This window comes from Neoluteolibacter marinus, from assembly GCF_014904755.1.
In the GTDB taxonomy this organism is placed as follows: Bacteria; Verrucomicrobiota; Verrucomicrobiia; order Verrucomicrobiales; family Akkermansiaceae; genus Haloferula; species Haloferula marina.
In genome coordinates, this window is the sequence record NZ_JACZFQ010000036.1 from 1 (window position 1) to 55,719 (window position 55,719).

The 55,719-nt window shown below is 66.1% G+C and carries 45 protein-coding genes and 1 tRNA gene; 26 read left to right on the forward strand and 20 right to left on the reverse strand.

Features of this window, described 5'->3' with window-relative positions; all coding sequences use genetic code 11:
- The 3 genes from IG178_RS08940 to IG178_RS08950 form a co-directional block, all read right to left on the reverse strand.
- Nucleotides 1-310, reverse strand: a 310-nt coding sequence (locus IG178_RS08940; RefSeq protein ID WP_193212199.1) for a hypothetical protein, incomplete at its 3' end; no start/stop codon positions are given.
- The gene (locus IG178_RS08945) at nucleotides 307-846 is read right to left on the reverse strand and encodes a sigma-70 family RNA polymerase sigma factor (RefSeq protein ID WP_193212200.1); all 540 of its coding nucleotides are present in this window, start codon (nucleotides 844-846) and stop codon (nucleotides 307-309) included. The genes IG178_RS08940 and IG178_RS08945, both read right to left, overlap by 4 nt.
- Before the next feature lie 69 nt (nucleotides 847-915).
- On the reverse strand, nucleotides 916-4,533 hold the full coding sequence (locus tag IG178_RS08950) for a sulfatase-like hydrolase/transferase (protein ID WP_193212201.1): 3,618 nt from the start codon (nucleotides 4,531-4,533) through the stop codon (nucleotides 916-918).
- A gap of 272 nt (nucleotides 4,534-4,805) precedes the next feature.
- On the opposite strand from IG178_RS08950, the gene IG178_RS08955 reads away from it, so the two are divergent.
- Complete coding sequence (locus IG178_RS08955) at nucleotides 4,806-5,825, forward strand: aldo/keto reductase (protein ID WP_193212202.1); 1,020 nt, start codon at nucleotides 4,806-4,808, stop codon at nucleotides 5,823-5,825.
- Between the two features lie 193 nt (nucleotides 5,826-6,018).
- On the opposite strand, the gene IG178_RS08960 is transcribed toward IG178_RS08955, so the two are convergent.
- From IG178_RS08960 to IG178_RS25460, 3 genes are all read right to left on the reverse strand, one after another.
- Nucleotides 6,019-6,291, reverse strand: a complete 273-nt coding sequence (locus IG178_RS08960) for a hypothetical protein (RefSeq protein WP_193212203.1) — start codon at nucleotides 6,289-6,291, stop codon at nucleotides 6,019-6,021.
- Nucleotides 6,292-6,411: 120 nt separating this feature from the next.
- The gene (recG, locus tag IG178_RS08965) at nucleotides 6,412-8,457 is read right to left on the reverse strand and encodes an ATP-dependent DNA helicase RecG (RefSeq protein ID WP_226895213.1); all 2,046 of its coding nucleotides are present in this window, start codon (nucleotides 8,455-8,457) and stop codon (nucleotides 6,412-6,414) included.
- 11 nt (nucleotides 8,458-8,468) lie between these two features.
- Nucleotides 8,469-9,788, reverse strand: a complete 1,320-nt coding sequence (locus IG178_RS25460) for a serine/threonine-protein kinase (RefSeq protein WP_226895215.1) — start codon at nucleotides 9,786-9,788, stop codon at nucleotides 8,469-8,471.
- Nucleotides 9,789-9,958: 170 nt separating this feature from the next.
- Here IG178_RS25460 and lepA point away from each other — a divergent pair, with 170 nt between their 5' ends.
- Nucleotides 9,959-11,758 carry a translation elongation factor 4 gene (gene lepA, locus IG178_RS08970; protein WP_193212205.1) on the forward strand — a complete coding sequence of 600 codons (1,800 nt, stop codon included), beginning with the start codon at nucleotides 9,959-9,961 and terminating at the stop codon, nucleotides 11,756-11,758.
- 12 nt (nucleotides 11,759-11,770) lie between these two features.
- Here lepA and IG178_RS08975 read toward each other — a convergent pair whose 3' ends face one another.
- The 4 genes from IG178_RS08975 to IG178_RS08990 form a co-directional block, all read right to left on the reverse strand.
- Complete coding sequence (locus IG178_RS08975; protein WP_193212206.1) at nucleotides 11,771-13,456, reverse strand: right-handed parallel beta-helix repeat-containing protein; 1,686 nt, start codon at nucleotides 13,454-13,456, stop codon at nucleotides 11,771-11,773.
- A 534-nt stretch (nucleotides 13,457-13,990) separates the two neighbouring features.
- Nucleotides 13,991-14,422: a hypothetical protein gene (locus IG178_RS08980; RefSeq protein WP_193212207.1), complete on the reverse strand. Its 432-nt coding sequence runs from the start codon at nucleotides 14,420-14,422 to the stop codon at nucleotides 13,991-13,993.
- 64 nt (nucleotides 14,423-14,486) lie between these two features.
- Nucleotides 14,487-15,185: an RNA polymerase sigma factor gene (locus IG178_RS08985; RefSeq protein ID WP_193212208.1), complete on the reverse strand. Its 699-nt coding sequence runs from the start codon at nucleotides 15,183-15,185 to the stop codon at nucleotides 14,487-14,489.
- A gap of 65 nt (nucleotides 15,186-15,250) precedes the next feature.
- Complete coding sequence (locus tag IG178_RS08990) at nucleotides 15,251-16,975, reverse strand: serine/threonine-protein kinase (protein WP_193212209.1); 1,725 nt, start codon at nucleotides 16,973-16,975, stop codon at nucleotides 15,251-15,253.
- A gap of 38 nt (nucleotides 16,976-17,013) precedes the next feature.
- Here IG178_RS08990 and IG178_RS08995 point away from each other — a divergent pair, with 38 nt between their 5' ends.
- From IG178_RS08995 to IG178_RS09010, 4 genes are read left to right on the forward strand one after another with little or no spacing between them, the layout of a single operon-like run.
- The gene (locus IG178_RS08995) at nucleotides 17,014-18,255 is read left to right on the forward strand and encodes a benzoate/H(+) symporter BenE family transporter (protein ID WP_226895217.1); all 1,242 of its coding nucleotides are present in this window, start codon (nucleotides 17,014-17,016) and stop codon (nucleotides 18,253-18,255) included.
- Nucleotides 18,256-18,286: 31 nt separating this feature from the next.
- Nucleotides 18,287-19,060 (forward strand): dienelactone hydrolase family protein, encoded by a 774-nt coding sequence (locus IG178_RS09000; protein ID WP_193212210.1) that lies wholly within the window; start codon nucleotides 18,287-18,289, stop codon nucleotides 19,058-19,060.
- A 43-nt stretch (nucleotides 19,061-19,103) separates the two neighbouring features.
- On the forward strand, nucleotides 19,104-19,679 hold the full coding sequence (locus tag IG178_RS09005; RefSeq protein WP_193212211.1) for a heme-binding protein: 576 nt from the start codon (nucleotides 19,104-19,106) through the stop codon (nucleotides 19,677-19,679).
- Nucleotides 19,680-19,725: 46 nt separating this feature from the next.
- Entirely contained in the window at nucleotides 19,726-20,280 is a 555-nt protein-coding gene (locus IG178_RS09010; RefSeq protein ID WP_193212212.1) for an RDD family protein, read from the forward strand.
- Nucleotides 20,281-20,283: 3 nt separating this feature from the next.
- Here IG178_RS09010 and IG178_RS09015 read toward each other — a convergent pair whose 3' ends face one another.
- The 4 genes from IG178_RS09015 to IG178_RS09030 all read right to left on the reverse strand — a co-directional run bounded on the left by IG178_RS09015 (nucleotide 20,284) and on the right by IG178_RS09030 (nucleotide 24,921).
- Nucleotides 20,284-21,549: an MgtC/SapB family protein gene (locus tag IG178_RS09015; protein WP_193212213.1), complete on the reverse strand. Its 1,266-nt coding sequence runs from the start codon at nucleotides 21,547-21,549 to the stop codon at nucleotides 20,284-20,286.
- Between the two features lie 244 nt (nucleotides 21,550-21,793).
- Nucleotides 21,794-23,905 carry a family 1 glycosylhydrolase gene (locus IG178_RS09020; protein WP_193212214.1) on the reverse strand — a complete coding sequence of 704 codons (2,112 nt, stop codon included), beginning with the start codon at nucleotides 23,903-23,905 and terminating at the stop codon, nucleotides 21,794-21,796.
- Between the two features lie 61 nt (nucleotides 23,906-23,966).
- Nucleotides 23,967-24,380, reverse strand: a complete 414-nt coding sequence (locus tag IG178_RS09025) for an iron chaperone (RefSeq protein ID WP_193212215.1) — start codon at nucleotides 24,378-24,380, stop codon at nucleotides 23,967-23,969.
- Between the two features lie 100 nt (nucleotides 24,381-24,480).
- Nucleotides 24,481-24,921, reverse strand: coding sequence for a nucleoside deaminase (locus IG178_RS09030; protein WP_193212216.1), 441 nt, complete (start codon nucleotides 24,919-24,921; stop codon nucleotides 24,481-24,483).
- Between the two features lie 80 nt (nucleotides 24,922-25,001).
- On the opposite strand from IG178_RS09030, the gene IG178_RS09035 reads away from it, so the two are divergent.
- The 3 genes from IG178_RS09035 (at nucleotide 25,002) to IG178_RS09045 (ending at nucleotide 27,513) form a co-directional block, all read left to right on the forward strand.
- The gene (locus IG178_RS09035) at nucleotides 25,002-26,078 is read left to right on the forward strand and encodes an LOG family protein (protein WP_193212217.1); all 1,077 of its coding nucleotides are present in this window, start codon (nucleotides 25,002-25,004) and stop codon (nucleotides 26,076-26,078) included.
- 57 nt (nucleotides 26,079-26,135) lie between these two features.
- Nucleotides 26,136-27,134 carry an alpha/beta fold hydrolase gene (locus IG178_RS09040; protein ID WP_193212218.1) on the forward strand — a complete coding sequence of 333 codons (999 nt, stop codon included), beginning with the start codon at nucleotides 26,136-26,138 and terminating at the stop codon, nucleotides 27,132-27,134.
- Nucleotides 27,135-27,204: 70 nt separating this feature from the next.
- A complete protein-coding gene (locus IG178_RS09045; protein ID WP_193212219.1) occupies nucleotides 27,205-27,513 on the forward strand; it encodes a hypothetical protein in 309 nt (102 codons plus the stop codon).
- Here the strand turns inward: IG178_RS09045 and IG178_RS09050 are convergent.
- Entirely contained in the window at nucleotides 27,503-27,847 is a 345-nt protein-coding gene (locus tag IG178_RS09050) for a hypothetical protein (protein ID WP_193212220.1), read from the reverse strand. The genes IG178_RS09045 and IG178_RS09050 overlap by 11 nt on opposite strands.
- Before the next feature lie 211 nt (nucleotides 27,848-28,058).
- Here IG178_RS09050 and IG178_RS09055 point away from each other — a divergent pair, with 211 nt between their 5' ends.
- Genes IG178_RS09055 through IG178_RS09070 form a run of 4 tightly spaced genes read left to right on the forward strand, consistent with a single transcriptional unit; the run spans nucleotide 28,059 to nucleotide 30,988 of the window.
- Nucleotides 28,059-28,412 (forward strand): hypothetical protein, encoded by a 354-nt coding sequence (locus tag IG178_RS09055; RefSeq protein WP_193212221.1) that lies wholly within the window; start codon nucleotides 28,059-28,061, stop codon nucleotides 28,410-28,412.
- A 23-nt stretch (nucleotides 28,413-28,435) separates the two neighbouring features.
- Nucleotides 28,436-29,191, forward strand: coding sequence for a DUF2383 domain-containing protein (locus IG178_RS09060; protein WP_193212222.1), 756 nt, complete (start codon nucleotides 28,436-28,438; stop codon nucleotides 29,189-29,191).
- 28 nt (nucleotides 29,192-29,219) lie between these two features.
- Nucleotides 29,220-29,714: a superoxide dismutase family protein gene (locus IG178_RS09065; RefSeq protein ID WP_193212223.1), complete on the forward strand. Its 495-nt coding sequence runs from the start codon at nucleotides 29,220-29,222 to the stop codon at nucleotides 29,712-29,714.
- Between the two features lie 59 nt (nucleotides 29,715-29,773).
- Complete coding sequence (locus IG178_RS09070) at nucleotides 29,774-30,988, forward strand: class I SAM-dependent RNA methyltransferase (protein ID WP_193212224.1); 1,215 nt, start codon at nucleotides 29,774-29,776, stop codon at nucleotides 30,986-30,988.
- Between the two features lie 433 nt (nucleotides 30,989-31,421).
- Here the strand turns inward: IG178_RS09070 and IG178_RS09075 are convergent, their stop codons facing one another.
- Entirely contained in the window at nucleotides 31,422-32,576 is a 1,155-nt protein-coding gene (locus IG178_RS09075; RefSeq protein WP_193212225.1) for a phosphotransferase enzyme family protein, read from the reverse strand.
- Between the two features lie 100 nt (nucleotides 32,577-32,676).
- On the opposite strand from IG178_RS09075, the gene IG178_RS09080 reads away from it, so the two are divergent.
- Nucleotides 32,677-33,279: a methyltransferase domain-containing protein gene (locus tag IG178_RS09080; RefSeq protein WP_193212226.1), complete on the forward strand. Its 603-nt coding sequence runs from the start codon at nucleotides 32,677-32,679 to the stop codon at nucleotides 33,277-33,279.
- 110 nt (nucleotides 33,280-33,389) lie between these two features.
- Nucleotides 33,390-33,707, forward strand: coding sequence for a hypothetical protein (locus IG178_RS09085; protein WP_193212227.1), 318 nt, complete (start codon nucleotides 33,390-33,392; stop codon nucleotides 33,705-33,707).
- A gap of 38 nt (nucleotides 33,708-33,745) precedes the next feature.
- Here the strand turns inward: IG178_RS09085 and IG178_RS09090 are convergent, their stop codons facing one another.
- Nucleotides 33,746-35,050 carry a glutamate--tRNA ligase gene (locus IG178_RS09090; RefSeq protein WP_193212228.1) on the reverse strand — a complete coding sequence of 435 codons (1,305 nt, stop codon included), beginning with the start codon at nucleotides 35,048-35,050 and terminating at the stop codon, nucleotides 33,746-33,748.
- 310 nt (nucleotides 35,051-35,360) lie between these two features.
- On the opposite strand from IG178_RS09090, the gene IG178_RS09095 reads away from it, so the two are divergent.
- From IG178_RS09095 to IG178_RS25465, 7 genes are all read left to right on the forward strand, one after another.
- Complete coding sequence (locus IG178_RS09095; RefSeq protein ID WP_193212229.1) at nucleotides 35,361-36,824, forward strand: sulfatase family protein; 1,464 nt, start codon at nucleotides 35,361-35,363, stop codon at nucleotides 36,822-36,824.
- Nucleotides 36,825-36,887: 63 nt separating this feature from the next.
- Nucleotides 36,888-38,120, forward strand: a complete 1,233-nt coding sequence (locus IG178_RS09100; protein WP_193212230.1) for an LL-diaminopimelate aminotransferase — start codon at nucleotides 36,888-36,890, stop codon at nucleotides 38,118-38,120.
- Between the two features lie 860 nt (nucleotides 38,121-38,980).
- The gene (locus tag IG178_RS09105) at nucleotides 38,981-39,190 is read left to right on the forward strand and encodes an RNA-binding protein (RefSeq protein WP_193212231.1); all 210 of its coding nucleotides are present in this window, start codon (nucleotides 38,981-38,983) and stop codon (nucleotides 39,188-39,190) included.
- A gap of 130 nt (nucleotides 39,191-39,320) precedes the next feature.
- Entirely contained in the window at nucleotides 39,321-41,111 is a 1,791-nt protein-coding gene (locus tag IG178_RS09110) for a hypothetical protein (RefSeq protein ID WP_193212232.1), read from the forward strand.
- A gap of 106 nt (nucleotides 41,112-41,217) precedes the next feature.
- Nucleotides 41,218-43,509: a serine/threonine-protein kinase gene (locus IG178_RS09115; protein ID WP_193212233.1), complete on the forward strand. Its 2,292-nt coding sequence runs from the start codon at nucleotides 41,218-41,220 to the stop codon at nucleotides 43,507-43,509.
- 125 nt (nucleotides 43,510-43,634) lie between these two features.
- Nucleotides 43,635-44,918, forward strand: a complete 1,284-nt coding sequence (serS, locus tag IG178_RS09120; protein ID WP_193212234.1) for a serine--tRNA ligase — start codon at nucleotides 43,635-43,637, stop codon at nucleotides 44,916-44,918.
- Nucleotides 44,919-45,523: 605 nt separating this feature from the next.
- On the forward strand, nucleotides 45,524-45,844 hold the full coding sequence (locus IG178_RS25465; RefSeq protein WP_226895219.1) for a hypothetical protein: 321 nt from the start codon (nucleotides 45,524-45,526) through the stop codon (nucleotides 45,842-45,844).
- Between the two features lie 518 nt (nucleotides 45,845-46,362).
- Here the strand turns inward: IG178_RS25465 and IG178_RS09130 are convergent.
- From IG178_RS09130 to argC, 3 genes are all read right to left on the reverse strand, one after another.
- Nucleotides 46,363-46,725: a hypothetical protein gene (locus IG178_RS09130; RefSeq protein ID WP_193212235.1), complete on the reverse strand. Its 363-nt coding sequence runs from the start codon at nucleotides 46,723-46,725 to the stop codon at nucleotides 46,363-46,365.
- A 184-nt stretch (nucleotides 46,726-46,909) separates the two neighbouring features.
- Nucleotides 46,910-48,163 carry a bifunctional glutamate N-acetyltransferase/amino-acid acetyltransferase ArgJ gene (gene argJ / locus IG178_RS09135; RefSeq protein ID WP_193212236.1) on the reverse strand — a complete coding sequence of 418 codons (1,254 nt, stop codon included), beginning with the start codon at nucleotides 48,161-48,163 and terminating at the stop codon, nucleotides 46,910-46,912.
- 42 nt (nucleotides 48,164-48,205) lie between these two features.
- Nucleotides 48,206-49,249, reverse strand: coding sequence for an N-acetyl-gamma-glutamyl-phosphate reductase (gene argC / locus IG178_RS09140; protein ID WP_193212237.1), 1,044 nt, complete (start codon nucleotides 49,247-49,249; stop codon nucleotides 48,206-48,208).
- Between the two features lie 83 nt (nucleotides 49,250-49,332).
- On the opposite strand from argC, the gene IG178_RS09145 reads away from it, so the two are divergent.
- From IG178_RS09145 to IG178_RS09160, 4 genes are all read left to right on the forward strand, one after another.
- Nucleotides 49,333-49,406, forward strand: a tRNA-Pro gene (locus tag IG178_RS09145).
- Between the two features lie 854 nt (nucleotides 49,407-50,260).
- On the forward strand, nucleotides 50,261-51,454 hold the full coding sequence (locus IG178_RS09150; RefSeq protein WP_193212238.1) for a porin family protein: 1,194 nt from the start codon (nucleotides 50,261-50,263) through the stop codon (nucleotides 51,452-51,454).
- A gap of 1,002 nt (nucleotides 51,455-52,456) precedes the next feature.
- Nucleotides 52,457-53,269: a polysaccharide biosynthesis/export family protein gene (locus tag IG178_RS09155; RefSeq protein WP_193212239.1), complete on the forward strand. Its 813-nt coding sequence runs from the start codon at nucleotides 52,457-52,459 to the stop codon at nucleotides 53,267-53,269.
- A gap of 140 nt (nucleotides 53,270-53,409) precedes the next feature.
- Nucleotides 53,410-55,623: a polysaccharide biosynthesis tyrosine autokinase gene (locus tag IG178_RS09160; RefSeq protein WP_193212240.1), complete on the forward strand. Its 2,214-nt coding sequence runs from the start codon at nucleotides 53,410-53,412 to the stop codon at nucleotides 55,621-55,623.
- Nucleotides 55,624-55,719 lie beyond the last annotated feature (96 nt).

The window sequence follows — 55,719 nt, forward strand, 5'->3', positions numbered from 1 at the left end:
GTGCCGTTGCCGGGCGGTTGAAGGAATACACGAACAGGCCGCCCACGATCAGTGCCGCCGCTGCCGCCCACGCCGCGATGTAGGTCCGGCGGGCGACGGGTCGAGGCGCCGGCACGGGGCCGGACATGGTTTCGCCGCCGCCGGCCTGGGCGAGCTCCCAGGTCAGCCGGCCGTCGATCTCCGCCTGCTGGATGTAGTGGCGGAGCGCGACCGGGTCGTCGCGGAGGGTCTGTTGGAGGACTTCGAAATCCGGGCGCGAGATCGTGCCTTCGATCATCGCGTCGATCCTGCGCATCGTCTCGGGATTCATGCTTCGGACCGGTTGAGGCTGAGTTCACGCTCCACGCAGGTGCGCAGGGCGTTGCGGATGCGGAAGAACACCTGCTGCAGCGCGCCTTCGGTGCGGCCGGAGCTCCGGGAAATCTCGCGGATGCTCTGTTGGCGGGTGTAGCGGCAGTGGACCAGCGAGCGGTCGTCCTCGGAGAGCTTGCCGAGGCAATTTCCGAGCGCGGTCTGGCGGCTCATGCCGCCGTCGTCGTGCGCCGCCTCGGCTTGTCCGAGCTGTTGGTCGGCGATCGAGTCGAGAAGGTCGCTGTCGAACTGGAGCCAGCTGTGGCGTTTCGAGGACCGCAGCGCCTCGAGGGTCTTGAAATGGGCGATCCGGAAGGCGAAGGCCTTGAAATTGGTGCCGGGTTCGAAGGTCGATGCCTTTTCCCAGAGGACGAGGTTGGTCTCCTGGAGGATGTCGTCGGCATTGGCGCCGGGGGCGATGCTCCGGATGTAGCCGAACAGCGCCGGCTGGTAACGGGTCACCAGCTGGAGGTATTCGACGTCGAGTTGGTTCATGGTCGTGAGCACCTGCGTCCGAATCAGAATGACCGGATCGCCCGGAGTATTACGAGCTTTTCTCCGGGGTCACTCGAACGGGTGGACCCGGAGCCGGACGAAGAACGGGGAAAGGCTGGAGATCACCGGGACACTGACCCTTTCGAAGTCCGGCAGCGAGGGGTGGGGGACGGCGCTGGCGCCGGCGATCAGCGGCCAGTCGGGGCTGTTGAGGTCGTCGGTTCCCTCGACCTGATAGGCCGCAGGGTCGATGCCGGAGCTGCGGCGGTTGAACGAAAACACGAGCCCGTCTGGCGGGCCCTCGAGCACCGGCGCCAGGCCGGGGTCGTGGTGGTAGGGCGAGCCGCCGAGGGCGAACTCGGCGAAGGTGCTGAAACCGTCATGGTCGTCGTCCGCCTCCCAGTCGGAGGTTTCCGGGAATTCGTTGCCCAGGGTCCGGAGGAACCACAGCGAACGGGCGCGGGCCTCCGGGGAGAGGCCGGCGAGCTCGAGCACCTCCGCCGGGCTCAGGGCGCGGGCGAAGATTCGCGCTTCGTCGATGCTGCCCGAAAAGGTCCGGTCCTGGACGTCGGAGGCGATGCGGACGTCGATGGCGCCGGTGGTGTTGATCGCCCGCGCGGCCTGGTTGGTGAAGGTGGTCTCGGCACGGCCGTCGATGTAGAGTTGGACGTCGAGCACATCGGGGGAGCCGTCATTGGCGAAGGTGGCGGCGACGTGGTGCCATTCGTTGTCGTTGATCAGGGTGGTGCCTTCGCGGTAGCCGCCGGTGACCTCGAGGCGCAGGTGGCCGTTCTGGGTGAGGAAGGTCCATTTGTTGCCGTTGGAGTTGGGCCCCCAGGCGATGATCGGTTGCTGGGCGGTGCTGGCGGTGCGGATCCACGCCGAGACCGTGCGGTCGGCGTTGCCGAGGATGCCGTTGAAGCCGCCGAGGCTGAGGTGGCCGGTGCCCGCGAAGGCGAGGGCGGATCCGTAGCGGCCGTCGGTCCAGGACTCCGGCAGCAGTCCGGTCGGGGTCGCGGGCTTGCCGGTGGCATCGGTCACGGCCGCGCCGCCGCCTTCATCGAAGGGGAACCACCACTCGGAGCGCGAACTGGCGACCACCGCGACCGTCGCGCCGGCGATCGACTCGCCGCCGTCGCCGGCACGGTAGGTGAAGGAGGTGCTGCCGCTGAAGCCGGCGGGGGCGGTGAAGAGGATGGCATTGCCCTGGATCGAGACGCTGCCGATCGCCGGGGTGCCGGTGGACACCACCGACAAGGCCGCGGGAAAACCGTCGTCGCTGTCATTGGCGAGGACGTCGATGAGGACGCTGCCGGCGGGCTCGACGTAGGCGAAGTCATCCGTGGCGGTGGGCGGGGAGTAGAGGTCGACGGCGACGGTGATGGTGGCCGAGGCGCTTTGTTCGCCGTCGGTGATGGTGTAGCCGAAGCTGGCCATGCCCTTGAAATCGGTGGGCGGGGTGTAGCGGATCCGGCCGGACTCGAGCTCCGCGGTCCCGTGATCGGGCGGCGCGATGGCGCTGATCGCCAGCGGCTGGGGGATGCCGTCGTCGCTGTCGTTGGCGAGGACGTCGATGAGCACGGACTGGTTGCGGGGCGTCGAGGTGGCGTCGTTGAGCGCGGACGGTGCGGCGGGCGCCTCGATGAAGAACGCCGTCGCGGGCACCGGCTGGCGCGAGAAGCCCGGGCCCGACCACTCGAGCGACAGGGTGCGGGTGCCGGTGGCGTGGCGGTAGTAGAGCCGGATCGGGTGGAGGCCTTCGGCGAGCGTGACATTGGCCGAGCTGGCGGCGCCGGAGTGGGGGAAATCGTCGGCGATCACGTGGCCGTCGTGGATCCACAGGTCGGCGCCGGTGTCGGAATCGAGGTGGAAGGTGTAGTTGCCCTCGGCCGGGGCCTTGATGAAGCCGGTGAAGGCGAGCCCGAAGTGGTCGTCCGCGGGCCGGTCTGAAAGGCCGGGGACGGTGGTGACGCCGGTGGCGGCCGGGGCGAGATCGCGGAACTCGGGAACCCACTGCCACGAGGCGGGGGCATCGGTGAAGGCGGCCCAGGCAAGTCCCGGGGCGGCGTTGGCGGGCGCGCGTACGGGCAGCGGGATCCCGTCGTAGGGGCGGGTGACCCCGGCTCCGGGGCGGCGCGAGGTCAGGGCGAGGTACTGCATTTCCGCCTGCAGGGCGGGGAGCGTCGGCGCGAGGTCGGTGGCCTGGCCGGGATCGGTGGTGACGTCGTAGATGTGGAACGATTCCGAGCCGTTGGAGATGCCGGTGCGGATGCCCATGTGGTCGCCGATGCGCAGGCACTGCATCTGGCCCTTGGCATCGCCGCCGTGGTTCGGGAACTCGCTCCAGGCCGGCGTGCTGCCGCCGATGTTGAACTCGAAATAGAGGTAGCCCTTGTCGCGTTGGGTGCCGGTGCCGGTCAGGGTGGGGACCAGCGAGACGCCGTCGCACCAGGCCGGGGCAGGGACCTCCGCCAGTTCGCAGAAAGTCGGCATCCAGTCCCAGAGCCCGGCGGCGTAGGGGATCTCGCGGATGTTGTTTTCGTCGCCGGTGGCACCGTCGATGTGGCCGGGCCAGCGGACCACCGTCGGCACGCGGATGCCGGCTTCCCACATGTCGCGCTTGATGCCCTCCATGTTGGCGAAGGACTCGAAGGTGCGCGGGTTGTTGCCCTCGTTATGCGGCCCGTTGTCGGACGAGAAGATGACCAGGGTGTTGTCGTCGATACCGAGGTCCTGCAGGGTGCGGAGGAGGTCGGCGATCGACTCGTCGATGCGGCGGATCATGCCGACGTGCTGCTTTTCGGAATCGGCCCAGCCTACGGGGATGTCGGGGTGGGTGAAGGCGTCGATGGTGCCGGTGCCGTCGGCGGTGCTGGCGTAGCGGACCTTGCCGGCGCCGTCGGTGGCGGCGCTCCATTGAATCCCGCCGGTCATCGGGTCGCCGTCGTTGTCGAGGGCGGGGTAGGCCACGGCCGGACGCTGCATCTTGAAATGCGGCGTGTCGTAGGCCAGGTACATGAAGAACGGCTGCGTGTCGCCGTCGGTGGCCTCGTCGATGATCTCCTGTTTCGCCGCGGCGGTCCAGGCGTCGGTGGTGTAGAGGTCGGCCGAGGCGTCGGTGACCTGCCGGTAGTCGTCGTAAATGTAGGCCTCCTTGTCGGAGCTGCCGTTGCGCGGGTAATGCTCGTGGCCGTCGGCGTGGAAGAGATAACCGAAGAAGCGGTCGAAGCCCTCGGCAAGCGGGTGCGAGGCGAGATTCTGCGAGCCGTTGCCGGCCAGGTTGACCGAGCCCTCGCCGCCGGCGAGGCCGTGCTTGCCGATGTGGATGGTGCGGTAGCCCGCGGCCTTGAGGGTGGAGGCGACGGTGTGGCCGGGTGGCAGCGCCTTGTCGAACTGGCTGTCGCGGACATCGCAGTGGCCTTGGTGGCGGCCTTGCAAAAAGGATGCCCGGGACGGCGCGCAGACTGACGCGGAGATGTAGTGGTGGGTCAGCTTCGCGCCCTCCGCCGCCATGCGGTCGATCGCCGGGGTGTCGAACTTCTTGGCCGAGCCGCGCTGGTCCTGCCAGAAGCAGCCGATGTCGCCGTAGCCGAGGTCATCGACGAGGATGAAGATGATGTTGGGCCGGGCCGCGGCGGGAACGGCGGCGAGGCCCATGAGGAGCAAGCTGGCGAGAAGGCGGGTCATCGGGACGTTGGTCGGAAAGGAATCGAGTCGTGCTTGTCACCCCCAATGTCGGAATTGCCGGTCTCATTAGGGCGGGAGGCGGCAAATCGGCGTAGGGTTGATCCGGTGGCTCGTGAGGAACGCCGGGGATCCCGCAAGCATCGGGACCCGAGTGACTTGGGATCGCCGCGCTTCTTGCCGGATTCCGGCCGGGATGGATTCTGGTCCGCCACAAATCGAATCGATCGGGATGGGCCCTTGCGCGACCGCGGCGGCGCGGCACATTCGGGGCCATGAATCAACGTCGGTTGGGCAAGAGCGGGATCGTGGTCAGCGAGATCTGCATGGGGACCATGACTTTCGGCCTGCAGGCTGACGAGAAGGAGAGCTTCCGGGTGATGGACCGCTCGGTCGAGGCCGGGATCGACTTCTTCGACACCGCCGAGGTTTACCCGGTGCCGCCGACCGCCGAGCTGGCGGGCGACACCGAGGGAATCGTCGGCCGCTGGCTGAAGACCAAACCGCGCGAGAGCGTGATCATCGCCACCAAGGTGGCCGGCGCCGCCCACGGCTGGTTCAACCCGCCGGTCCGCCATGGCAAGGCCGCCCTCGACCGCAACCACATCCGCAAGGCGGTCGAAGGCTCGCTGCGCCGGCTGCAGACCGACTACATCGACCTCTATCAGGTCCACTGGCCCGACCACGGCATGCGCGCGGAGGACACCCTCGAGGCGCTCGACGAGCTGGTCCGCGAGGGCAAGCTGCGTGCGATCGGAACCAGCAACGAGGACGCCTACGGGCTGATGAAGTCGCTGTGGACCTCCGACAAGGAGGCGCTGAAGCGTTTCGACACCATCCAGAACAACTTCTCGCTGAACAACCGCCGCTTCGAGGACGAGCTGGCCGAGGTCTGCCGCCGCGAGCAGGTCAGCCTGCTGCCCTACAGCCCGATCGCCGGCGGGGTGCTGAGCGGGAAGTACAACGACGGTGCCCTGCCGGCCGGCGCGCGCTTCAGCGACTACATCGCCAATGGCGGGCCGCGCCAGAAGGCGATGGCCAACCGCTTCTTCAACCCGCGCAGCGAGGCCTCGACCAAGCGCTTCATGGCGGTCGCCGCCGACGCCGGCCTGCACCCGGTGACCCTGGCGGTGGCCTGGAGCAAGCAGCACGACTTCGTCGCCAGCACCATCGTCGGCGTGACGAGCGAGGCGCAGCTCGAGCCGATTCTCCAAGCGATCGACCTGACCTTGGACGACGCGACGATGAAGGCGATCGACGAGGTCAGCCGGGAGATTCCTTATCCGATGGGGTGAGTGTCACCTGGTCGGTTGTGGAGGCGAAGTAGCGCAACTTGCCCAGTTGCGAGCGGGTGCGGCTGGTTTGATTCTGGACGGCCCTGGTGCGCGGGGCGGATCGCCCACGGCCACAACTTGCAAAGTTGTGCTACTTCGCCTGCGGCGTCCGGGGAGCGCAGCCCGCCGAGCCCAAAGGTGGAAGGACCGCGGATCAGGACGAGCGTCCGAGGCAGGACTTGATGCGGGTCTCGAGGTCTTCGGTCATCGCGGCGAGCGAGTGCAGCCCCGGTTCCGGGGTTTCGAAGATCGAGCCGGAGCGGGCTTCTCCTTTCGGTTCCGGGCCCGGTTCCACCAGCATCACGAAGCGGGGAAAGCGGCTGGGCAGCCAGACGATCTCGGCGTTCTTCGCAAGCGAGCGGGCGATGGATTCGACTTCCTGCCGCCGGTCTTCCGGGATTGAGGTGGTGTTGAGCGTGATTTTCACGGTGGGCGGTGGCGGAGGATGATCCGATTGGTCCCTGTAGCCCCGGCCTGAGGTCGACGCGAGACAATACGCGCGCTTGCCACTTCCGGGGGGCGGTCACCTCGCCGCGGGATCCGGAATTCAATCCCGCCGGGTGGCCGCGACGGGCTCCTGCTGGATCAGTCCGGTGAGCCCGGCGTGGCGGCCGGTGAGCGTGGGATCGGTGCGGATGACCTCGTCCGCCAGGGCACGTGCCTCGCGCAGCAGGGCGGTGTCGGCGAGGAAGTCGGCGAACTTGAGGTCGCCGAGGCCGCTTTGCAGGGTGCCGAGGACGTCGCCGGGGCCGCGCAGGCGCAGGTCTTCCTCGGCGATGACGAAACCGTCGGAGGTTTTCTCCATGACCTGCAGCTTTTCCATCGCCTCGGCCGACTTGCCGTCGGTGAGGAGGACGCAGTAGCTCTTGTGCTCGCCGCGGCCGATGCGGCCGCGCAGCTGGTGGAGCTGGGCCAGGCCGAAGCGCTCGGCGTGGTGGATGAGCATCAGGTTGGCGTTCGGGACGTCGACGCCGACCTCGATCACGCTGGTGGCGACCAGGGCCTGCAGCTCGCCGTCGCGGAAGCGGCGCATGACGTCCTCCTTGGCCTCGGCATCGAGCTTGCCGTGGACCAGGCCGACCTGCCAGGCGGAGAGGCGCTTCTGCCACTTCTCGTAGGCGGCGGTGGCGGACTCGGCCTTGAGGGCCTCGCTTTCCTCGACCAGCGGGTAGACCAGGTAGGCCTGCCGGCCTTCCTTGAGCTGGTCCTTCACGAACCTGGTGATGTCGGTCTGCTTCGCGCCGGTGCGCAGGGCGGTGACCATCTTGCCGCGGCCGGCGGGGCGCTCGTCGAGGATGGAAACGTCGAGGTCGCCGTAGATCGTCATCGTCAGGGTCCGCGGGATCGGGGTGGCGGTCATGACGAGTACGTCGGGCGTCGTACCTTGCTCGATCAGGCGGCCGCGCTGGGTCACGCCGAACTTGTGCTGCTCGTCGATGACGATCAGCCCGAGGTCGCGGAAGGCGACCTTGTCGTAGAGCAGGGCGTGGGTGCCGATCAGGATCTGCGCCTCGCCCTGCATCGGCAGGTGGGTGCTTTCCTCCTTGGCCGCGGTGCGCAGGGTGATGCGGATGCCGAGCGGCTCGAGCCATTTGCTGAAGGTGAGGAAGTGCTGCTCGGCGAGGATCTGGGTGGGTGCCATCAGCGCGGCCTGGCAGCCGGAGTCGACGGCCAACAGCATCGAGGCCATGGCGACGAAGGTCTTGCCGCTGCCGACGTCGCCCTGCAGCAGGCGGTTCATCGGCCGCGGCGTGCGGAGGTCGGCGATGATCTCGCGGATCGAGCGCTTCTGCGCGCCGGTGAGGTCGAAGGGCAGGCTTTCGTAGAAGGCCTTCAGCAGGCCGGTCTTCTTCCCCTGGACGCGGCCGCGGTGCTCCATCACGCGGGCGCGGCGCCAGACGACATTGAGCTGGAGGGCGAAGAATTCCTCGAGCGCGAAGCGGCGGCGCGCGGCCTCGGCCTGCTCGATCGCTTCGGGGAAATGGACCTCCTTCACCGCCTCGTGGCGCGGGTAGGTGGGATCGACGTCGAAGGGTGCGGTGAGCGAGGCCGGGTCGGTGTGTGCCGAGAGGTGGTGGAGGATTTCGCGCAGCCGCCGCTGCGGGATGCCGGAGACATTGCGGTAGACCGGGACGATGCGCTCGAGGTGGATCGACTGCGTGCCGTCGTCGCGGACGATCTCGAAGTCGGGGTGGTCGATGACCAGCTTGCCCTTCGAGCCCTTCGGCTTGCCGTAGAGGATGATCTCGTGGCCGGCCAGGACCATGCGGTGCATGAAGGGCATGTTGAACCAGCGGCAGGAGATCTTGGCTGAGCCGAAGACGCCGCCGGTGCCGTCGATCACGACGATCTCATAAAAACCGCGGCGGCCGCCGAACTGGCGCTTGGCGGCATCGATCACCGTGCCGCGCAGGCAGACCGCGGGGCCGCCGGGCTGGGCCGGGAAGGCGTCGAAGCGGCGGCGGTCCTCGTAGCGCCGTGGCAGCCAGCCGAGCAGGTCGGCGACGCGATGCAGGCCGGCGGCGGCGAGCGATGCGGCTTCCTTGGCGTCGATGGAATCGACGTCCGCGAGGGCGGTATCGGCGCGGATCAAGGGAAGGGAGCCTATTTCGTGGCTGCGGGCAGCGGGGTGAAGGCCCCCGGGTCGCCCATGAACACCAGGAACTCGCGACGGCTTGCTTCCCTGCGGATGGCCCCGCGGAAGCGCGCCTGGGAGCCGACCATCGCCTGCATCTTCTCGAGGCTGAGGTCTTTCCATTCCGACGAGAGGAAGCTCGCCCAGCGGGTGGCGGATTCGCCCTCGACCGCAAACTCGAGGTAGAGGGTGGCGCCTGACTGGCTCTTTTCGGCGCTGCGGATGGTGCCTTCGAGGATGACTTCCTTGCCGACCTGGTTGTTCGGGGATTGGGACGCCTCGGCGGCCAGTCGGGCGGCGAGGAGTTCGACTTCTTCCTTGCGGGAAGGTTTTTTCGGCGTCGCCGGGGTGGCCGGGGCCTCCACGGAGGGAGCAGGAGTTTCCGACGAAACTTGGGTGGTGGAAACTCCTGCGATTGCCGGGGTGCGCGGGTGCATTTTTTTCCAGACCAGCAGTCCGGTCATCGCCAGCACCAGCAGAGCGACCACCACGATCGGCCAGGGGGACGACTTCTGCTTCAGCTTGGGCTGGGCGGCCGGCGCCTTCATCGGCACGGTCGGCAGGCCCGGGTCGGTGGCGTTGACGATCGTTTGCGGTTCGCTGCCGGTGAGGTTGGCGGCGGCGTGGAGGGTGGCGCGGGCCTCCTCGAGGGTCCAGATGCCGGGGTCGGCGGTGATCGCCTTGAACCAGGCACCGAGGCCCTCGCCGGCCTGCGCGGAAATGACCCGGCCCTGCCAGTGCATGGCGGCTTCGCCGAGTCCGACCAGGGGTGCCAGGCTCTTGCGGTCGCCGCTGCCGCCCAGCCAGCGCAGCGGGGAGATCCAGAACGTCACCCCGCGGCCCTCGGTGCCGCTGGAAAGGATCACCGTCTCGGGCTCGGTTTCGACCCACACGGCTTCTTCTCCCAAGGCCTTGGCGAGCATCTGGGAGGCTTCCAGGGCGTGGTCGAGCAGGGCCTTGGTGGAGCCCGGGCTGAGCGGCTTGTCCCGGAGGTGATCGGAGAGCAGCGTGCCGTCGAGCCATTCGGTGACCAGGTAGGGCATCCCGTCGACCGGGTCGCAGCCGCCGTCGAGGATGGTGCGCAAGGTCGGGTGCTTGACCGCTTTCAGGCGCTCGATGGCCGCCCCGTAGGCCTCCCGTTCCTCGCCTTCGAGGCCGCCACCGTCGGGGCCGAAGGGGAAAAAGCGCCGCAGCACGACGTCGGCGTCGGTTTCCCGGTCGACGGCATGGAAAACCACCCCGTGGCTGTCCTGGGAGACGATTTCCTGGATCTCGTAGCGGCGTATCACTGCCCATCGCCTAGCAAATGAGCGGAGGGTTCGGCAACCTCGGGTGCGCCGGCCTATGGAAAAGGGGAGCGGGCCCGGGAATGCGGGCATCGCCGGGCTCCCTTGAGCACATCCCTTTCTTTTTCCGTGCGTTCGGTGTATTCCGCGGCTTCCATCCGCCGCGTCCGCCCATGTCCACATCCCTGACCCGCAATTTCTCGATCATCGCTCACATCGATCACGGGAAGACCACGCTCTCCGATCGCCTGATGGATGCCACCAAGACCGTGGCCCAGCGCGACCAGCAGGCGCAGCTCCTCGACGCCATGGACCTCGAGCGCGAAAAGGGCATCACCATCAAAAGCCACCCGGTGGCGATGAGCTACACCGCCAAGGACGGCACGACCTACAAGCTCAACCTCCTGGACACCCCCGGGCACGTCGATTTCTCCTACGAGGTCGCCCGTTCGCTGGCCGCCTGCGAGGGTGCCATCCTGATGATCGACGCCGCCCAGGGCGTGGAGGCGCAGACCATGGCCAACCTGCACCTGGCGATGGAGCAGAATCTCACGATCATCCCGGTCCTCAACAAGATCGACCTCCCCGCCGCCGACGTGGAGCGCTGCAAGCAGCAGCTCGAGGACATCCTGGCGATCCCGGCCGAGGACGCGATCCCGGCCTCCGCCAAGCAGGGGATCGGCATCGAGGAAATCCTCGAGGCGGTCGTCCAGCGGGTCCCGGCCCCGGTCGAGAACCCGGACAAGCTTCTCCGCGCTAGCGTCTTCGACTCGATCTACGACACCTACCGCGGGGTCGTCTCCTACGTGCGGGTGTTTTCCGGTACCGTGAAGAAGGGCCAGCGGGTGAAGCTTTTCGCCACCGGCAAGACGTACGAGGTCAAGGAAGTCGGCGTCTTCACCCCGAAAATGACCGCCCGGCCCGAGCTCATCGCCGGCGACGTCGGCTACGTCATCGCCAACATGAAGTCGGCCGACGAGGCAAAGATCGGCGACACGCTGACCGACTCGACCCATCCCTGCCCAGAGGCCCTGCCGGGCTACAAGGAGATCCAGCCGATGGTCTTTTCCGGGATCTACCCGATCGAAAGCTCCGACTACGAGGGACTGAAGATGGCGATGGGCAAGTTGCAGATCAACGACGCCGCCTTCACCTTCATGTCCGAAAGCTCGACTGCGCTGGGTTTCGGCTTCCGTTGCGGCTTCCTCGGCCTGTTGCACATGGAGATCATCCAGGAGCGCCTGCGCCGAGAGTTCAACATGGACGTGATCTCGACCTACCCGTCGGTGATCTACCAGGTGACCAAGACCAACGGCGAGGAGGTCATCGTCGACAACCCGTCCTTCCTCCCCGAGCAGCAGGAGATCGCCGAGATCCGCGAGCCGATGGTGCGCGTCTTCATCATGATCCCCGGCGAGTACATCGGCGACATCATGGCGCTGGTGATGGAAAAGCGCGGCGACGTGACCCACACCGAGACCATCGACGACACCCGCGTGATGCTCACCTGCGAGCTGCCGCTGGCCGAGATCCTGGTCGATTTCAACGACCGCATGAAGTCGATGACCCGCGGCTACGGTTCGATGGACTACGAGCACAGCGGCTACCGCCCGGCGAAGATGGTCAAGATGGACATGCTCATCGCCGGCGAGCCGGTCGAGGCCTTCTCGACCATCGTCCACCGCGACAAGGCGGAGGGCTATGGCCGCGCCCTCGCCATCCGCCTCAAGGACGTGATTCCCCAGCAGCTCTTCGTCGTCGCCATCCAGGCCTGCATCGGCGGCAAGATCATCGCTTCCGAGCGGATCAGCGCGATGCGCAAGAACGTGACCGCCAAGTGCTACGGCGGTGACATTTCCCGCAAGCGCAAGCTGCTCGAGAAGCAGAAGAAGGGGAAAGAGAAGATGAAGGCCTTCGGCAAGGTGAACATCCCGCAGGACGCCTTCATCAAGGTGCTGAAGAGCGGGGACTGAGCCGGCGGCGGGTCAGGGCGTGGTGCCGGCCGGGACCAGCACGAAAAAGCGCCGGCTCTGGCTGATGGCCGCTTCATAGAAGTCGGTGCGGTTGACCGCGACCGGGGTGGTCCCGAATCCGGTCAGGGCGTTCGAGGCGAAGACATCGACGGGACCGCCGGACTCGAACTCGATGCGGATCCGCGGCCCGGTGGGAGAGGAAACCTGCTGAACCAGGGTGATGCGGATGCCCGGGTCCGGCACGATTTCATACGCGCCGAAATCCACCGTGCCGTTCTGGATGCGCCCGTTGCCGGCCAGATCGGTCACGCCGGGGCTCACCCAGGAATTCTCGGCGGAGTCGATGAGATAGGCTCCCGAGAGCAGCCGGAGGTTGCCGCTGGTCGAGGGTTGGAAAAGGGTGTCGCCCGGTGCGGTGGACAACGTCACGGGCTCGACGAAGGTCGGGAAACCGGTCAGCAGGCCCTCGATGTTGCCGCTGCCCGGATGCCCCACCGCGGTGTCGTAGACATGATCGTAGTAGGGAGCGCTGGCCGGGCTGATGACCCAGATCCCGGAAACTTGGTCGGTGTAGTCGTTCTGGACGTAGTTCCGGAACACGATCGTGTTCAGCAGCGACTTCGGGGCGGGGCCGGTCATGCTGATGCCGCCGCCACCGGTGAAGGCGGTGTTCCAGGCGATCGTGCAATTCAGGAAAGTGATGCTTCCGGCGACCGCCTGGCTGCTCGAGTTGACCAGGCTCGTTTGATGGACGCCGCCGCCGCTGCTGGCCACCCCGGGGTTTCCCGCGCGGTTGCCGGAGATCACGCAGTTCTCGAAGGTGCAGCTGGCCCTGCCCCGCACCGAGGCCCCGCCGCCATTGGTCCCGCGGTTGCCCTTGAGCCGGCAGTTGCGGATCAATGCGCCGGTGACCGCGGTGGAATCCGCACTGGTTTGCAGCGACAGCCCGCCGCCTTGGGTCAGGCCGTCGCGATTGTTGAGGAAATCGCAACCGGTGATCGTGGCATTCATGCCCACCACCAGCAACCCGCCGCCGCTTGATCCGGCCTGGCCGCTGCCGTTGTCGCGGAACAGGCAGTCGCTGGCGACCACCTCGAAGGATGGAGTGAGCGAGGCGTCTGAAACCGCCACGGCGCGGCCGTTGTTGCCGCGGAGCACACAGTTCCGCATTTCCAGATCGGAACCCGTGCAGTCGATGCCGAGGATGTTCCCGCCGGTGATGCCGATGCCGTCGAGCGTTGGTCCGACCGCGAGTCCGCTGGCGGTGACGACCCGCGAGCTCATGCCCGGCGAGGTGATGAGGTCGACGAACCCGTCGCCATTCGTATCTCGGGTCTGGGTGATGTCTCCGGAAAGGATCGTCGGATAGGCCACGGGGTCGCGCTGCCGGGTCGTGCCCGATGGCTCGTAGCCGCCGAGAAGCGTGATGCCGCTTTTCAGGATGAAGGTTTCGGAGGCGTCGTCCCCGGTTCGGGCGCGTCCCTCATCCGGATAATAAATGCCACCGGCGATGTGCAAGGTGGCCCCGGCGGAGGCTTCATCGAGGGCGTCCTGAAGTTTGATGACCGGGCTGCTCCAGTCATCGCCCGTGCCACTGCCACCGGGATGGTTGATGTCGACGTAAATGTCGCCAGCCCGGCAGACCGCCGATCCAACGAGCAGCGGTAAGAGGGGGGAAAAGGCGGTTCTGAAAATCATGATGCGGGGGATTTGGGAGGGAAATGACCTGCTACGCTAGGTCGTGCCGGGACAAACCGGCAAGCCGCCAATTGTGACGCGGCTGAATGAGGGCATTTCGCAACGCGTGGAAGTCGGACCGTCGGGAGCGCGGCGATGTTACCCGGCCGCCATGAGAGGTTGCCTTGAGCGTCCTACGATGAACCAAGTAAATGGTGGGAAACAAAGCCCGCGGCACCCACAAGCAGGAAAAACACCGTGAGCTTCAGCGATTTTCCGAAGTCCCGCTGCAACTCCTTGTCGATCCACGATAACAAATCAGGCTTCAGGGAGTACCAGACGCATTCCCAGAAGTCCTACTTGTCCCCGAAAAACGGACGGAACAGCAACCCGAAGACGAGTCCAGCGATGGCGATCGAGAAGAGAATCGAGGGGTCATTTAACATGGGCTGGCAGAACGGTCTCCGGTTCTACTCGGGTGATGAATCGCAATGGATTTGCCCCCGACCTCACTGGCGACGCGAAAGTAAACAGGGTGAGGCTGCCTTCGGGTCGTCAAAAGTCCGGCTTTTCTGATGCCGCGAAAGTCGCGAACAGGAAGTCCTCGATGCCGGCGTCGGTGGCGATCTTGTGAAGGCGCAGGAAGTGGCGGGCCGGTTGGTTGGCCGGGATGCGCACGCGGAGATAGGGGCGCCAGCCGAGATCATTCCAGAGCTCCGCTTCCTTGGTCAAATGAACCCCCAGCTCGTCTTCCGTGACGAAGCCCGTGCCGGAGATCGCCCATCCACGTGCGGAATCGAGCGAAACGTAGGCCGCGGCGCCATGGCATCGATCGATGTATTCCGAGGCGCTGGCCTCCGGAAGGGGGAGGCGGGGATGGTCCCGGGTATACTTCCAGTGCCCTTGGCTCACCCAATGCGCCGGGAGCCAGCACAACATCAGGAGCATCATCAAGCACGAGTGGCAGCAGACCAGGGTTTGCTTCATGCGTGGAGGAACGTCGGGTCGATGGAAAAGCTTGGGACACTGTTTCCTCGCCACTGGATTGATTCTAACCGAAGGCGGCCATCAGCGCGGAAAGCTCTTCCTCGACTTGCGCGGGGTCCGCGAGCGTGCGGGCGACCTCTTCCCGGAGCAGCGAGCGATAGCGTTTCCTCAATCGATGCACGGCCACCCGCACCGCGCCTGCCTCCATCCCGAGCGCTGCGGCCGCCTCGGCGTAAGAAATCTCATCCCGGTCCACCGTGAGATAGGGGCGCAGGCCGGCGAAGCGACGGGGGTCGGCGACTTCGGCGGCGAGCGACACGAGCACGCGCGCCAGCAAGGTGGTCGCCCAGGACCGGTCGTAGCAGGCATCAGGCGGCAGGCCGGATTCGTCGGCGAGCTGGAAGCGGGAATCGGCCTCCTGCCAGTCGAGCGGGAAGGGTTCGATGCCCCCGCCGCGCTTCAGGGCCCGGCGGCGGTCGTGGTCGTTGGCGAGATGGTGCTTCACCGCCGCCAGCAGGAAGGCGCGGAACTTGCCGTTCTCGCGACGGAGCCCGGCGATGTCGCCCCGTTCCAGGAGCTGAGCGAAGAAGCCCTGGGTCAGGTCCTCGGCGTCCTCCTTCGACCGGCTACGGCGTCTGACGTAGGAATAGACGGGAATCCAGTAAGCGGAACAAAGTTCGGCCAGGGCGCTGCCGTCCGCTTTCCCGGCGGCGCGGACCAGGGTCCAGCGGGTGGTCGCGAAGAGGTCGTCGGGAGGCTTCATCGTGGCGGTGGATTGGAAGCTGCCTGGATTTCGGGAGCGATCGCCGGGAGAGAGGTTTACCTTGCTTACCGGGTGACGATTTGGACGGGATAATGGCCGCTACCCGGTGGCGTGCGCAGGTTCGGCATGGTCGAGACAATCGACGCGCTCCACATGAACAAGCGGAGCCAGACCCCGAACAGGGCCCAGCGTCCTTCCTTGGTCCTGCTGCCGGCAACCCCGAACCCCAAAGCCAGGCACATCAGTGTCACGAAGGTCCACGCATTCGATGCCGGGAAGCTTATTGCGAGGGCGGACGGCAGCAGGAATGACAGGACCAGCGCGATCAGCCCGATCTTTCCCGCAAGCGCTCCCCGGTTGGCCGGGGGCAGTCCCATCCCGAGAAGGGCTCCGGCGAGCCCCGTCAAGGCGCCGGCAAGCACAAGTCCGGGGGTGATCCGGAACAGCCTGCTGAACGAAGTGGGCGGAAAGGTGGCTGTCTCCTTCACCTGCAAGATGTCTCCGAACTTCTCCGACAAGGCATGTTCCAACCGTTGAATCTCCGCCCTTGCGGTGAATTCGTCCGCATGCTCGACCAAGACCTGCCACTCCCGGGAATCACCGCTGCGGGAGAGCGATGCGTGGGGCCCGTGTTGGCGGGTGACAGCCGCCAGGCGATCGTCAAGCTGCGGCGGAGGCTCGGCTTTCGTCTCGAGCCGGATTGCCACCCGCCACGGAAGGTCATTTGAATCCCGCAACATGCCCGCAAGTCCCCCGAGGAAGAGCAGCAGCCCGAGCACTTGGACCGGGATGCCCCATCGTCCCAAGGCGGCGATTCGCTTGCTTCTCCGGGGAGTAACCCCGGCCTCCTCCACCCGGGTTTTCATCGCGCTCGCCTGCTGGAAGCGGAGCTCGGGATTCTTTTCCAGGGCCTGCAGGACGATCTCGTCGAGCCGCACGTCGATCTTCACCTTCCGCGACGGTCGCTCGAGGCGTTGGTCCGGCAATTCGCCGGTGAGCATCTGATAGAGGACAACGCCGAGGGCATAGATGTCGGCGCGGTGATCGACCTCCGTCGGGTTGTCGATCTGCTCGGGGGCCATGTACTGCGGGGTGCCCATCACCTGGCCGGCGACGGTGTGGAGCGGGTCGGCCGGGGCGGGGCCGGAGGGATGATCCGCATCGGTGGCGGCGAGTTTTGCGAGTCCGAAGTCGGCGACCTTCACCCTGCCGCGGCGATCGATGAGCAGATTCTCCGGCTTGATGTCGCGGTGGACGATGCCGTGGTCGTGGGCGAATTGCAGGGCGTCGCAAACCTGCGGGACGATCGCGAGAGCCTCGCGCGGGGAAATGCGACCTTGTTGGAGGAGCTGGCGGAGATTCACGCCATCGACGTGCTCCATGAGGATGAAGTAGTAGCTGCCGCTGCGGCCGAACTCGTGCAACGTGACGATCCCGGGATGGGCGAGCTTCGCGAGCGCCTTGGCCTCGCGGGCGAAGCGGTCGGCGAACGACGGCGACTCGCCGAGCGCGGGCGGCAGGATTTTCAAGGCGACGACGCGGTCGAGCTGCCGCTGCCGGACGCGATAAACCGCGCCCATGCCGCCCTGGCCGATGAGTCCGAGAATTTCAAGATGGGGGAAATCCTTCGCGAGTTCCTCCAGCGAGGGCGGATCGAAGGCGAGCCGTCCGCCGTCCGGAATGGTGTCCTCCGCGGCCCCCTGGCGCAGTAGGTCGGCCGGCGAAAGGCCGCCGAGCGGGGAGGAGAAGTCAGGATGTGCCATGCCGGTGTCGTCGGATTCTGGGGTCATGCCTTACCCAGAAGCAACCCGCCGGATGTGTTACGCGGATGATGCGGAAAATTCCGCTGCCCGGGGTGGTCAGGGGGCGCCCGGTCTGGTTGGCTGCCGGCGCCGCCATGCTGAAAGACTTTTCCTTCTCCGCCCTGGTCGCGGGGTTCGTTTCGGTGCTCGTCGGCTTCACCAGCTCGGTCGCGATCATTTTCCAGGCGACGCGGAATCTGGGCGCGACGCCGGAGCAGACGGCGTCGTGGCTGTGGGCGATCGGCATCGGCATGGCGATCCCGACCGTCGCGCTGTCGCTGGCGACGCGGAAGCCGATCCTGGTCGCGTGGTCGACCCCCGGCGCCGCGGTGATCGGGGCGGCGGCCGCGGCGGGCAACCTGACGATGCCGCAGGCGATCGGCGTCTTCCTGTTCAGCGCGGTGCTGGTGATGATCGCCGGTTTCAGCGGCGGCTTCGAGCGGGTGATGAAGCGCCTGCCGCTGCCGCTGGCCTCGGCCCTGTTGGCGGGGGTGCTCTCGCGCTTCGCGCTCGATGCCTTCACCGCGATCCCGGAGAACCCGCCGCTGGTGCTTTCGATGGCCGCGGCCTACGTGGCCGGCCGGCGCTTCTGGCCGCGGGCGAACGTGCCGGTGGTGCTGGTCCTCGGCGTGGTGATCGCGGCGGTGCAGGGCCTGCTCCACCTGGAGTCGGTGCCGTGGTCGGTGACCACGCCGGTGTGGACCACGCCGGAGTTCTCGCTTTCGGCGCTGATCGGCGTGGGTATCCCGCTGTTCATCGTCACCATGGCCTCGCAGAACCTGCCCGGGATCGCCGCCATCCGGGTCGGTGGCTACGAGGCCCCGGTGTCGAAGATCATCGGCTGGACCGGCGTGTCGACCTTCCTGCTGGCACCGTTCGGGGCCTTCGCCCTGAACCTGGCGGCGATCACCGCGGCGTTCTGCGTCGGGCCGGAAGCCCATCCCGACCCAAGGCGGCGCTACTGGGCGCCGCTGTGCGCGGCCTTCTTCTACCTGTTGATCGGGATCTTCGGGGCGACCGTGGCGGGCTTGTTCGCCGCCTTCCCGCACGAACTGGTGCTGGCGGTGGCCGGGCTGGCGCTGCTGGCAACCATCGCCAACTCGCTGGCGGCCGCCTTGGCGGACGAGGCCTATCGCGAGGCCTCGGCGATGACCTTCTTCGTGACCCTGTCGGGCATCACGCTGCTCGGCGTGGGATCCGCCTTTTGGGGAATCGCCGCCGGCGGGGTGGTGCTCGCCTTGCGCAAGCGGGCCGAATCCGCGGTTTGACAGCGCCGGCGGGCACGCTTTGCTGACCACGATGAAAACGCTTCTCCTCTCCCTGCTCACCGCCGCCTCCGCCTCCGCCGCGCTGGTGGAAAAGACCGTGGAATACGACCAAGGCGGCACCACCCTCGAAGGCTTCCATGTCTACAACGACGCGTTTCCGGGCAAACGGCCGGGGGTGTTGATCATCCACCAGTGGACCGGGCTGACCGACTACGAGAAGATGCGCGCGCGCCTGTTGGCGGAGATGGGCTTCAATGTCTTCGCCGCCGACATCTACGGCAAGGGCATCCGGCCGCAGCCACCCGAAGCGGGGAAGGAGGCCGGGAAATACAAGGACGACCGCGACCTCTATCGCGCCCGCCTCGACGCCGGTCTCGAGGTGCTGAAGAAGGACGAGCACACCGATGCCACGAAGATCGCCGCGATCGGCTACTGCTTCGGCGGCACCGGGGTGCTGGAGCTGGCCCGCAGTGGCGCGGACCTTGCCGGCGTGGTTTCCTTCCACGGCGGCTTGGGCGCTGGCGATGGCAAGGCCGCGGCGAAGGGCGGCGTGAAGGCGAAGGTGCTGGTGTGCCACGGCGCCGATGATCCCTTTGTTCCCGCCGACGAGCTCAGCGGGTTCCAGCAGGAGATGCGCGACGCCGGTGCCGACTGGCAGTTCATCGCCTACAGCGGGGCGGTCCATGCCTTCACCCAGAAGATGGCCGGCGACGACAACTCGAAGGGCGCGGCCTACAACGAAAAGGCCGACCGGCGTTCGTGGGAGCACATGAAGCTGTTCTTCGCGGAACTTTTCGGGGGGTGAGATTTCCGGTTGCGGGCGGCCGCGCGCTCGCTTGCTTGATGGCGTGAAAAAGAAATTCTTCCCGCTGTTCGCGCTGATGGCCGCCGGCAACTTGCATGCCGGCGACCCGGCTGCCGCGAAGCCAGGATCCTCCTACGTCGACGAGGCGCCCTTGCCGAAGGGCTGGCCCGAGCCAGGTCCCTACGGCAAGGTGGTCGAAAAGCAATACCCCGCCTACCGCGCCGCCTTCACCAATGGCAAGGGCGAGACCAGCGCTTTCTGGACGCTCTTCACCCATATCAAGAAGCATGACATCCCGATGACCGCACCGGTCGAGATGACCATGGACGGCGACAACCGGCAGACCGCGATGGCCTTTCTCTATCAGAACGGCAAGGTCGGCACGACCGGTCCCGACGGCGCGAAGGTCGAGGTCAAGGATGTGCCGGCTTCGACGGCCCTCAGTTACACCTGGCAGGGCAGCGACTCGAAGGAGAACATTTCGAAGGCCCGGACCGAACTGGAAGCGGTGCTCGGGGAGAAGTCGGTCGAAAGCAAGGGCTTCCGCCTGCTCGGCTACAACGGGCCGGGCACCCCGCGCGAGAAACGGACCTGGGAACTGCAGGCGGTGATCGATTGATATCTCACGGATCGACAGGACCGGCCGGGATTGTTAGTGAAGCGGGATGTCCGAAGCACCCGTGAATCCCTACACCCCGCCGACCGTTTCCGATCCCATGCCGGAGCTTCCCGTGACGGGTGCGCAGCTCGCCACCCGCGGGCAACGCTTCGGCGGTGCCGTGATCGACGGACTCATCAACCTGGTGGTGGTCTTCGGGCTCTACTTCCTGCTTTTCCAACAGAACATCTTCGCTCCCAAAGGCGGCCAGCAGTGGTGGCAGACCGCGGTGTTGTCGGTGCTGGGGCTCGGGATCTTCATCGGGATCAACTTCAAGTTCCTCCGCGACCAGGGGCAAACCATCGGCAAGAAGGCGGTGGGTACGCGGATCGTGACCATGGACGACCGGAACCCGTCGCTGGGGGACCTGATCGTGAAGCGCTACGGGGCGTTTACCCTTGCCGGGCTGATTCCGGTCATCGGGGGGTTCATCGGACTGGCCAACTCGCTCGCCATCTTCGGTCGCGACAAGCGTTGCCTGCACGACTACCTCGCGGGCACCAAGGTGGTGGTGTGCACCCCCGAGGTCACTCCGGTGACCCCGCCGGTAGCCGGGGCCTAGTCGTCATCCGGGCCACAGCGCGAGCAGGGCGGCACCGCCCGCCAGCGCGGCGGCGAAGCCGAGCAAGGTTGCCTTGATCATTGCCCGGGTTCCCAGCACGGCCACCATGCCGCCCTTGAACACGAGGTTCGCCATGCCGCCGACAAGGATCAGTCGCCAGCCGGTGGTGGTCTCGACATGGCCGCCGGAAACCAGCCGCGAGGTCGAGAGCGTGATCGCGTCCATGTCGGTGAGCCCCGAGACCGCCGCCACGGCGAAGAGCCCGGTATCGCCGAGTTCTTCCTTGGCGAAGGCGACGCCGTAGAGCACGGCGATGTAGAGCAGTGCGAACAGGACCGCGCCCTTCAGCTCGGACGGGGCCTCGTCTTCGGTGACGTCCTGCTGCCGCCGGAGGCTGACCCGGTAGGCCACCGCCGCGACCAGGGCGGTCCAGGCCATCATCACGGCCAGCGGCCGGATCATCGCGCGGCCTTCGCCCGGCGCCGCCACCCACACTTCCACCAGCACCCGGGCGAAAACCACGGCCGACGCGATCAACGCGATCACCGCGAACGAGGCAGCCCCCTGCGGGTTCGACTTGCTCCGGCGGGCCACGCTGGCGGTGGTCGCGGTGCTCGAAATCAGGCCGCCAAGGATCCCCGCCAGCAAGGTGCCCTTCTTGCCGCCCAGGATCTTGCCGGCGAGGTAGGCGGCCAGGCTGATGCCGACGATCAGCACCACCAGCAGCCAGACCTTGAAAGGATTGAAGACATCGAGGTAGCCCATGTCGCGGTTCGGCAGCAGGGGCAGGATGACCAGCCCGGCGAGGACCAGGCGGGCAATCTCCTTGAGGTCGTTCTCGCCGATCCTTCGCACCATCCCGTGCAGCGGCTTCTTGATTTGCAATAGCACCATCACCGTGCCGGAACAGACCACCGCTTCCAGGCGGTGACCGAGGATCACCATCACGCCGATCAGGAACATCACGACCGCCGCGATCTCGGTGGTCAGGCCGGTGTCCGGATCCGGTTTCCGCAGGGCGGCGAGGTTGCCGAGGATGACCAGGCTGGTGCAGGCGATCAGCGCCGCCGCGATGACCCAGGGCCCGAAGGTGGTCGACAGGAAACCGCTGAGGGCACCGAACAGGGTGATCAGCGGGAAGGTCCGGATGCCGGCGACCTTGTCGCGCCGCCACTCGCGCTGGAGCCCGACCAGCAGGCCGAGCCCGAGGGCCGTGCCGAACGACTTCAGCAGCTCGAGGGATTCCGGCAGGTTGACATCGGCGATCATGGCGGTTCGGTCATGTTAGACCGTGCTTGCCGATCCGGCAAGGAGGCCCTTGGAGTGCGGTGGCAGAGCGTACCGGCGACACCGCTTTCGGGGTATCGGAAGGGGAGTCTGGATGTTCCGGCAATGAATCGCCGGAGCGTCCCGCGGGATTGTCTATGGGACGGCTGGTCCGTGGGGAGCAGTCAGCCGCAACAAAGCGCCGTCGCCGGTCGCTGCGCTCCCTCTGCCGGCGCATTCCAAGGACTCAAGCGCCGGCATCCCCGATGATTTCGCGCAACTGCGCGACCTCCGGGGTTTCGTGGCGCGTCAGCGCCGGATCGCGGTCGAGGTCGACGAAGTAGAGGCCGAAGTCGGTGTTCGGGTCGAAGGGATGGCCCCACTCGCGGTTGGAAGTGATCGACCAGTAGTTGTAGGCTTTGACCGGCACACCCTTCGCCAGCGCCCGCCTGACCTGGGCGAGATGGGCGCGGATGTAGTCGCCGCGGGTCATGCCGTCCGCCGTGGGAACGCAGCCGTTTTCCACCACCAGCTGTTCCTGGTCCGGGAACCAGCGGTGGAAGCGCCGCAGCGCGTGGAACAATCCCTGCGGCCACACCGGGGCGCGCAGGAAGCGGCCGTGGGCGGCGTCCTCCAGCAGGCGGAACTTGTGCAGGCGCCAGGTCGGCAGGCCCCAGTAGTAGTCGAGGCCGACGAAGTCCTGGGCCCCGACGGCTTCTTCCGGACAGAGTTCCTCCGGGAGCCGGCCGGAAATGCCGAGATACCACCAGTTGGCGTTCGCGATCAGGCTGGTCGTGCCCCAGAAGCGCCAGGCCCAGTTCAACCAGCCCGTCCGGGATTGGAGCACCTTGAAGCGGTCGCAGGGATCGATCGGAACCAGGTCGAGCCTGGCCCCGTCGCCGAGCACCTCGATGGCGATCAGCCTTGCCAGGCGGGCTTCCAGCCCATCCGCGGGGGCATCGTGGCGGAGCCCCACGCGGATCCGCCCGCGGCGCCTGATCCGGCGGATCCCGCGGTGACCGGCGATGCTTTCGGGCAAGGTGTCGTCGCCCGTGAACAGCTCGTGGAGCGAGAGCGGCCGCGCGATTTCCTTGGCGACCCCGTCCCCTGGCCGGGCGTCCTCCGAGAGCTCGCGCCGGAAAGCGGCCACCGCGCGATCGACCCGGGCCATCAGGCGGGCGTGGCCGTGCGGGGCGACGACCACGTAGTGCTCGTCGCTCAGGCCGGTGACGAGGAACCGGTAGCGGTCGGCTTCCGGGGTTCCGTCCGGGAGCAGCAGGAAGGCGTCGCCGTAGACCGCATCGACCTTGCCGGCCGCCAGGGAGCTACGAGCGTCGTCGTAGTTGGAAAACACCACCTTGCGGCAATCGCCGGGGAGGTCGCGCTTCCAGCCGTCGGGCTGGTTGCCGACCGCGATCACCCCGACCGGGCGGCCCCCGAGGGAGGCGATGCCGTCCCCGGCGTGGTCGCGGTGCACCAGCACCGCCTTGCCGGTGCGCAGATACGGGTCGCTGAACTCGAAGCCGGTCTGGTCGGTCTCCGTCACCCCGCCGATGACCAGGTCGACCTCGCCGTGACCGCCGACCAGGGCGCCCTTGGTGGTGAACTTGAACACGGCTTCCGACAGGCCGCGGTGGCAGGCACCCCAGTCCATCAGCATCTGCAGCCAGGTCGGGAAACCGGTGACCAGCGGATTCACGCCGACCTTCGCCGACGGGTCGAGCCGCTTGATCCGCTGCCGGGCCCGGGCGTGGGCGCGGAACAGGTTCGGGATCAGCTTCCCCACCGCCTTGGCCTCCGCATCGACCTCGGTGCCGCGCGGCAGGCCGGGGGGCATGTAGTAGCGGTTCTGCCACCACGGTTTGATGTAGCCGAAGGTCAGCTGGCTCGGTTCGTTGAAGGTGATCCAGTAGTCGGTCAGGTCGCCGAGCGTCTCCGCGGCCTTGCCGGCGTAGCGGGCGAAAAGGTCGGGGAAGTCCGCGCCGATCATCCCGCCGTGGTCCCGCTCCAGCCACACCGGCCAGACGAAGTGATGGAGGGTCACCATCACTTTCATGCCGTGCGACCGGATGCACTCCGCCACCCGCCGGTAGTGGGCGAGCGCCCCGTCGTCGAAGTTTCCCGCGGCGGTCTCGACCCGTGCCCAGGCGATGGAGAACCGGAACAACTTGCAGCCCGTTGCGGCCGCGGCGGCGATGTCTTCCGGGTAGCGGTTCCAGAAGTCGGTGGCCCTGCCGCGCGGGGTCAGCCCCTGGCTGCGCTCCCAGAGGTCCCAGACATCCTCGCGTCCGGGATCGTGCGCCTCCACCTGGTGGTCGGCGTTGGCGGTCCCGAAAAGAAAGTCCGGCGGAAAGGGCACGCGCCGACGATGGGGCAGAGAGGGCCGCTGGCAAAGCGTGGGCTTCGCCGTGACGCGCTTGTCACCCGGCGCGGCAGGGACCCAGTGCCGCGGCGCGCTTCACCAGCTCCCCGACCACGGCCAGATCCAGGTGCTCCAGCCTGGTGAAGCGCACGCAGCTTTTGCCGACCGACACCTTGCCGAGCCGCTCTTTTGCGCCTTCGGCGAGATAGACTCCATCTTCGACCGCGCAGAAGTAGAGGCTCATGTTCCGCTTCTGGTTGGCCAGGCCAATGGTGAACCACTCGCCCTCGCCGCCGTTCTTCGTGCGGTCGCGGGCGGGCCCGTAGCCGATCATGCCGTGGACGATGGCCGGCGTCAGTGAGGGGGCGGCCTTGAGGATCAGTTCGTGGAGCGCCGTCAAGGCGGCGCGCCGTGGTTCCGGCACCCAGGCCAGGTATTCCTCCGCGGTGGTGATGTGACCGGGCGCTTTCATCGGGCGGTCAGGATGTCATGTCGCGGGGCGGTGCAACAGCCTTCCCGGTGCACGGGCACGCGACGACTTTGCGCCCGTCCGCCTGAAGGTGACGCTTTGATCAGGGCTCGCCGATGTCTTCGTTCCAGACGGTCGGGTTCTGGTCGATGAAGCGCTTCATCAGGTCGATGCAAGCCGCGCTCTGGACGACCTCGGTCTCGACCCCGCGACTGCGCAGCAGCTCCTCCTCCCCCATGAAGGTCTGGTTCTCGCCGATCACCACCTTCGGGATCCCGTAGAGCAGGATGGCACCGGTGCACATCGGGCACGGCGAGAGCGTGGTGTAGAGCGTGCACTCGCGATAAATGTGGGCGGGCAGGCGGCCGGCGTTCTGGAGGGCATCCATTTCGCCGTGGAGGATCGGGTTCCCCTGCTGCATGCGGCGGTTGTGCCCGCGGCCGAGGATGATGCCCTGGCGGACCAGCACGCTGCCGATCGGGATGCCGCCCTCGGAAAGGCCTGCGGATGCTTCGTTGATGGCGGCTTGAAGAAAGGGATCCATATGCGCTATCATGCGGTGTTCGTGCGCTGGATTTGACCCGGCACGGCGACTGCTAGTTCATTTCACCCTTAGCGAATCCCATGCCTAAAGTAAGACTTTCTGGAACCGTTCTCGGCACCGATGACCCGGGCCGCGCGGTGCGCGCCCGCCTGCTTTACCTGCTCTTCGGTGCCGGTTGGGACATCTACAATTCGAACGGTGACCAGCGCATCACCCTGTCCAACATCGAGCGCAAGATCATTGAGGCGGATGCCTTCGTGTTCACGCCCGGGGCGACGCTGGAAGACATGTTCAAGGCGATCTCGATCTTCGTCGGCTACCAGACCCTCGACAAGAACCTGGCCGGCAAGCCGACCGTCATCCTCAATGCCGACTTCTCCTGGGACCCGTTGTTCTCGGTGCTCGATCACCTGAACCGCATGGGCACCATCAAGCAGGACCACCGGGATTTCCTGCTCGGCTCGGAGAGTCCGGAAGCGGTGCTGGAAACCCTGGACGTGGTGGCTTCCCGCGGCCTGCCGGATGCCGGCCGCGAGAAGATGGGCGAGAGCAAGGCGACCTCGTTCGAGACCCCGGTGCCGGATGACTATCTCGGCAATGTCTGCGTGTTCTGCTCGGCGACCCTGGAGGAGCCATCCTATCTCCGCGACGGCGAGGAACTCGGCCGCCTGCTCGCGGTGAACCGCCTCGGCTGCGTGTCCGGGGCCGGCAAGTCGGGGATCATGGGGGCGGTGGTGAAGGGATCGGTCGGCGCCGGCGGCTGGACCGCGGGATCGAACGTGCCGCACATCATCGAGCTCGAGGGATTGCCCGACGGCCTGTCCAGCTTCTGGCTGCGCGGAGACATCTACACCCGGATGGAGGTGATGATCGAGAACTCCGACGCTTTCGTGATTTTCCCCGGCGGCGCGGGGACCGTCCAGGAGCTGCTCGCGCTGATGATCTTCAAGCACCAGAAGAACCCCTTGATGGCCGGCAAGCCGGTGATCGTGTTCAACCGCTCCAATGCCGCCGGTGTCCGCTTCTGGGATCCGCTGATCAATCTGCTCAGCGACCTCTGTGAGCCCGGCGACTTCGCCGTGGCCAACACCCTCGAGGACATCCTCCCGGCGATCCGCAGCGGGTTGGAGAAAACCCGGACGGCTGTGGTGGGATGACACCGGCCCGGAAAGCGGAGTTGCGGTGTGCAATGCCAGATGGCAGGCTTCCCGGGAATGAAGCGCATTTCATGGGCTCCAGGTGACACATCGACCCGCGCGGCCTTCCGGCTGGGCGGGGCCTTGCTGGCGGGCGTACTCCTCAGCCAGTGCGCCCCGAGCTACACCCTTGTCACCGATCGTCCGGAGGAAGCCGTCCGCCAGGAGACCTTCGGCTACCGCAAGTGGGTGCGCGAAGGCGCCCAGCCGAAGACCGTGGTGGTGGGCGTCCACGGCTTTTGCGGTGCTTCCATCGACTATGAGAATCTCGGCCTGCGGCTGCTGAAGGACCAACCGGACATCGGGCTCTACGCCTACGAGGTCAGGGGCCAGGGGAAGGATCCGCTGAAGGAGCGGCGCGGCGACATCGATGACCCGGAGTTGTGGTTCCGCGACCTCGACCGGTTTTCCGACATGGTCCGCGCCAAGCACCCCAAGGCCCGGATTGTCTGGTTCGGGGAGAGCATGGGCGCCCTGATCGTGTCGCACGCCTATCAGGAAGCCGTGGCCGGCGGCGGCAAGTCCCCTTGCGACGCGTTGGTCCTGTCATCGCCGGTGGTCAAGTTCCGCGACGATTTCCCCCAGTGGAAAAAGGACCTCGTCCACGGGGTGTCGAAGGTGGCACCCACGGCGCGCTTGTCGCTGGAAACGATCGCCGGCGGCCAACCGGTGCAGATGACCCACGATACCGTGCACTCGGAGCAGGCGGACACGAATGCCTGGCATATCGACAAGCACACCCTTCGGCTGCTGGTGACGCTGAGCGACCTGATCGACGGCATGCCCGACTGTGCCCGCTCCTTCGAGGTCCCGACCTTGGTGTTGCACGGCGGGAAGGACTTCTTCAGCAGCGAGACGGATGTGAAGGGGTTTTACGGCAATATCCCCAAGGAGGCCGGCCGCTCGCGCCGCTACTACCCCGACTCGTATCACCTGCTGATGTACGATGACCTCAAGGACAAGGTGATTGGCGACGTCGGGGAGTGGCTGGAAGACCTGCCGAAGCAGGCAAAGTGAGCCGATCTAACGGTCGGGGCTTCGCCATTGCATTGCCATGGCCCCTGCGCCAATGTCCGCTCCCAAGCCCATGATCCGCATCGTTCCCTGCCTCGCCCTGACCTGCCTGTTTGCCGCGTGCGCCCCGCCGAAGGCGCAAGTGGTCGAGGGCGATCCGGTGACACCCCCGAAGCAGACGACCGGCAAGCCTGCGCCACGCGTCGATGAGGAGCCGGAAGTCGCGCCGCCGATGGTGCGCCAGGAAAGCGGCATGCGCATTCCCGACGTCACCGGGAAGCTTCCCGACGAACGGGACATGAATCCCACGGTGCCGGTTGCCAACGCCGGCGGGCCGGTGATCGCCACGCCGCCCAAGGACGGCCGGCAGGTCAGCGAATGATCACCCCGATCCCGCCGAGCGGCCGGACGCAGGGAACCCGCTGGTAACGGAACGTGGCGGGCCAGCACCGCACCGGCCTGCGATATCCCGCGGCATAGCCGGTCGTCCAGAGGGTGTCGTCGTATCGCCGGTAGGCCCGGAATTCGGGACGCCGTCCCCGGTCGCGGCGCTGTTCCGCCCGCACCCAATGCGGGACGAATGGCTCGCGTGCTTGCTTCTCCGCCGCCGGACCCTCGACCCACGCGACCTCGCCCTTGGCGTCATACCAGATCGTGCCCTCGATCCCTCCGGCCTGGAGCACGCCCGTCATCAGCAAGCAGAGAAGCGCTTTCACCGGGACAAGCTGCCATCCTGACGCAGATCTTGCAAGATACGGCCGGATGCCCGGGCGTTGCGATTTGCCCGCGGCATTCCGCATCGCGCATTCTTCGGCGCTGGGACCGGACGTCGATGGCTCCCGCCTGGGTCGGTATGAGGTGCACGAAACCAATGGCTTGTGACGGGGTGTTGGCGCTTGGCGCGGAGCCTGCGGACAGGATTTCGACATGAACGCGAACGAAATTCCCACACCAGACCACTATGTGCCTTCCACCGCGCCGCGAACCAGCGATGAAGATCATCTGCCGGAAGAACAGGGCGTCTGCCACCTGATGAAGCGGGCCGGACGCCGGATCCGGGCGGCCTCCTTGCCGGAAATCGCCGGCGTCGCCGCGACAGGTTTCGCGCTCGGCTGGCTGCTTTTGTCGCAACGCCGCCACGGGCGTTCGAGCGACAACTTTTTCCAATCCCTGTCGCCGGAAGCATCCAAGCGGCTCCGCCAGGCATGGGAAGATGTCCGGCGCAGCGAGTTGGCCAAATCGGTCGGGCAGCAGGTGAGCAAACTCGCCACCCGCTCATGAACCCTTCAGCGGAACCTGGAGCCATGAACACGAATCCATCCACGGTAATCCGGCCCGACCAATGGGTTGAGCGGAAGATCAATGCCGGCAAGCAACAGCTGGAAATGGCCCGCACGAAACTCGAATCCGCCATCGCCGAACAACCGGCGGCCACGCTCGCCGCCGCGGCGGGCCTGGGCTTTGCCGTGCGGAGCCTGCCGGTGGGCCGGATTGCCGGTGCTGCCGTCCGTCTCGCCCTGCCCTTGCTGCCACCCGTGCTGCTGGGGCTCGGCGTGGCCAAGGCGTGGGGGCTTCTGAAGCAGGGTGGCTTGCCGGGCCGCCGCGTCGAGGCATGCCTGGCCGCGTGTGATCGGCTCCTGCGCAGCGAGCTCTCCGCGATCGCGACCTATCTGCAGGCGATCGATCATTTCCGCGACGATCCGTTGCGGAGCGATCTCGAAAGAATCCTCGCCGACCACGAGGACAGCGCCAGCCGCTTGCGCCAGCACATCGCCTCGATGGGAGGGCAGCCGGCGATGAGGGAGGGGATCTGGGGCGGCTTCGCCCGGTCGCTCGACGGCGACGCCATGTCCCTGGGCGATTCGCCGGCGCTCGAGATCCTTCTCGCCGGGGAGAAGCAGGTGACCCGCGAATATCAGGCCGCCCTTGAAGATCCAGGCGTGATGGCCGAGGTCAAAGAGTTGATCCGCCGGCATCTCTTGCCTCGGGTCGAAGGTCACCTCGAATTCCTCGACCGGATCGGCACGGCGAGGGCCTTCGTCGTCCCTGCGGCGATCTGACGATTCCAACCCTGCAACCGATGTCCCGATGAAAGCGTCACTCATCCTGTTCGCCACCCTCGCGGTCCTTTGCAGTGAACCCGCAATTGCGGATCCCGGCCGCCCGGTCAGCTTCACGGGCCGCCAACAGCTGGTCGCCCGGATTCTGCCCGCCGGGGGCAGCCATGTGGAGGGCAGCGTGTTGTTTCGCCGGACGAACCGCGGCATCGAGGTCATCGCGAAGATTGGCGGCCTGCGGCCGGACGCGGTCCACGCGATCCGGCTCCAAGCGGCGCCGTCGGGGGAAAAGGAAAGTCATTCCCACCATGACCGGAGGCGGCCCGACGACCTCGGCAACCTGATGTCGGATGCCAACGGGAATGCGACCCACATCCTGGAGCTCGAGGACGTGAAGTGGGACACCGGCCAACTCCAGGGACTGACCGTGGTCGTGCATCGCGACGCCGGCGGCGGGGACGCGTCGGCCGATGATGCCGGCGACGCGATCGGCACGGGAGTCCTCTCGGCCGGGAACCTCCGCTGAGCCCGGGCAAAGCGCGGGCTTGGCAATTCCCGCCCCGGGCCCTAACCCGGGGGCCCGTCATGCAGCGCCCGCCGAAGAAATTCCATCCGCACCCCTTCGAGTACCACCAGGAGATCGACCTGCGGATCGATGCCTTGAGCAATCTCGGCGAGGGCATCGGCCGGGTCGACGGCTGGGTGGTGTTCGTTCCGTTCTGCTTGCCGGGCGAGCTCGTCCGGGCACGGGTCTTCCGCAACGACAAGAACTGTTCCAAGGCCGACCTGGTCGAGGTCCTCGAGCCCTCGCCCGATCGGGCCGAGCCCGGCTGCAAGTTGTTCGGAACCTGCGGCGGCTGCCAGTACCAGCACCTCGGCTACGAAGCCCAGCTTGCTTGGAAAACCCGCCAGGTGGGAGAGCTGATGCAGCACATGGCCGGCGTCGATCATCCGGTGCTGCCCTGCATTCCCTCGCCAAAGCTGTGGAATTACCGGTCGAAGATCACCCCGCATTTCGATCGGCCCAAGGACGGTGAGATTGGTCCCATCGGATTCATGCCGAACGGCCGCCGCAGCGGGATCATCGATGTCCCGCAGTGCCCGATCGCGATGGAGGAGATCAACGCCGCCCTGCCGCGCGAGCGCGCGTCGATCCACCAGCGCGCGAAGATGTTCAAGCGGGGCGCGACCTTGTTGCTGCGGGCCACCGAGGGCCGTGTTGAGACGAACAACGCCGCGGTGGTCACCGAGCACGTCGGCGACATTTCCTTCGACTTCCTCGCCGGCGAGTTCTTCCAGAACAATCCCTTCATCCTGCCGGCCTTCACGGGGCATGTCGCCGCGGAGGCCTGTACCGGTGGTACGAGGTTTCTCGTCGATGCCTATTGCGGCTCCGGACTCTTTGCCCTGACCCTGGCGAAGAGCTTCGAGCAAGTCGCCGGCGTGGAAGTCAGCGAAGCCGCCACCGACTGGGCCCGCCGCAACGCGGAGTCGAACGGCATCACCAACGCGACCTTCCTCGCGGCCTCGGCCGAGGCGATCTTCGCGGACATCGAATTCCCGGCGTCCGAGACCGCCGTCGTGATCGATCCGCCGCGCAAGGGCTGCTCACCGGAGTTCCTTTCCCAGTTGATCGCCTTCGGTCCCGCCCGCGTCGTTTATGTCTCCTGCGATCCCGCCACCCAGGTCCGCGACCTGGCGATTCTCCAGGAAGGCGGCTTCAAGCTCGAGAAGGTCCAGCCCTTCGACCTGTTCCCGCACACCCGCCATCTCGAGTGCGTGATGACCTTGGTGCGCTAGTCCTTTGGAGTGCGGTGGCAGAGCCCTGAAAGGGCGGCGACACCGCTTTCGAAGCACCGGCCGGGACTTGCTCCACCCTGAACGCCGCCCGACCATCCCTACTCCAATTCTCCGACATCGGAAAAGTCGACCCTCACGCCAAGTTCCCGCTTCACCCCCCAAAGCGCCGTCGCCGGTCGCTGCGCTCCCTCTGCCGGCGCACTCCAAGGTTCGATCCCGCCGCAGCAACACTTTGGAGTGCGGTGGCAGAGTGCACCGGAGACACCGCTTTCGAAGCACCGGCCGGGACTTGCTCTACCCGGAACTCCGCCGGACCCTACCCACGCTGATTCTCCGACATCGGAAAGGTCGATCCTCACGCCAAGGTCCCACCTCACCGCCCAAAGCGCCGTCGCCGGTCGCAGGCTCCCTCTGCCGGCGCATTCCAAGGGTGCTACCGCTTTCCGCGCCAGACCTTGCGGACGAACTTCTCCATCGCCTCCTGCTGGCGCTCGATCTCCGCGACCATCTTGAACTGGCTGCGGCAGCGGTCGAGGTTGTGGCCCTCATGGTGGACCTTGAAATAGTTGTCGCCCTCGAGGAAGTCGGTCAGGAAGCGGATGCCGGTTTCCAGCGAGATCAACTTGCCGCTGAACGCGAGGTGCTCGATCTCCGACTCGTTCAGGAAATCGCCCGCGGCGTCGAGGTAGCCGTCGACCAGCGCCTCGAACATCGGCATCTGCATGATCACCTTGGAAAGGTCCTTCTCATCTTCCGCCGCCGGGCTGGTGGCGGTGCGCACCAGGTCGCCGAAATCGTAGAGCGAGGCTCCCGGCATCACCGTGTCGAGATCGATCACGCAGACCGCCTCGTCGGTCTCGGTGTCGATCATCACGTTGTTGATCTTGGTGTCGTTGTGGGTGATCCGCCACGGGATCAGCCCGCTGTCGAGCAGGCCGAGAATGACGCTCACGTCGTCTTCCCGCCTGCGGACGAACTCGAGCTCGGGGCCGACCGATCCGGCGCGGCCGTACGGGTCGGCATCGGCGACCTTCATCAGGCGCTCGTAGCGCCGGCGGGAATGGTGGAAATCCGGAATGGTCTCCTCGATCTCGCTCGGCGGGAGATCGCTGACCAGGTCCTGGAACGAGCCGAAGGCGCGCGCCGCCTGGTAGGCCTGGCGGGTGTTCTCGATGACGTCGTAGGTGGCGCAGCCCTCGATCGAGTTGTAGCAGCGCCAGATGCCTCCGCCGGGTCCGATGACCCACGACTTGCCGCCGCGGCCGGGGTAGAGGCTGAGGGTCTGGCCGCCGAGGTCGCGTTTCACCCGCAGGACCTTCCAGTTGATGTGGCGGGTCACGCACTCGACGTTCCGCATCACCGCCACCGGGTTCTTGAAAACCTTCTCGTTGATCCGTTGCAGGATGTAGCGCTGCTGCGACCCGGATCCCGTCTCGAAGGTCGCGCGGTAGGTGGAGTTGATGTGCCCGCTTTCAATTTCCTCCCCGGCGACGAAGTCCCCCTCGATGGCGAACTGATTGGCAATCTGCGCGATCGATGCCTGAATCTCGGCGTCAACGGGATGGACAGGGGACGTGGTGGGAACCATTGGACTCAACTATTCAGGCGGAAAGGGAGGGATTTGAAGCGATTCGCGAAAGGAAGACAAACTTGAATTCCACGCGAAGGGGCGACTGACTGGCCGCGCGATGACCCCGGCCCTTCCATTCAGCTATCCGGGAATCGACGGCGACGTGCGGCGGTTGGGGGCGCTGCTGGCCGTGGGCTTGAGTTCGGCCGGATGGCGGCCGCCCGCGGTGCCGGCGGTGTTGAACCTGGCCTGCGGGCGGGCCGATGAGACGGGAGTCTTGCTCGCGGCGGTGGCGCCGCTGGCGCGGGAGCTGTTTTACCTCGGGATCGACCTGCGGCCGCCGGAAATCGCCGAGGGCCGCGCCCGCTGGACGCCGTTGGCCCCGCCCGGCTGGCAGCTGGAATTCCGCGCCGGGGATGCCTCGCGGACCGACCGGATGAAGCAGCTGCCGGCGTTTGATTTCGTCTTCGTCCGCCACCAGAACTACTGGCACGACCCCGCGACCTGGCTGGTCATGTTCCGCAACGCGCTGGATGCCCTGAATCCCGGCGGGCTGCTGGCCATCACCTCGTACTTCGACCACGAGCACGAGCTGGCGATGGCCTGTCTCATCGAATGTGGTGCCCGCAAGCTGGCGGACATCCACCACCCTCACAGCCGCCCGTTGCCCGACGCGCCGAAGAAATCAGTCGACCGCCGGATGGCCTTGTTCGGGAAGTAGCACAACTTTTCAAGTTGTGAAGGGGAGCGGCATCGCCGGTTCCAACCGGCTCCGTGAACCTGGAGTTTTCCAACTCGGCGGGAGAGACTCTCATCGGTAGCCTTTTCCCTATGTCAGTCCACGCCCGCTGCTTCGCTTTCGGCCTGATGGTTTTCCTCTACTGGCTGGCGGCGTTCGGGGCGGCGCTTTTCAACTTGTACACTGGAGAGAGTAACCTAGCATTCCTGAGCGAGCCCGGGATTCTTGTCGGCTACCGCGTCTTCAACGTGTTGCAGAATCTTCCGGGGTTAAACTATGCTACCGTTCCCGGCTGGCTACTTTATTGCTGCTTGCTGGTCGTGGCAGCAGGATTCGGGAGCGGTGCGTGGTTCGTCGCAGTTCTTTATGTGGGTTGGTGCCACAAAAGGGGCGAGAGCCGCCGTCGGTAGCTTCCGGAACGCCAACGCCCGCAACTTGAAAAGTTGCGCTACTTCGCGAAGGCGCGGAGGCGGGCGACGCAGCGGTCCCGGCCGAGCAGGCCGAGGATGTCGCCGAGGTCGGGGCCGCCGGCCTTGCCGCTGAGGGCGACGCGGGTCGGGAACATCAGCTGGCCGGGCTTGGCGCCGGCACCCTTGGCGGTGTCGCCGATCTGGTGCTTGGCGGCGTCCGCCGACCAGTCGCCGAGCTTCTCGAAGTCATCCGCCAGCGCGGCGAGCAGGTCCTTGGCGGCGGGATTACCATGGACCTTCTCGACCGCGGCGGGGTCGAACTCGAAGTTGTCGCTGAGCAGGAAGCCGATCGCTTCCGGCACCTCGCCGAGCAGGCGGACCTTTTCCTGTACCTTGGCGGCGACTTCCGGATAGGCGCCGTCGACCGGCAGGCCGGCGGCCTCGACGTAGGGCCGGGCGGCCGCGGCAAAGGCCTCTGGAGAAAGCTTGAGCAGGTGCTGCTGGTTGAGCCAGGCGCACTTTTCGGGATCGAAGCGGCCCGGCGCGCGGTTCACCGCCTCGAGCGAGAAGCGCTCGATCAGCTCGTCCATGGTGAAGATCTCGTCGTCGGACTTCGGCGACCAGCCGAGCAGGGCGATGAAATTCACCACCGCCGGGGCGATGAAGCCCTGGCGCGGGTAATCGCCGACCGCCGCGCCCTCGTCGCGCTTCGACATTTTCGAACCGTTGGGATTGAGGATCAGCGGGATGTGCGCGTACTGCGGGGCCGGGGCACCGAGCGCTTCGAAGAGCTGCAGGTGCTTCGGCGTGTTCATCAGGTGGTCCTCGCCGCGGATCACGTGGCTGATCTTCATGTCGAGGTCGTCGACGACGTTGACGAAGTGGAACACGTAGGAGCCGTCCGAGCGGCGGATCACCATGTCGGGCGTGTTCGACTCGTCGCGGTAGTCGATGGTCACCTCGCCGCAGACCAGGTCGTTCATGGTCACCGGCTTGCGCTCGAAGCGGAAGCGCCAGGCGCCGTCGTCCTCATAGACGCGGTCCTTTTCGCGCAGCACCTCGAACCAGCGGTCGTAGTTGGCCTTGCGCTCGCTCTGGTTGTAGGGGCCGAAATCGCCGCCCATGCCTTCGCCTTCGTCCCAATCGAGGCCGAGCCAGTTCATGCCGGAGAAGATCGCCTCGCGGGCCTCCTCGGTGTTGCGGGCCTGGTCGGTGTCCTCGACGCGCAGCACGAAGCTACCGCCGTGCTTGCGGGCGAAGAGGTAGTTGAACAAGGCGGTGCGGGCGCCGCCGACGTGGAGGTAGCCGGTGGGCGAAGGTGCGAAGCGCGTGCGGACGGACATGGGAGGCGGACTCTAGGGCGACATTCGCCGGAGTCCAGACGGGTTTGCGGGGGAAGGCGGGCAGCTCCGTTTTGGTTTTTGAACAACGAAAGCGCACGAAAGGCCGCGAAATTTGAAGCACGCAGGGCGGTTCTTTCATCCCACGCCATTCAGATTTCGTTCACTTCGAGTGAAGTCGTTGTTTCTACCCAGGACTCATTTTTCTTGCGGCAACCGATCTCCCAAAAGGAAGTGCCCCAGAGGGGAGAAGTCATTCCATGGTTCGAGAATGCGGTCTTTGGTGGCAGTTTTTCGCTCAATTCGTGACAAAATGTCCGTATGGGTCTGCCCCGCCGCTGTGATGAAGTACTTCGCCCTGATTCTCCTTTCCCTCTACCTGCCGGTCCAGGCCAGGCCTGCCCTGGAAAAACCGAACGTCGTCGTGATCTTCCTCGACGACTGTGGTTACGGCGATTTTTCCCACACCGGCAACCCCACGATTCACACTCCGCACGTCTCGCGGATGGTTCATGAGGGCGCGAATTTCCCGCAGTTCTACGCCGCCTCGCCGGCCTGTTCGGCATCGCGCTACGCGCTGCTCACCGGCCGCAATCCCCGCCGCTCGGGGCTCGGATCCTGGGTCCTGGGGCCGGGGTCAAAGCGCCACATCCACCCGCAGGAGGTCACCTTGGCGGAGGGCTTGAAGCACCAGGGCTATGCCACCGGCTTCTTCGGCAAGTGGCACCTCGGCACGCCCAACAAGGCCAACCAACTGAGCCCGGATGCCTTCCCGCTGGCCCACGGCTTCGACGTCTGGGAAGGCACCAACGTCTCCAACGACTACGATCCCGGGGTCGACCTGATCCGCTCGAATCCACAGGGCAAGACCCCGATCGCCGGCTACGAGGTGATCGCGAAGAACATCACCATGAAGATGGAACTCCACGACGACCTGACCCGCCGCTACCGCGATCTCGGTGTCCAGTTCATCAAGGATCACAAGGAAGAGCCGTTCCTCCTCTACCTCGCGCCGAACATGCCGCACCTGCCGGTCCATGCCGGCGACGAATTCAAGGGCAAGTCACTGCGCGGGCTCTATGGCGACTGCATCGAGGAGATCGACGCGATGATTGGCAGCCTCCTCAAAACCCTCGAGGACCAGGGAATCGCGGGGAACACGCTGGTGATCCTGTCGTCCGACAACGGCCCGTGGATCCGCTTCCAGGACACCGCCAGCCATCCGAAGTACGGCGAGGCTCGCCTCTTGATCGGCTCGGCCTTGCCTTTCCGTGACGGCAAGGGCTCGACTTGGGAAGGCGGGGTGCGCGAGGTGGGCGTGTGGTATTGGCCTGGCACCATCCCGCCGGCCACCGTGGTGCGCACGCCGGCCTCGACCATGGACATCCTGCCCACTGCCTTCGCGCTTGCCGGCGAGCCGCTGCCGTCGGGCCGCACGCTCGATGGCCGCGACATCCGGCCCTTCCTCAACGGATCGAAGTTCCCCGGCAGCGTGCCTGAATTCGAGTTCGTCTACACCGGCAACGGCAACAACGTGGTTCACGCTGCCCGCAAGGGACCGTGGAAGCTTCACACCAAGCTCTATTCCCAGACCGGCAACAATTACGGCTTCAAGGCATCGCCGGAAAAGCCGCTGCTCTTCAACGTCGAGGAGGACCCCTCGGAGCGCATCGACCGCAGCAGCGAGCAAGCGGCGGTGGTCGGCGAGTTGCAGGGGGTGCTCGATGCCTTCAAGGCCTCGCTGGATTCCGAGCAGACCTTCTGGGGCGCGCCTTGATCCGCCGGCGCCGTTCAGAAGGACTTGCCGACCCGCGGGGCGGCGTCTAAGGGTCCCGCCGCCATGGCCACGATCAATTCGAACTTCCTCAAGCTCAAAGCCGGTTACCTCTTTCCCGAAATCGGCCGCCGGGTGAAAGCCTTCACCGACGCCAATCCCGACAAGGCCGCCAAGATCATCCGCTGCGGCATCGGCGACGTGACCGAGCCGCTGCCTGCTTCGGTGCGGGCCGCGATGCACGAGGCGATCGACGAGATGGGCGTGCGCGAGACCTTCAAGGGCTACGGCCCGGAACAGGGTTACGAGTTCCTGCGCCAGGCGATCGTCGACAACCAGTTCTCCGATCTCGGGATTTCCGCCGACGAGGTCTTCATTTCCGACGGCTCGAAGTGCGACACCGGCAACATCCTCGACATCTTCGGCGAGGGCAACGTGATCGCCATCACCGACCCGGTCTACCCGGTCTACGTCGATACCAACGTGATGGCCGGCAACACCGGCGAGGCGGATGACAAGGGCGCCTACGCCGGCCTCGTCTACCTGCCCTGCACCGCGGAGAACGGCTTCGTCGCCGAGCTGCCGAAGGAAAAGGTCGACCTGGTCTACCTGTGCTTCCCGAACAACCCGACCGGCTCGGTGGCGACCCGCGAGCAGCTCGAGGCCTGGGTCAAGTACGCCAAGGAAAACGACACCGTCATCTTCTACGACGCCGCCTACGAGGCCTTCATCCAGGACCCCTCGGTGCCGCGCTCGATCTTCGAGATCGAGGGTGCCAAGGACGTTGCCATCGAGTTCCGCTCCTTCTCGAAGAACGGCGGTTTCACCGGCGTGCGCTGCGCTTATGTGGTCATCCCCAAGACCGTCACCGGCAAGGCCGCGGACGGCAGCCGGGTGCCGCTGCACCAGCTCTGGAGCCGCCGCCACAGCACCAAGTTCAACGGCGCCAGCTACCCGGTGCAGAAGGGTGCCGCCGCGGTCTTCTCGGAGCAGGGCGAGGCCGAGGTGAAGGCACTCATCGAGCACTACATGGGCAACGCCAAGCTGCTGGTCGAGGCCTGCAAGTCGGCCGGCCTGCCGGTCTTCGGCGGCGAGAACGCACCTTACGTCTGGGTCGGCTGCCCGGCAGGATCGACGTCCTGGGACATGTTCGACAAGATGCTGAATGAAGCCCAGGTGGTGATCACCCCGGGTTCCGGTTTCGGTTCCGCCGGCGAGGGATGGTTCCGGATTTCCGCCTTCAATTCGCGCGCCAACGTCGAGGAGGTCTGCAAGCGGTTGAAGGCGGTGTTGGCTTGAGGCTTTGGAGTGCGGTGGCAGAGCGCAGCGTCGACACCGCTTTCGAGGCACCGGAGGGGGAGTTTGGACCTTCCGGCAATGAATCGCCGGGGTATGCCTTGGGGCCGCTCCGGGGATGGCCGGCCTGTGGGGTGAAGTCAGCTGCAACAAAGCGCCGTCGCCGGTCGCTGCGCTCCCTCTGCCGGCGCACTCCAAGGTACTTTGGAGTGCGGTGGCAGAGCCCTGCAGGGGCGTCGACACCGCTTTCGAGGCACTGGAGGGGGAGTCTGGACGTTCCGGCAATGAATCTCCGGGGCGTGCCTCGGGCCGTCTTGGGGATGGCGGGCCTGTGGGGTGAAGTCAGCCGCAACAAAGCGCCGTCGCCGGTCGCTGCGCTCTGCCGGCGCACTCCAAAGTACTTTGGAGTGCGGTGGCAGAGCGCAGCGTCGACACCGCTTTCGAGGCACCGGAGGGGGAGTCTGGACATTCCGGCAATGAATCTCCGGGGCGTGCCTCGGGCCGTCTTGGGGATGGCCGGCCTGTGGGGTGAGGTCAGCCACAACAAAGCGCCGTCGCCGGTCGCTGCGCTCCCTCTGCCGGCGCACTCCAAGGTACTTTGGAGTGCGGTGGCAGAGCGCAGCGTCGACACCGCTTTCGGAGCAAGCGGGGCGCGACGCCTGGTTCTCCGGTGCCGCCCCGCCGGGTTGTCACGGGGTTCACGACCACACGGTCGCCGACGAGCCTCCACCCTGATAAGTGCCGTCCCCGGACATGGGGGCAGCGCCTCGGAAGAGGCCGGGGATCGTCGCTCGCCCCCGGCCTTTTCCTTGACAATCAAGCACTGTCGGGAAGACTCCGCCGTAACTTCAACAAAGGGGGTAATGGTGGAAAGCGACCTTTTGCACACGGAAAAGATCCTGGCGGACCGGAAGACGTTCTTTCTCGATTTGAAAGAGAACTCCCGGGGCAAGGTGGTGAAGATCACGGAAGATGTCGGTGGCAACCGCGACACGATCATGGTGCCGGCCGAGATTCTCGGCGACTTCATCGCCGCGTTGACGGACATCAAGGACACGGCGGACAGCCGTTGATTTCCGTTCCTTTGCCCGGCGCGGAGGCGGGCAATAGCCGTGTTTCCGCGATATTTTCGCGATTCCGTGAGATGGTTGGATTTCAGGCTCGTTATAGGGTTCACTGGCTGACACTGCCGCACCCATCCCTTTGAGCCGTCTTCACCCCAGCGTCCCGGAATCCGCCTGCCGCCTCAAGATGCGGCCGTGGCTACGCGCGGCGGTGGTGGTGGGGCAGGTTTTCTCGCTCGCCGTCTCGGCGACGACGGTGTGGCAGCCGGCGACGGACTACTCGATTTCTTTCCCGGGTGACCGGCTGGATTCGGCGCCGGCGATCAATCCCTTCGACAACTTCACCCACCTGGGATCCGACTTCGGTTGGATGGGTCCGGGGGAGAACCGGATCGACAGCCGCGCGGGTGCGATCCGCACCCGGCCGGACGGCGAGTGGACCGGGGCCTGGCACTCGTTGGCCGGTCTCGCCGCGGAACCGGAGCGGACCTTTGATCCCACCGACGTCACCGGACTCGGCGGGCCCGAGGCGGGGCGTGCCGGGGTGGTGGCGGTCACGGTGGATGCCCGCGGCCAGGGCGAGCTGAGGGTGGAGCTGGCGGACATCCACAAGATGGTGCGCTGGGCGAGAACCATGGTGTTGCAGCCGGGCGAGCGCACGCGGCACCGCTTCGAGGTCAACGCCGGGGAGCTGGGGCCCTTGAAGTTCATCAACTGGGTGGCCGAGCCGGGTTGCGCGGCGGAGATCTCGTCGATCGGTTTCGAGGTCGAGCGACCGGCGATCAGCGAGGAGGAGTGGATGCTGCGGCTTTCGCTGGGAAAACTGCGCCGCTGCCATGACCCGGAGTCCGGGCTGACCCGCGATCGCGCGCATTTGCCGGCCGGGGTCTTCGACTCCGTCACCTCGGCCGGTCTCCACGCTCTGGCCAGCGCGGCGGCCGCCCGCGAAGGGATTCTCGACCGGGAACAGGTGGCGGGCGAAATCCGCAGGACCACCCGGGCGCTGATCGAACTGCCCAAGGCCGCCGGGTTCCTTCCCCACTTCACCTGCCGCGACGGGGAGGGCAGGACGGTGCTCCATCCCGGTACCGAATTCAGCACCGTGGACACCGCGATCGCCCTGATCAGCCTGCGGCTGGCGGCGCAGGTGCTTGAGCTGGCCGATGTTTCCGACGCCGTGGCCACGATGATTGGCGAGCTCGACTTCGACCTGGTGACCAGCCCCGACGGATGGATCGGACATGGCTTCGCGGAAGACGGGACCACGCCGCTGGCCAGCAAGTGGCGCGATTGGGGCGGGGAGACAGCCTTGGTGCTAGCCTTGGAGTCGATGGTCCACGGCCGCGAGCCGCGCGGCAAGATGGAGCGGGGTGGTCGGGTTTTCCGCGGCGTCGAGTTCATCGCGGAGATCCAGAGCCTGTTCTTTCCCGACTTCGACCGGCCCGAGCCGGACCGGGTCTCCGGGACGGATTGGCCGGCGGCGCGGCGCGATCTGTTGGAGCGCCAGCGGGGCTATTTCCCGAAATACTGGGTGGACTCGGCGGCGGCCCGGGCCGGCCTGTTCGGGCTTTCCGGCGGCGAGGCCGGGATGCCGGGCGAAGGCTACAATGCGGCCGGCACCGACGTTCCCGATCTGCGCTGGCTCTACCCGCACGCGATGGTGATGGGGCTGGCGCTGAGCGATCGCAGCCGCTACCGCGAGGGGATCTTCCAACTGGACGACGCCGGGTTGTTGTTCCCCCAGGGCCTCCCGGAAAATGCCGAGATCGATCTGGTCCGGCACAATCCGATGCAGGGCTCCTTGAATGCCGGCTTCGAAGCGATCGCCGCCTACCACGGGTGGCGGCGCGATGGCGCGGACGTGATCGATGCCGCCTGCCGCGGGGATGCCGTGCTGCGGGCGGCGGTCCGGAGATTCTGGCCCGACTGAAGCGCCGGCACCGGGGTCATCGGTGGAACGGGGATCTCCGGACCGCGGTGTTTTTTCTTCATTGCCGCAGGGCGACGCGCGGTTTCAGATTAAGGAAATTCAATACATGGAGGATCGATATGAAATGCGCGGGAAGCTGGGACAAGGTGGTCTTGGCGCCGTTTTCCGTGCCTGGGACCACGCGCTGAAAAGGGAAGTGGCGGTCAAACGCATCCTTTCCGGCGAAGCCGGCGAACAGCGCGACGAGGCAACCCGCCAGATGGAAAAGGAAACCGGTGCCCTCGCCGCGCTCCAGCATCCCAACATCGTGACCATCTACGACGTCGGTTCCGACGAGGAAGGTCCGTTCGTGGTGATGGAGTTGCTGACCGGCGAGACCCTCGACGAGATCGTCGCCAAGGCCCCGCTGACCTGGCGCGACTTCCGCGAGCTGGTCCTGCAGATCCAGGAAGGATTGGTCGCGGCGCAGGATCTCGGTCTGGTCCACCGTGACCTGAAGCCGTCGAACGTGATGGTGAACTGGCTTCCCTCGGGCCGCTTCCAGGCGAAGATCGTCGACTTCGGTCTGGCCAAGTTCTGCCCGAAGCCGGAGGAGCAAACCGTTGACCTGAACGACTCCGTTTTCGGCTCGATCTTCTTCATGGCGCCCGAGCAATTCGAACGCGGGGCGCTCGACTCGCGGGTCGACATGTATGCCATCGGCAGCGTCTACTACTACACCCTCACCGGGCAGTCGCCGTTCCAGGGCGACACCGGGCCGCAGGTGATGGCGGCCCACCTCGAGCACCGGGTGATCCCGCTCGGCCAGCTGCGGCCGGACATCCCGAAGTGGGCCGCGGACTGGGTCATGTGGCACATCAACCGCCTGCCGGACGAGCGGCCTGAGAACGCCCGCGAGTCGCTGAAATCCTTCATCCAACTCGACGTTCCGACGACCCAATCCATGGCTCCCGCCGAACCTCAACCCGAGGCCCCCAAACGCCCCCGCCTGGTGATCCCCGGTGCCGCCCCGCCGCCGGAACCGACGCCGGTTCCCGAGCCGGCCATCACCCAGACCGCCCCGCAGCCGCTGGCCCCGCCGTCCGGCGCGCCACCCAGCTTGCACACGACGTCGCAACAGTCCGCGGCCGAGGCGAATCCGGAACCCTCGCCCGCCGCGCCGCCGCCGGCCGCCACGGTCATGCCGGCGACCGCGGTGACGGTCACCGCGACGCCGACCGGACCCGCCGCACGCACCCAGGCCGCGGGAACCCGGCCGGCCGGCGGCCAGCCGTCGATGGTTCCGGCGAAAAAGGGCTTGGGCAACGGCGCGAAGGGCGCCATCGCCGCCGTGCTCGGGGTAGTGGTCCTGATTATCGCAGGCTTGCTCGCCAACAAGGCGGGTGAAAGCAAGAAGGCCGACCTCTACAACCGCATCGTCAAGCAGGCCGCCGAGTCGTCCGATCCGATCCCGGTCAATGCCGAGGAACTCAAGATCCTGCTGGAGTCCGTGGTCACTCCCGGGTCCAACGCGGAGCGCGAAACGGTTTACAAGGCGCTCTATCTCGCCGAGGCCGCGGATAGCACCGACATCGACGATGTGCTGGTCGACGCCGCCACCACGACGGAAATGAACTCGTCGATCCGGGAAGCCCTGCTGTCCCGCATCGTCGCCCAGCGGAAGAATCCCTCCGTGATTCCCAAGCTGCTGGCCTTCGCCCGCAACACCAATGACGAGAAGGGTGCCACGGCGGCGCTGGAGGCGGTCAAGAAACTCGGTGGCGGCGACCAGTTCGCCGAGCTCCTCGACGTCGTCCAGTTCACCGGCAACACCGAGATCCGCAAGGCCGCCGAGGCGGCGGCCGGCTACGTGGTGTCGAATTCCCCGCGTCCGCAGCAGTTCGCCGGCACCCTGGCTTCCGCCTATGCCGCGGCAACCAGCGAGGATACCCGCCACGCCTTGTTGCGCCTGCTCGGCCGCGCCGGGGGCGCCAATGCCTCGGCGATCGTCACCAAGTCGCTCAAGGAGGGCTCGGATCTCGACAAGCAGAGTGCGATCTTCTCGATCCAGCAGTGGGTCGATGACTCGATGTTCGAGACCTTGACCAATTTCATGGTCGAGACCGACGACGAGCGCTTACGCGCCACCGCCTTCAAGGCGGCGATGGTCTTCATGCGGGACAAGACGCGGAAGCGCTCCGAGGAAGCCAGCGAGGCGTTCTGGAAGATCCTGGCCGAACGGGCCAACAACCCCTCCGAACAACTGGATGTCATCCGCAGCCTCGTCAACCTCGAGCCGAAAGCGTGGTCGATGGCCATTGTCGAAGGTTTCACCGATCCCTCGGGTGCCGACAAGGTGGTCGACATCGCGGAAAAGGGGCTGCGCCTGATGAAGAGCAAGATGAAGGAGGACGAGTAATCCGCCCGTCTCCGCGAGAGCCCCGGTCGCCCCTGGCACCGGGGCGTTTTCGTATTTGGAACTGTCGAAAAGACCGCGAAGAAGGATTGGACGATCCCGGTCCGGCGTACATCCTCCGCCTCACCATGCTCGACATCCGCGAGATCCGCGACCACGCCGACACCGTCCGCGAGCGCCTCAAGGCGCGCGGGGGAAACCATTGGACGCTCATCGATGAAGTGCTCGCCTGCGACGAATCCCGCCGCGCGGCCGAAACCGACAAGCAGCACCTCCAGTCGGAGCGCAAGTCGACGTCCAAGCAGATCGGCATGCTCAAGGGCAAGGGCGAGGACACCTCGGCGATTGAAGCCGAGGTGCGGGCGATCAACGACAAGATCGCCGCGCTCGACGCAGCATCCGAAGCCGCCGGCCAGCGCCAGCACGAGCTGCTGATGGAGATTCCCAACATGCCGCACCCCGATTGTCCGGTCGGTTCGGATGAGACCGCCAATCCGGTGGTCCGGGAGTGGGGCGAAAAGCCGGCGCTCGAGGAGCCGAAGGACCACCTGGTGCTCGCCGAGCAGCTCGGGATCATTTCGCTGGAGGACGCCACCCGCATCGCCGGATCGGGCTTCGCGGTGTTCCGCGGCCAGGGCGCCCGTCTGGAGCGTGCGCTCATCGGCTTCCTGCTCGACCTCCAGTCGGGCGAGAACGGCTACGAGGAGGTCAACGTGCCTCACGTGGTCCTGCGCGAGTGCATGGAAGGCACCGGCCAGCTGCCGAAGTTCGAGGACGACATGTACGGCACCGATGCCGGGGAGGACGGCCGCAACCAGCTGTTCCTCGCGCCGACCGCCGAGGTGCCGGTGACCAACCTCTACCGCGACACCCTGCTCGCCGAGGCCGACCTGCCGAAGAAGCTGGTCGCCTGCACGCCGTGCTTCCGCCGCGAGGCCGGCAGCGCCGGCCGCGACAACCGCGGGATCATCCGCATGCACCAGTTCGACAAGGTCGAGCTCGTCCAGCTGGTTCATCCCGACCGCGGGCTGGAAACCCTGGAGGAGCTGACCGCCCACGCCGAGTCCGCGTTGCAAAAGCTCGGCCTCCATTACCGGACGATCGAGCTTTGCACCGGCGACCTCGGCGCGAACTCGGCCAAGACCTACGACATCGAGGTTTGGGCGCCGGGGCAGGGGAAGTACCTCGAGGTTTCGAGCTGCTCGTGGTTCAGCGATTTCCAGGCGCGGCGGATGAAGCTGCGCTTCAAGGACAGCGACGGGAAGAACCGCTTCTGCCACACCCTCAACGGCTCGGGCACCGCGCTTCCACGGCTCTACGTGGCGTTGCTCGAGCAGTGCCAGCAGCCGGACGGCTCGATCAAGGTCCCGGCCGCGCTGGTGCCCTACTTCGGCGCCGGAGAGATCCGCTGAGATCCTTGGAGTGCGGTGGCAGAGCGCAGCGTCGACACCGCTTTCGAACGATCTTGCAGGTCCGCCAGTTTCTCCCGTGACCGAGTGAGGCTGACGTTCCGAATCGGAAGTCCCAGCGCTGCTTCGGATCTTCAAGCCGAGGCGACCCGCAACAAAGCGCCGTCGCCGTCCCTGCAGGACTCTGCCGGCGCACTCCAAGGTTCGATCCCGCCGCGGCAACACTTTGGAGTGCGGTGGCAGAGCGCAGCGGCGACACCGCTTTCGGAGGATCTTGCCGGTCCGCCAGATTCTCCCGTGACCGCGCAAGGCGTGCGCTTTGAATCGCAAGTCCAATCGCTGCCACGGATCTTCAAGCCGAGGCGACCCGCAACGAAGCGCCGTCGCCGGTCGCTGCGCGCCCTCTGCCGGCGCACTCCAAAGATTCGCCTCGCCAGCAATGCGGAAAGCGCGGCACGCTAGCGACCGTGATGAAAGCGCCCGGCTGGCCCCACGCCCCTCCGCATCACTTGGGATCGGTCCACCCATTTCTCGTTACGGCGGGAACCTACGGGAAGCTCCATCACTTCCGGCATCCTTCCCGTCTCGATGTCCTTCAGCGTGGACTTTTGCAGCTGACCTCGGACTTCAATTGGCAGCTCGAGGCCTGGGCAGTCTTTTCAAACCACTACCACTTCATCGCCCGGCCATGCCATCAAGGTGACGGCGAGTCGCTCAAGCCGATGCTGTCCCGCCTTCACGAAAAGACGGCCAAGTGGATCAACAAGCTCGATGGCCAGCCGGGACGGAAAGTCTGGCACAACTTCCGGGACAGCATTCTCAGTTTCGAGAAGTCATACTTGGCACGGCTCAACTACGTGCACTGCAATCCGGTGCACCACCACCTCGTGCCAGACGCCGGTCAGTATCCCTGGTGCTCCGCTTCATAGTTCCGGCAGTCCGCCGACCCCGCGTTCGTGAAAACCGTCGGCTCGTTCAAGACCGACCGGTTGAACGTTCCCGATGACTATTCTCCAGAGTTGGAGTGCTGACCTTTGGAGTGCGGTGGCAGAGCGCTGCGGCGACACCGCTTTCGGAGGACCTTGCCGGTCCGCCAGTTTCTCCAGTAGCGCGCGAGGCGAACCTTTCGAATCGCAAGTCCCAGCGCTGCTTCGGATCTTCAAGCCGAGGCAACCCGCAACAAAGCGCCGTCGCCGTCCCTGCAGGGCTCTGCCGGCGCACTCCAAGGTTCGATCCCGCCGCGGCAACCCTTTGGAGTGCGGTGGCAGAGCGAAGCGGCGACACCGCTTTCGGAGGACCCTGACAGTCCGCCAGATTCTCCAGTAGCGCGCGAGGCGAACCTTTCGAATCGCAAGTCCCAGCGCTGTTTCGGATCTTCAAGCCGAGGCAACCCGCAACAAAGCGCCGTCGCCGTCCTTGCAGGACTCTGCCGGCGCACTCCAAGGTTTCACTCGCCCTTCACCGCCAGCACGTAGGACAGCACCGCCTTCTCGTCGTCGGGAGCGAGGCCGGCGTGGCGGATCATCTTGGGCATGGCGTCTTCCCACTCGTCGACGTCGAGTTCCTCGGGGATCATGTAGTTGTGGCACTCGCCGCACTTCAGCATGTAGGTGACATGGCCGTGCTGCAGGGTCGGCAGCGGCGTGCCGCTGCGCTTGGCCATCGCGGCGTCCGGATTCGGTACCTCGGAAATCCCGCCCACCGCCGGCTCGTCCGGGGTCACGATGTTGCCGTCCGCGGGAATGTTCCCGCTGCCCGCACATCCCGCCAGGACCATGGCGAGCCCCGCCGCTCCGATCATGTTTCGCATGGCGGAACCCTAGCGGGAGCCGGATTTGGGTGGAAAGGAGAAAGCAGAGGGCAGAGGGCAGAGGGCAGAGGGCAGAGGGCAGAGGGCAGAGGGCAGAGGGCAGAGGGCAGAGGGCAGAGGGCAGAGGGCAGAGGGCGGTTGCTGATTTCAGCTTTCAGCTTTTCCAATTTCCGCTTTTGCCTCCTCAGACCAGACCGTCCTTCCGCGCCTGCTTCCAGTAGGCATACTCGGAGCGGTTGAAATCGACGTATTCCGGCGAGAGGTCGCTACTGTACATGCAGTATTCCGCGTCGCCCTGGTTGAGGTTGATGTCGATCTGGAATTCCCGCTGCGCGGCGATTTCCCGCAGCTCGTCCATCGGCGTCGGTCCCTGCAGGCCGCCGAGGCAGGCAGGCTTGCCGTCGTAGCAGATGTCGACGAGTTCCTCGCGGATCCGCGCCCGCGAGTAGCCCACCGCGTGCAGTACCCGGCCCCAGTTCGGGTCGCCGCCGTTCCACGACGACTTCACCAGCGCGGACTTGCAAACCGCCTCGGCCACCAGCTTGGCGTCGAGGTAGGTGCGGGCGCCACTGACCTGCACGGTGACGAACTTGGTCACCCGCTCGCCGTCGCGCACGATCGCCTTGGCCAGCTCCAGCATGACCCAGTTCAAGGCCTTGCGGAACTGCTTGCAGAGCGCGCTGCCGCGGCGGAACGACGGCATGCCCGAACGGCCGTTGGCCAGCACCAGCACGGTGTCGTTGGTGCTCATGTCGCCGTCGATGGTGATCCGGTTGAAGCTGTCATCCACGCCCTCGAGCACCGCCTTGCGCAGGTTGTCGCGGGTCACGTTGGCGTCGGTGGTGATGAAGCACAGCATCGTCGCCATGCTCGGGGAAATCATGCCCGCGCCCTTCACGCAGCCGCCGATCCGCACGCGGTGGCCGCCGAGGTCGAAGGAGATCGCGATCTCCTTGTGGTGGGTGTCGCTGGTGATGATCGCCTTGGCGACGTCCGTGCCCTGGCCGCTGCCGAGCTTTTCCACCAGCTCATCGAAGCGCGGCTCGATGCGCGTCATCGGCAGCGGCAGGCCGATCACCCCGGTCGAACACACGCCGACCTCGCTGCGGGTGAGACCGAGAGGTTTGGCGACGGCCTTGCACATCAGCTTGGCGTCGTTGACCCCCTGGACGCCGGTGCAGGCGTTGGCGTTGCCGCTGTTGGCGACGATCGCGCGCAGGTCGCCCTTCCTCAAGTGGGCCTGGGAAAGCTTCACTGGAGCGGCCTTCACCCGGTTGATCGTGAAGGTCCCGGCGGAGGTGCAGGGGCTCTCCGAATAGATCAGCGCGAGGTCGAGGCGTTCGACCGCGGGATTCTTGATGCCGCACGAGATGGCGGAGCATTGGAAGCCGCGAGGAGCGCCGACGCCTCCTTTGATCCGGGTGACGGGGAAATCCATGGCTGGGTTTTGCAAGGGTGGGGGCGTGACGCTGAACCAATCTCACGCGCATTGCAACCCGGCGGTCTCGGGAAGCCCGAAAAGCAGGTTGAACGACTGCACCGCCTGCGACCCCGCGCCCTTGCCGAGGTTGTCCTCGGCGCTGCTCAGGATGATCCGGCCGGTCCGTGCGTCGTGGATCCAGCCGATGTCGATGAAGTTGGTGCGGGTCACGTTCTTGGTGTCCGCGCACGCGCCCTGGCCCAGCAGGCGGACGAACGCCGCGTCGCGATAGGCTTCCTCCAGGGCTTCCCCGATTCGTGCGGGCTCGATCCCGTCGCGGAGTTTTGCCGTCGTCGTGGTCGCGATGCCGGCATTCACCGGGATCAGGTGGGGGATGAAGGTGATCACCACCGGCTCGCCGGCCGCCAGGGAAAGCTCCTGCTCGATCTCCGACAGGTGGCGGTGCTTGGGGATGCCATAGGCGCGGGCGCTTTCGTTGCATTCGCAGAACAGCAGCGAGAGGTCGGCCTTGCGGCCGGCGCCGCTGACGCCGCTCATCGAGTTGGCCACGATCGTCGCGGGATCGAGCAGCCCCGCCTGGAGCAGCGGGATCAGCGGCAGTAGGATGCTGGTGGGGTAGCAGCCCGGCGAGGCGATCAGGCGGGCGGCCTTGATCGCGTCCGACCGGACTTCCGGCAGGCCGTACACCGCCTCGTCCAGCAGGGCGGGCGCCGGGTGGGCGTGGCCGTAGAACTCCTCGTAGACGGCGGCATCGTTGAGCCGGAAGTCGGCGCTCAGGTCGATCACCTTCAGGCCCCGCGCCAGCAAGGCCGTGGCGATTTCCGCCGCCACCCCGTGGGGCAGGGCCAGGAATGCCGCCTCCGCCCCGGTGGCCGCGATGGCGTCCGGATCCGGCATCATGAAGGGCAATCCGGCGCCCGGCAACTTGCGGAACCGCGGGAAAACATCGGACAGCGGCTTGCCGTCTTCCTGGCGCGAGGTCGCGGCAACGAGCTCCACCTGGGGATGGACCAGCAGGAGCCTGAGAAGCTCCTGCCCCGTGTATCCGCTGGCTCCGACGATGGCTGTCTTGATCCGCTTCATGGGGCGCGAAAATGCATGATTTTCAGGGCTTGCCAACCGGGATTTCCCCTGATTGTCTGCCCGCCCGTCGCCGACGAGGTAAACGGGCTGTGGCGCAGTCTGGTAGCGCACCTGCATGGGGTGTAGGGGGTCGTGGGTTCGAATCCCGCCAGCCCGATTCAAACCCGGTGGTCCGGAATTTCCGGATCACCGGGTTTGACGTTTCTTTGGAGTGCGGTGGCAGAGCGCAGCGGCGACACCGCTTTCGAGGGACCTAGGAATGCCCGTTCCTCTGTTCGCACCACCCGATCGCCGATACTCCGATCGCCAAGCCCGGATGCCTGTTTCAAGGTCTCATCGCACCTACCCCAAAGCGCCGTCGCCGGTCGCTGCGCTCCCTCTGCCGGCGCACTCCAAAGATCGATCCCGCCGCAGCAACACTTTGGAGTGCGGTGGCAGAGTGCAACGGCGACACCGCTTTCGAAGCACCGGCCGAGGCTCATCGCTCTCAAAGTCCCACCCGACCTCCCCGCTCCGACTCTCCAACCTAAAACGAGGAGCCCCCCGCCCCAAGTTCCCACCTCACCCCCAAAGCGCCGTCGCCGGTCACTGCGTTCCCTCTGCCGGCGCACTCCAAAGTTCGATCCCGCCGCGGCAACACTTTGGAGTGCGGTGGCAGAGTGCAACGGCGACACCGCTTTCGAAGCACCTGCCACGTCTCATCACTCTCAAAGTCCCACCCGACCTCCCCCCGCCGACTTTCCAACCCCAAACGAGGAGATCCCCGCCCCACGTTCCCGCCTCACCCCCCAAAGCGCCGTCGCCGGTCGCTGCGCTCCCTCTGCCGGCGCACTCCAAGGATCCATCGGAACGCCGTGCCCTGCATCCGCTGCAATTCAGCATCCCGAAATTTCAGCTTCTCCGATGTTCCGCCATTTCTCTTGCCCTGCTTCCTGCCCGTGGCTTGATCGGATCCGCTCTAACGACTTTTCACGCCGCAAGTCGCCCGGTGCCCTCCCAGATCATTCCGGAATGAATCCGCAGCCCCCTCTCCGTCACCTGATTTCCGCCCTTTGCCTGTCCATGCCGCTTTTCGGGCAGGACTTCGAAGCGCCGCTTGTATCCGCACCGTCCGGCTACACGGAGCCCACGACCTTCAGCGGCTTCGATGTCGGCGAGGCGCTGAGCGGGTTCAGCTTCGGCCTCGGATCCACCCTCGCGTATGATTCCAATGTCCGCGGCAGCGGGCCGGTTCGAAGCGGCGAAGGCGACACCATCCTCAGCGTCAGCCCGACGATCACCTATCGCGACCCCGGCGGCGACTTCACTTTCGGCGGGAGCTTCGCCCTGAACTACGCAACCTATTTCAGCAATTCCGATCTGGGCGGGCTCGGCTACAGCACGAATTTGCACGCCGGCTATCAGGGTGGTCGTTTTAGCTTGAAAGGAACCTTCGGTTCCAGTCTGCGGCAGGGCACCAATAACTACTACAACAACTCCTACGCCGAAACCTTGAGCTTCAATACCGGACTCAGCCTCGACTACCGGCTGAGCCCGAAGACCTCGATCAATTCACGCTTCAACTACAACTGGACCGAGCCGACCTCGGGGAACTTCGCCTCCACCTACAACCTCGGCTTCGACATCGCCGCATTGTGGAAGGCCACGCCGCTCACCAGCCTCGGGCCCGGTATCGCCTGGGACCAGAGCGGCGGCGACAACCGGCCCGACCGCCAGACCCTCGGGCCGATCTTGCGGGTCAAATACAAGCTTTCGCGGAAGGTGGCCCTTGATGGCACCTTCGGATATCAATTCTACCAGAGCGGCGGTGGCAGCCAGGACGGCGGTTTCACCACCGGTCTGGGTCTGAATTACCGGGCCTCTTCGCTCTGGGGAATGAACCTTTCGGTGTACAAGGGCACCACCGCCAACGGCGGGATCGGCGGCGGCTACCGCGATTCCACCAACTACCGCTTGGGTTATCATCGCAAGATCCGCCGGGCGCAGCTGACCACCGGGATCGGCTACGAGATCAGCGACGTGTCCGGCGGCGTGGCGGGAGGGCAGGACCAGGACAATTTCAACTGGGACATCGCGCTGGGCATGCCGGTTTTCTACAACCGGGTGCAGGCATCGCTTTTCTACCGCTGGCGCAGCAACTCGGGAAACAACGTCCGCTCGAACGACGGTTACACCACCGGCATCTCGCTCTCCACTGGCTTTTAGCTCCTTTGGAGTGCGGTGGCAGAGTGCAACGGCGACACCGCTTTCGAAGCACCGGCCGAGGCTCACCGCTCTCGGAGTCGCACCCGACCTCCCCGTGCCAATTCTCCAACCCCAAGCGAGGAGATTCCCCGCGCCCAGGTCACGCCTTCACCCCCAAAGCGCCGTCGCCGGTCGCTGCGCTCCCTTTGCCGGCGCACTCCAAGGTTCGATCCCGCCGCCGCAACCCTTTGGAGTGCGGTGGCAGAGTGCAACGGCGACACCGCTTTCGAAGCACCGAGCGAGTCTCACCGCTCTCGAAATCCCACCCGACCTCCCCGCGCCGACTCTCCAACTCCAAACGAGGAGATCCCCGTGCCCAGGTCCCGCCTCACTCCTCCCAAAGCGCCGTCGCCGGTCGCTGGCTCCCTCTGCCGGCGCACTCCAAAGTTCGATCTCGCCGCGGCAACCCTTTGGAGTGCGGTGGCAGAGTGCAACGGCGACACCGCTTTCGAAGCACCGGCCGAGGCTCACCACTCTCAAAGCCCCGCCCGACCTCCCCGCGTCGCTTCTCCAACCTCAACCGAGGAGCCCTCCGTGCCCAGGTCCCGCCTCACTCCCCCCAAAGCGCCGTCGCCGGACGCTGGCTCCCTCTGCCGGCGCACTCCAAGGTTCGATCCCGCCGCAGCAACCCTTTGGAGTGCGGTGGCAGAGTGCAACGGCGACACCGCTTTCGAAGCACCGGCCGAGTTTCACCACTCTCAAAGCCCCGCCCGACCTCCCCGCGTCGCTTCTCCAACCTCAACCGAGGAGCCCTCCGTGCCCAGGTCCCGCCTCACTCCCCCCAAAGCGCCGTCGCCGGTCTCCCGCCCCCTCTGCCAGCGCACTCCAAAGTCCCTTCAAGACAACAAATCACCGGATGCCAAAACAAATTTCCGCATATTTCTGATTGAGTTTCCTTGGCCCGGCCCGGAATCCGCTCTGCAAGCTTGTCACCCGAATTTCTTCATCTACCGTCCCTGCGCCATGCAATCCTCCCCCAAACTCTTGATCCTGCTGGCCATCTGCTTTTCAGCGCTGGCCCGAGCCCAGTCACCCGCCGATTCCGATCCCGTCCTGAAGGCCAATGATGTCATCCGGATGGAGGTGTTCGAGGAACCCGACCTCAGCACCCAGACCCGCATCCTGAAGTCCGGCGAGGTGGTCCTGCCATTGATCGGCACCGTCAAGATCTCCGGCCTCACCGTGGGCGACGCCAATGATGAGATCCGCAATCTCTACGCCCAGAAATACCTGGTCGATCCCAAGGTCAGCCTGACCATCGACGAGTACTCAAGCGACTATTTCTCCGTGATCGGCGAAGTGAACAACCCCGGCCAGTTCCCGATGCCGGCCAATGGCAAGTTCGACCTCTCCGCGGCGGTCGCCAGCGCCGGCGGCCTCAATGACGAGGCGGATCTCAACGGCGTCACCCTGACCCGCGCGGACGGTGGGACCTCGACCTATTCCGCCTCGTCGATCCCCAACAGCAAGGTGGCGATCCGGCCGGGAGACCGGATCGTGGTCGCCAAAAGCCCTTATGTCGGGAAATCCGTGACCATCGTTGGCCAGGTCCGCAAGGCCGGTCCCGTGCCCTTTCCCCGCGACGGCCGGCTCGATCTCGTTCTGGCCATTTCCCAGGCAGGCGGACTCACCGAACTGGCCAATGCCAAGAAGGTGAGCATCAACCGTCGCGGTGAGGTGAGCACGGTCAACTACAAGGAAATGACGGACAAGGGTACCTCCCGCTACATGTTGCAACCAGGCGATATCGTCACCGTGGCCGAGCGGTTCCTATGAGTGATCCCTCGCCCTGGGCCCGGATCCGCCCCGGGAGGCGCAGGCCGGGTAGAATGATTCACTTCCGTCTCTCGGGGCTTGTCCAAACCCACAACCCGGGCCTTTGATCCCGGGCATCTTCATTTCCCTGTCTCATCTCCATGTCGCGACTTCCTGCCTACCCTCAATCCTTCGAGGACGAATTCGAAGAGGATGATTACTCCGAGGGTCCCAAGCGGCAGGATTCCAACCTGAAGCTCAAGCGGCTGCTGCTGGACCTCGTCGGGCGCTGGTACTGGCCGGCTTTCGGTCTCGTCCTCGGCTTTCTTGCCGCCGGCTACTATCTGTCCAAGGCCCCCAAGCAGTACACCGCCACCTCGACCCTGCTGATCAAGCAGCAGACTGCCAGCGTGATGTCGCGCGACCAGGTCGAGGAGATCGACATGCGCAGCCAGGAGGGCATGAACACGGTGGCGGCGCGGATCCAGCGACTTGACCTGCTCGAGCGGGTGGCCTCGCGCCAGGACGTGCGTGAACTACCCGGGCTGATGCCGGCTCCGGTCGATTGGACGCCGGAGTGGGTGAAGGACAAGCTTGGCAAGGCCGACGCCACCGCCGATGCCGCACCGCGGACCGGCGCCACACCCCCGCCGCCGGCGGTCCTGGGCGGCATGATCGGCGGTTGGATGGAGATTTCGATCCGCAAGTTCACCCGGTTGATGGACATCTCCATCACCCATCCGGTGCCGGAGGTGTCGAAAGCCCTGGCCGACGCCGTGGCCCGCGAGTACCTCGCCGAAATCGCCAATGCCCGCACCGAAGGCCGCACCAGCTCGATCGATCTCCTTCAAAAGGAGTCGGATGAGGCCCGCAACAGCCTGCAGGTTGCGCGGAGCGCCCTGGCGACCTATGCGCGGGCCCTGGAAGCGCACAAGGCCCTGGACATCAAGGAGACCGAGGTGGCCGTCCTGCAGCGGCGCTACCTTCCGGCCCACCCGAAAATGATCGCCGCCACCGCGGAGCTGGATCGCCTCAAGGAGCGCTTCATCCGCGAATTCGACGTCGCCCGCTCCGCCCCGTCGGACAAGAGCTACTGGGACGGCACGGCGAAAGAGTTCTCGGAACATGCGGACCGCTCCGACGACTACTTGCGGGCGGCTCGCCAGCACTTGCTTGCCCGCATCGGCGTGCTCGAAAGCGAGATCCAGAGTTCCACCAGCGTGTTCAACAGCATGCTGACGCGGCTGGAGGAATCCAGCGTCAACCAGGAGTCGGAGGAATCCAGCGCCGAGGTTAGCAGCCTCGCCCGGGTCCCCGGCGGGCCGTCGGGACCGGTCGCCAAGAAAATCTACACCTCGGGCATTGCCGGCGGCTTTGCCTGCGGCCTGCTGATCGCCTTCCTTTTCGTCCGGCTCGACAACAAGTTCCACACCGTCGCCCAGATCGCCGCCGAGACCGACACCACCGTGCTCGCCGCCATCTCCGATATCCACCCGCGGCACCTCGCGGTGGCCGAGAAGCAGTACTACAAGCGCCATCCAGACGACACCCGCGACCATCACGACGACTGGGACGAGCGCCTCGTCTTCCGGCCCGGCACCGCCTCCACCAGCTACGCCGAGATGTACCGCGTGTTGCGTGCCTCGGTGTCCCTGCTGGGCGACGAGACCAAGCGCAAGATCACCCTTTTCTCCAGCGCCCTGCCGGGGGAAGGCAAGACCTCGACGTCCGCGAACTTCGCCCTCGCCGCGGCCGGGCAGGGGAGGAAGACCCTGCTCATCGACCTCGACCTCCGCAAGCCGTCGGTCCACCGCAGCTTCGGCATGGAGCGTGAACGGGAGAAAGGCGGCATTACCGAGTGCCTCGCCAACATCGCCCCGTTCCACGACGTCATCGTCCGCGACACCGGCGAGGAAAACCTCCACCTCATCCTCTCCGGCAAGCGCGCCCCCAACCCCGGCGAGCTGCTCGACATCACCCGCCTCAAGGCCATCCTCGCCCAGGCCTGCCGCGAGTATGACGTCGTCGTCCTCGACACCGCGCCGCTGCTTGCCGTCCCCGATACCCGGATCATCGCCCCGTTGGCCCACAACGTCTGCCTCGTCGCCCGCGCCGAATACGCCCCCAAGGGCGCCATCCGCCGCGTCCTCGAGGTCCTCGACGAGGACGGCACCAAGCTCAGCGGCATCGTCTTCAACGGCTTCAAGGAGAAGCGCCGCCTGATGGGTGAGAACTACTCCTACGGCTACTACAAGACCAGCCGCTACGGCCGCGCCTACCGCTACGGCTACGGCGCCTATGGAGCCTACGGCGAGGACGATCAGGACGACAAGCCGCGGAAGAACAAGCGCAAGAAGCGGCGGAGAAGCGTTTGAGGGGGGGGCAGAGGGCAGAGGGCAGAGGGCAGAGGGCAGAGGGCAGAGGGCAGAGGGCAGAGGGCAGAGGGCAGAGGGCAGAGGGCAGAGGGCAGA

Coding starts and splice junctions, on each gene's coding strand:
- IG178_RS09010 (WP_193212212.1), top strand. CDS start 19,726: ATGTCCGAAGCACCCGTGAATCCCTACACCCCGCCGACCGTTTCCGAT.
- IG178_RS09030 (WP_193212216.1), bottom strand. CDS start 24,921: ATGGATCCCTTTCTTCAAGCCGCCATCAACGAAGCATCCGCAGGCCTT.
- argJ (WP_193212236.1), bottom strand. CDS start 48,163: ATGGATTTCCCCGTCACCCGGATCAAAGGAGGCGTCGGCGCTCCTCGC.
- IG178_RS09090 (WP_193212228.1), bottom strand. CDS start 35,050: ATGTCCGTCCGCACGCGCTTCGCACCTTCGCCCACCGGCTACCTCCAC.
- IG178_RS08975 (WP_193212206.1), bottom strand. CDS start 13,456: ATGATTTTCAGAACCGCCTTTTCCCCCCTCTTACCGCTGCTCGTTGGA.
- IG178_RS09095 (WP_193212229.1), top strand. CDS start 35,361: ATGTCCGTATGGGTCTGCCCCGCCGCTGTGATGAAGTACTTCGCCCTG.
- IG178_RS09040 (WP_193212218.1), top strand. CDS start 26,136: ATGAAGCGCATTTCATGGGCTCCAGGTGACACATCGACCCGCGCGGCC.
- argC (WP_193212237.1), bottom strand. CDS start 49,249: ATGAAGCGGATCAAGACAGCCATCGTCGGAGCCAGCGGATACACGGGG.
- IG178_RS09065 (WP_193212223.1), top strand. CDS start 29,220: ATGAAAGCGTCACTCATCCTGTTCGCCACCCTCGCGGTCCTTTGCAGT.
- IG178_RS08945 (WP_193212200.1), bottom strand. CDS start 846: ATGAACCAACTCGACGTCGAATACCTCCAGCTGGTGACCCGTTACCAG.
- IG178_RS09000 (WP_193212210.1), top strand. CDS start 18,287: ATGAAAACGCTTCTCCTCTCCCTGCTCACCGCCGCCTCCGCCTCCGCC.
- IG178_RS08985 (WP_193212208.1), bottom strand. CDS start 15,185: ATGAAGCCTCCCGACGACCTCTTCGCGACCACCCGCTGGACCCTGGTC.
- IG178_RS08950 (WP_193212201.1), bottom strand. CDS start 4,533: ATGACCCGCCTTCTCGCCAGCTTGCTCCTCATGGGCCTCGCCGCCGTT.
- IG178_RS09105 (WP_193212231.1), top strand. CDS start 38,981: ATGGTGGAAAGCGACCTTTTGCACACGGAAAAGATCCTGGCGGACCGG.
- IG178_RS09075 (WP_193212225.1), bottom strand. CDS start 32,576: ATGGTTCCCACCACGTCCCCTGTCCATCCCGTTGACGCCGAGATTCAG.
- IG178_RS08955 (WP_193212202.1), top strand. CDS start 4,806: ATGAATCAACGTCGGTTGGGCAAGAGCGGGATCGTGGTCAGCGAGATC.
- IG178_RS09155 (WP_193212239.1), top strand. CDS start 52,457: ATGCAATCCTCCCCCAAACTCTTGATCCTGCTGGCCATCTGCTTTTCA.
- IG178_RS09055 (WP_193212221.1), top strand. CDS start 28,059: ATGAACGCGAACGAAATTCCCACACCAGACCACTATGTGCCTTCCACC.
- IG178_RS09060 (WP_193212222.1), top strand. CDS start 28,436: ATGAACACGAATCCATCCACGGTAATCCGGCCCGACCAATGGGTTGAG.
- IG178_RS09045 (WP_193212219.1), top strand. CDS start 27,205: ATGATCCGCATCGTTCCCTGCCTCGCCCTGACCTGCCTGTTTGCCGCG.
- IG178_RS09015 (WP_193212213.1), bottom strand. CDS start 21,549: ATGATCGCCGATGTCAACCTGCCGGAATCCCTCGAGCTGCTGAAGTCG.
- IG178_RS09070 (WP_193212224.1), top strand. CDS start 29,774: ATGCAGCGCCCGCCGAAGAAATTCCATCCGCACCCCTTCGAGTACCAC.
- IG178_RS08980 (WP_193212207.1), bottom strand. CDS start 14,422: ATGAAGCAAACCCTGGTCTGCTGCCACTCGTGCTTGATGATGCTCCTG.
- lepA (WP_193212205.1), top strand. CDS start 9,959: ATGTCCACATCCCTGACCCGCAATTTCTCGATCATCGCTCACATCGAT.
- IG178_RS09035 (WP_193212217.1), top strand. CDS start 25,002: ATGCCTAAAGTAAGACTTTCTGGAACCGTTCTCGGCACCGATGACCCG.
- IG178_RS09150 (WP_193212238.1), top strand. CDS start 50,261: ATGAATCCGCAGCCCCCTCTCCGTCACCTGATTTCCGCCCTTTGCCTG.
- IG178_RS09100 (WP_193212230.1), top strand. CDS start 36,888: ATGGCCACGATCAATTCGAACTTCCTCAAGCTCAAAGCCGGTTACCTC.
- IG178_RS09160 (WP_193212240.1), top strand. CDS start 53,410: ATGTCGCGACTTCCTGCCTACCCTCAATCCTTCGAGGACGAATTCGAA.
- IG178_RS08990 (WP_193212209.1), bottom strand. CDS start 16,975: ATGACCCCAGAATCCGACGACACCGGCATGGCACATCCTGACTTCTCC.
- IG178_RS09115 (WP_193212233.1), top strand. CDS start 41,218: ATGGAGGATCGATATGAAATGCGCGGGAAGCTGGGACAAGGTGGTCTT.
- IG178_RS09130 (WP_193212235.1), bottom strand. CDS start 46,725: ATGCGAAACATGATCGGAGCGGCGGGGCTCGCCATGGTCCTGGCGGGA.
- serS (WP_193212234.1), top strand. CDS start 43,635: ATGCTCGACATCCGCGAGATCCGCGACCACGCCGACACCGTCCGCGAG.
- IG178_RS08995 (WP_226895217.1), top strand. CDS start 17,014: ATGATGCGGAAAATTCCGCTGCCCGGGGTGGTCAGGGGGCGCCCGGTC.
- IG178_RS09085 (WP_193212227.1), top strand. CDS start 33,390: ATGTCAGTCCACGCCCGCTGCTTCGCTTTCGGCCTGATGGTTTTCCTC.
- IG178_RS09080 (WP_193212226.1), top strand. CDS start 32,677: ATGACCCCGGCCCTTCCATTCAGCTATCCGGGAATCGACGGCGACGTG.
- IG178_RS09025 (WP_193212215.1), bottom strand. CDS start 24,380: ATGAAAGCGCCCGGTCACATCACCACCGCGGAGGAATACCTGGCCTGG.